Source organism: Gemmobacter sp. LW-1, assembly GCF_001303875.1.
In the GTDB taxonomy this organism is placed as follows: Bacteria; Pseudomonadota; Alphaproteobacteria; order Rhodobacterales; family Rhodobacteraceae; genus Gemmobacter; species Gemmobacter caeni.
In genome coordinates this window covers 1-57,125 of record NZ_LJSC01000034.1, presented here as the reverse complement: position 1 = coordinate 57,125, position 57,125 = coordinate 1, and the positions used below count along the sequence as shown (strand labels likewise).

Annotated in this window: 53 protein-coding genes and 1 pseudogene (1 of these 54 running past the window's edge); 22 read left to right on the top strand and 32 right to left on the bottom strand. The window is 64.7% G+C overall.

Going from position 1 to position 57,125, the window contains the following annotated elements; all coding sequences use genetic code 11:
* Together AO684_RS07255 and AO684_RS07250 are read right to left on the bottom strand one after the other, a co-directional pair.
* Nucleotides 1-770, bottom strand: the 5' portion of a protein-coding gene (locus AO684_RS07255; RefSeq protein ID WP_229825485.1) for an amino acid ABC transporter permease. The gene continues 379 nt to the left of window position 1, outside the view; 770 of the gene's 1,149 nt are visible here — the first part of the coding sequence; the start codon lies at nt 768-770; its stop codon lies off the left edge, out of view.
* Between the two features lie 134 nt (nt 771-904).
* Nucleotides 905-1,930, bottom strand: a complete 1,026-nt coding sequence (locus AO684_RS07250) for an amino acid ABC transporter substrate-binding protein (protein WP_054302202.1) — start codon at nt 1,928-1,930, stop codon at nt 905-907.
* 138 nt (nt 1,931-2,068) lie between these two features.
* On the opposite strand from AO684_RS07250, the gene metC reads away from it, so the two are divergent.
* Entirely contained in the window at nt 2,069-3,235 is a 1,167-nt protein-coding gene (metC, locus tag AO684_RS07245) for a cystathionine beta-lyase (RefSeq protein ID WP_054302076.1), read from the top strand.
* Entirely contained in the window at nt 3,232-3,891 is a 660-nt protein-coding gene (locus tag AO684_RS07240; protein ID WP_054302075.1) for a GntR family transcriptional regulator, read from the top strand. Before metC ends, AO684_RS07240 begins: the two co-directional genes overlap by 4 nt.
* A gap of 19 nt (nt 3,892-3,910) precedes the next feature.
* Here the strand turns inward: AO684_RS07240 and AO684_RS07235 are convergent, their stop codons facing one another.
* The 3 genes from AO684_RS07235 to AO684_RS07225 all read right to left on the bottom strand — a co-directional run bounded on the left by AO684_RS07235 (nt 3,911) and on the right by AO684_RS07225 (nt 8,399).
* Entirely contained in the window at nt 3,911-4,609 is a 699-nt protein-coding gene (locus AO684_RS07235) for a GntR family transcriptional regulator (protein WP_054302074.1), read from the bottom strand.
* A 134-nt stretch (nt 4,610-4,743) separates the two neighbouring features.
* Nucleotides 4,744-6,321, bottom strand: a complete 1,578-nt coding sequence (locus tag AO684_RS07230) for a hydantoinase B/oxoprolinase family protein (protein ID WP_054302073.1) — start codon at nt 6,319-6,321, stop codon at nt 4,744-4,746.
* On the bottom strand, nt 6,318-8,399 hold the full coding sequence (locus AO684_RS07225; protein ID WP_054302072.1) for a hydantoinase/oxoprolinase family protein: 2,082 nt from the start codon (nt 8,397-8,399) through the stop codon (nt 6,318-6,320). Before AO684_RS07225 ends, AO684_RS07230 begins: the two co-directional genes overlap by 4 nt.
* Nucleotides 8,400-8,554: 155 nt before the next feature.
* Between AO684_RS07225 and AO684_RS07220 the strand changes: the two genes are divergently transcribed.
* Nucleotides 8,555-9,217 carry a TetR/AcrR family transcriptional regulator gene (locus AO684_RS07220; protein WP_054302071.1) on the top strand — a complete coding sequence of 221 codons (663 nt, stop codon included), beginning with the start codon at nt 8,555-8,557 and terminating at the stop codon, nt 9,215-9,217.
* Here AO684_RS07220 and AO684_RS07215 read toward each other — a convergent pair.
* From AO684_RS07215 to AO684_RS07175, 9 genes are all read right to left on the bottom strand, one after another.
* Nucleotides 9,199-10,530: an FAD-binding oxidoreductase gene (locus AO684_RS07215; RefSeq protein ID WP_082400833.1), complete on the bottom strand. Its 1,332-nt coding sequence runs from the start codon at nt 10,528-10,530 to the stop codon at nt 9,199-9,201. The two genes, AO684_RS07220 and AO684_RS07215, sit on opposite strands and share 19 nt — an antisense overlap.
* 10 nt (nt 10,531-10,540) lie before the next feature.
* Nucleotides 10,541-12,361 carry an ABC transporter ATP-binding protein gene (locus AO684_RS07210; protein WP_054302070.1) on the bottom strand — a complete coding sequence of 607 codons (1,821 nt, stop codon included), beginning with the start codon at nt 12,359-12,361 and terminating at the stop codon, nt 10,541-10,543.
* A 16-nt stretch (nt 12,362-12,377) separates the two neighbouring features.
* Nucleotides 12,378-13,190, bottom strand: coding sequence for an ABC transporter permease (locus AO684_RS07205; RefSeq protein ID WP_054302069.1), 813 nt, complete (start codon nt 13,188-13,190; stop codon nt 12,378-12,380).
* A complete protein-coding gene (locus tag AO684_RS07200) occupies nt 13,187-14,134 on the bottom strand; it encodes an ABC transporter permease (protein WP_054302068.1) in 948 nt (315 codons plus the stop codon). The genes AO684_RS07205 and AO684_RS07200 overlap by 4 nt, the downstream gene beginning before the upstream one ends.
* Before the next feature lie 101 nt (nt 14,135-14,235).
* The gene (locus tag AO684_RS07195) at nt 14,236-15,765 is read right to left on the bottom strand and encodes an ABC transporter substrate-binding protein (protein ID WP_054302067.1); all 1,530 of its coding nucleotides are present in this window, start codon (nt 15,763-15,765) and stop codon (nt 14,236-14,238) included.
* Between the two features lie 226 nt (nt 15,766-15,991).
* Nucleotides 15,992-16,690, bottom strand: coding sequence for an SDR family NAD(P)-dependent oxidoreductase (locus AO684_RS07190; protein WP_054302066.1), 699 nt, complete (start codon nt 16,688-16,690; stop codon nt 15,992-15,994).
* A gap of 18 nt (nt 16,691-16,708) precedes the next feature.
* The gene (locus AO684_RS07185; RefSeq protein ID WP_161805997.1) at nt 16,709-17,485 is read right to left on the bottom strand and encodes an IclR family transcriptional regulator; all 777 of its coding nucleotides are present in this window, start codon (nt 17,483-17,485) and stop codon (nt 16,709-16,711) included.
* Nucleotides 17,486-17,554: 69 nt separating this feature from the next.
* A complete protein-coding gene (locus AO684_RS07180) occupies nt 17,555-19,168 on the bottom strand; it encodes a hydantoinase B/oxoprolinase family protein (RefSeq protein WP_054302064.1) in 1,614 nt (537 codons plus the stop codon).
* Nucleotides 19,165-21,219, bottom strand: a complete 2,055-nt coding sequence (locus tag AO684_RS07175) for a hydantoinase/oxoprolinase family protein (protein WP_054302063.1) — start codon at nt 21,217-21,219, stop codon at nt 19,165-19,167. Before AO684_RS07175 ends, AO684_RS07180 begins: the two co-directional genes overlap by 4 nt.
* A 392-nt stretch (nt 21,220-21,611) precedes the next feature.
* Here AO684_RS07175 and AO684_RS21555 point away from each other — a divergent pair.
* Nucleotides 21,612-21,761, top strand: a pseudogene (locus AO684_RS21555) (IS5/IS1182 family transposase); the annotation flags it as partial.
* Nucleotides 21,762-22,012: 251 nt separating this feature from the next.
* Here AO684_RS21555 and AO684_RS07165 read toward each other — a convergent pair.
* Together AO684_RS07165 and AO684_RS07160 are read right to left on the bottom strand one after the other, a co-directional pair.
* Nucleotides 22,013-23,128, bottom strand: coding sequence for a Gfo/Idh/MocA family protein (locus AO684_RS07165; RefSeq protein WP_054302061.1), 1,116 nt, complete (start codon nt 23,126-23,128; stop codon nt 22,013-22,015).
* A gap of 8 nt (nt 23,129-23,136) precedes the next feature.
* On the bottom strand, nt 23,137-23,838 hold the full coding sequence (locus tag AO684_RS07160) for a GntR family transcriptional regulator (RefSeq protein WP_054302060.1): 702 nt from the start codon (nt 23,836-23,838) through the stop codon (nt 23,137-23,139).
* A gap of 85 nt (nt 23,839-23,923) precedes the next feature.
* Here AO684_RS07160 and AO684_RS07155 point away from each other — a divergent pair, with 85 nt between their 5' ends.
* The 7 genes from AO684_RS07155 to AO684_RS07125 are packed head-to-tail and all read left to right on the top strand — an operon-like array spanning nt 23,924 to nt 30,540.
* Nucleotides 23,924-25,081, top strand: a complete 1,158-nt coding sequence (locus AO684_RS07155) for an LLM class flavin-dependent oxidoreductase (protein WP_054302059.1) — start codon at nt 23,924-23,926, stop codon at nt 25,079-25,081.
* A gap of 2 nt (nt 25,082-25,083) precedes the next feature.
* Nucleotides 25,084-25,974, top strand: coding sequence for an aldo/keto reductase family oxidoreductase (locus AO684_RS07150; RefSeq protein WP_054302201.1), 891 nt, complete (start codon nt 25,084-25,086; stop codon nt 25,972-25,974).
* A complete protein-coding gene (locus AO684_RS07145) occupies nt 25,971-26,474 on the top strand; it encodes a flavin reductase family protein (RefSeq protein WP_054302058.1) in 504 nt (167 codons plus the stop codon). Before AO684_RS07150 ends, AO684_RS07145 begins: the two co-directional genes overlap by 4 nt.
* A gap of 56 nt (nt 26,475-26,530) precedes the next feature.
* Entirely contained in the window at nt 26,531-27,121 is a 591-nt protein-coding gene (locus tag AO684_RS07140; protein ID WP_054302057.1) for a TRAP transporter small permease, read from the top strand.
* Nucleotides 27,121-28,410 carry a TRAP transporter large permease gene (locus AO684_RS07135; protein ID WP_054302056.1) on the top strand — a complete coding sequence of 430 codons (1,290 nt, stop codon included), beginning with the start codon at nt 27,121-27,123 and terminating at the stop codon, nt 28,408-28,410. The genes AO684_RS07140 and AO684_RS07135 overlap by 1 nt, the downstream gene beginning before the upstream one ends.
* Before the next feature lie 27 nt (nt 28,411-28,437).
* Nucleotides 28,438-29,496, top strand: coding sequence for a TRAP transporter substrate-binding protein DctP (gene dctP / locus AO684_RS07130; RefSeq protein WP_054302055.1), 1,059 nt, complete (start codon nt 28,438-28,440; stop codon nt 29,494-29,496).
* 48 nt (nt 29,497-29,544) lie between these two features.
* Nucleotides 29,545-30,540, top strand: coding sequence for a YeiH family protein (locus tag AO684_RS07125; RefSeq protein WP_054302054.1), 996 nt, complete (start codon nt 29,545-29,547; stop codon nt 30,538-30,540).
* Nucleotides 30,541-30,561: 21 nt separating this feature from the next.
* Here AO684_RS07125 and AO684_RS07120 read toward each other — a convergent pair whose 3' ends face one another.
* Both AO684_RS07120 and AO684_RS07115 read right to left on the bottom strand, forming a co-directional pair.
* A complete protein-coding gene (locus AO684_RS07120) occupies nt 30,562-31,170 on the bottom strand; it encodes an alpha/beta hydrolase (RefSeq protein ID WP_054302053.1) in 609 nt (202 codons plus the stop codon).
* Nucleotides 31,171-31,226: 56 nt separating this feature from the next.
* Nucleotides 31,227-32,159 (bottom strand): VOC family protein, encoded by a 933-nt coding sequence (locus tag AO684_RS07115; protein ID WP_054302052.1) that lies wholly within the window; start codon nt 32,157-32,159, stop codon nt 31,227-31,229.
* A 123-nt stretch (nt 32,160-32,282) separates the two neighbouring features.
* Here AO684_RS07115 and AO684_RS07110 point away from each other — a divergent pair, with 123 nt between their 5' ends.
* Nucleotides 32,283-33,182, top strand: coding sequence for a LysR family transcriptional regulator (locus tag AO684_RS07110; protein ID WP_054302051.1), 900 nt, complete (start codon nt 32,283-32,285; stop codon nt 33,180-33,182).
* Between the two features lie 15 nt (nt 33,183-33,197).
* On the opposite strand, the gene AO684_RS07105 is transcribed toward AO684_RS07110, so the two are convergent.
* On the bottom strand, nt 33,198-33,836 hold the full coding sequence (locus AO684_RS07105) for a response regulator transcription factor (RefSeq protein WP_054302050.1): 639 nt from the start codon (nt 33,834-33,836) through the stop codon (nt 33,198-33,200).
* Complete coding sequence (locus AO684_RS07100) at nt 33,833-35,227, bottom strand: sensor histidine kinase (protein WP_161805996.1); 1,395 nt, start codon at nt 35,225-35,227, stop codon at nt 33,833-33,835. Before AO684_RS07100 ends, AO684_RS07105 begins: the two co-directional genes overlap by 4 nt.
* A 550-nt stretch (nt 35,228-35,777) precedes the next feature.
* Between AO684_RS07100 and AO684_RS07095 the strand changes: the two genes are divergently transcribed.
* The 9 genes from AO684_RS07095 (at nt 35,778) to AO684_RS07055 (ending at nt 43,567) form a co-directional block, all read left to right on the top strand.
* On the top strand, nt 35,778-36,149 hold the full coding sequence (locus tag AO684_RS07095) for a hypothetical protein (RefSeq protein WP_054302048.1): 372 nt from the start codon (nt 35,778-35,780) through the stop codon (nt 36,147-36,149).
* 504 nt (nt 36,150-36,653) lie between these two features.
* On the top strand, nt 36,654-37,079 hold the full coding sequence (locus tag AO684_RS07090) for a cupin domain-containing protein (RefSeq protein ID WP_054302047.1): 426 nt from the start codon (nt 36,654-36,656) through the stop codon (nt 37,077-37,079).
* A 320-nt stretch (nt 37,080-37,399) separates the two neighbouring features.
* The gene (gene dctP / locus AO684_RS07085) at nt 37,400-38,392 is read left to right on the top strand and encodes a TRAP transporter substrate-binding protein DctP (protein ID WP_054302046.1); all 993 of its coding nucleotides are present in this window, start codon (nt 37,400-37,402) and stop codon (nt 38,390-38,392) included.
* A 55-nt stretch (nt 38,393-38,447) separates the two neighbouring features.
* The gene (locus tag AO684_RS07080) at nt 38,448-39,191 is read left to right on the top strand and encodes an SDR family NAD(P)-dependent oxidoreductase (protein WP_054302045.1); all 744 of its coding nucleotides are present in this window, start codon (nt 38,448-38,450) and stop codon (nt 39,189-39,191) included.
* Nucleotides 39,192-39,229: 38 nt separating this feature from the next.
* Nucleotides 39,230-39,754 carry a TRAP transporter small permease gene (locus AO684_RS07075; protein ID WP_054302044.1) on the top strand — a complete coding sequence of 175 codons (525 nt, stop codon included), beginning with the start codon at nt 39,230-39,232 and terminating at the stop codon, nt 39,752-39,754.
* Nucleotide 39,755: 1 nt separating this feature from the next.
* Nucleotides 39,756-41,039 (top strand): TRAP transporter large permease, encoded by a 1,284-nt coding sequence (locus tag AO684_RS07070; protein ID WP_054302043.1) that lies wholly within the window; start codon nt 39,756-39,758, stop codon nt 41,037-41,039.
* A gap of 10 nt (nt 41,040-41,049) precedes the next feature.
* Entirely contained in the window at nt 41,050-41,886 is an 837-nt protein-coding gene (locus tag AO684_RS07065; RefSeq protein ID WP_054302042.1) for an IclR family transcriptional regulator, read from the top strand.
* A gap of 38 nt (nt 41,887-41,924) precedes the next feature.
* A complete protein-coding gene (locus AO684_RS07060) occupies nt 41,925-42,767 on the top strand; it encodes a fumarylacetoacetate hydrolase family protein (RefSeq protein ID WP_054302041.1) in 843 nt (280 codons plus the stop codon).
* Entirely contained in the window at nt 42,764-43,567 is an 804-nt protein-coding gene (locus tag AO684_RS07055) for an SDR family NAD(P)-dependent oxidoreductase (protein ID WP_054302040.1), read from the top strand. Before AO684_RS07060 ends, AO684_RS07055 begins: the two co-directional genes overlap by 4 nt.
* Here AO684_RS07055 and grxB read toward each other — a convergent pair.
* Complete coding sequence (grxB, locus tag AO684_RS07050) at nt 43,542-44,198, bottom strand: glutaredoxin 2 (RefSeq protein ID WP_054302039.1); 657 nt, start codon at nt 44,196-44,198, stop codon at nt 43,542-43,544. The two genes, AO684_RS07055 and grxB, sit on opposite strands and share 26 nt — an antisense overlap.
* Nucleotides 44,199-44,214: 16 nt before the next feature.
* Complete coding sequence (locus AO684_RS07045) at nt 44,215-45,207, bottom strand: MDR family oxidoreductase (protein ID WP_054302038.1); 993 nt, start codon at nt 45,205-45,207, stop codon at nt 44,215-44,217.
* 228 nt (nt 45,208-45,435) lie between these two features.
* Between AO684_RS07045 and AO684_RS07040 the strand changes: the two genes are divergently transcribed.
* Nucleotides 45,436-46,890, top strand: coding sequence for an NAD(P)/FAD-dependent oxidoreductase (locus AO684_RS07040; RefSeq protein WP_054302037.1), 1,455 nt, complete (start codon nt 45,436-45,438; stop codon nt 46,888-46,890).
* Nucleotides 46,891-46,939: 49 nt separating this feature from the next.
* Here the strand turns inward: AO684_RS07040 and AO684_RS07035 are convergent, their stop codons facing one another.
* The 10 genes from AO684_RS07035 to AO684_RS06990 all read right to left on the bottom strand — a co-directional run.
* Nucleotides 46,940-47,887, bottom strand: a complete 948-nt coding sequence (locus AO684_RS07035; protein ID WP_054302036.1) for a carbohydrate kinase family protein — start codon at nt 47,885-47,887, stop codon at nt 46,940-46,942.
* Entirely contained in the window at nt 47,887-48,873 is a 987-nt protein-coding gene (locus AO684_RS07030; RefSeq protein WP_054302035.1) for an ABC transporter permease, read from the bottom strand. The genes AO684_RS07035 and AO684_RS07030 overlap by 1 nt, the downstream gene beginning before the upstream one ends.
* Nucleotide 48,874: 1 nt before the next feature.
* Nucleotides 48,875-49,888: an ABC transporter permease gene (locus tag AO684_RS07025; protein ID WP_229825480.1), complete on the bottom strand. Its 1,014-nt coding sequence runs from the start codon at nt 49,886-49,888 to the stop codon at nt 48,875-48,877.
* Nucleotides 49,885-51,411, bottom strand: coding sequence for a sugar ABC transporter ATP-binding protein (locus AO684_RS07020; RefSeq protein ID WP_054302034.1), 1,527 nt, complete (start codon nt 51,409-51,411; stop codon nt 49,885-49,887). The genes AO684_RS07025 and AO684_RS07020 overlap by 4 nt, the downstream gene beginning before the upstream one ends.
* Before the next feature lie 72 nt (nt 51,412-51,483).
* Entirely contained in the window at nt 51,484-52,452 is a 969-nt protein-coding gene (locus AO684_RS07015) for a sugar ABC transporter substrate-binding protein (protein WP_082400800.1), read from the bottom strand.
* 88 nt (nt 52,453-52,540) lie between these two features.
* Nucleotides 52,541-53,206: a class II aldolase/adducin family protein gene (locus tag AO684_RS07010; RefSeq protein ID WP_054302032.1), complete on the bottom strand. Its 666-nt coding sequence runs from the start codon at nt 53,204-53,206 to the stop codon at nt 52,541-52,543.
* A gap of 193 nt (nt 53,207-53,399) precedes the next feature.
* Complete coding sequence (locus AO684_RS07005) at nt 53,400-54,248, bottom strand: GntR family transcriptional regulator (protein ID WP_054302031.1); 849 nt, start codon at nt 54,246-54,248, stop codon at nt 53,400-53,402.
* A gap of 105 nt (nt 54,249-54,353) precedes the next feature.
* Entirely contained in the window at nt 54,354-54,968 is a 615-nt protein-coding gene (dhaL, locus tag AO684_RS07000) for a dihydroxyacetone kinase subunit DhaL (protein ID WP_054302030.1), read from the bottom strand.
* A 32-nt stretch (nt 54,969-55,000) separates the two neighbouring features.
* Nucleotides 55,001-55,993, bottom strand: a complete 993-nt coding sequence (locus AO684_RS06995) for a dihydroxyacetone kinase subunit DhaK (RefSeq protein WP_054302029.1) — start codon at nt 55,991-55,993, stop codon at nt 55,001-55,003.
* A 6-nt stretch (nt 55,994-55,999) separates the two neighbouring features.
* On the bottom strand, nt 56,000-57,125 hold a 1,126-nt coding region (locus tag AO684_RS06990; RefSeq protein ID WP_161805995.1), incomplete at its 5' end, for a thiamine pyrophosphate-binding protein.

The following is a 57,125-nucleotide window of genomic DNA, read 5'->3' as shown; positions in this document are numbered from 1 at the left end:
CCCAGCATCAGCGCGAAGAATTCCGGGCTGAGGGCCGAGCCGCCCACGAAGCTGAACCCTTTGGGTTCGGGGAAGCTGATGGCATGCGGCGCACCGGCAAACAGCCAGACCGCCAGCGGCAGGCCCAGAACCAGCGCCAGACCCGGCCCCAGCATGTCGACATATTTTCCGGTGTTTTCCCGGTGACGCCGGGCGAGGCGCAGCCCGATCAGCGTGAGGATGACGCCCAGCACCAGCGCCCAGCCCATCCAGCCATGCGCCGGATGTGCGGCCGGAACCGCCACCATCAGGCCGCGATTGCTCAGATACCCGAAGCCGAACAGCTCGATCGCCTGACGGGGGGCGGGCAGGTTGCGGATCACCGCCGACCAGAAGATTACTTGCAGGATCACCGGGATGTTGCGGACCACCTCGACATAAGTGAGCGAGATGCGTTGCAGCAGCCAGTTGCCCGAAACCCGCGCGATGCCGACCGCGAAACCGATGACCGTTGCGACGAGAATGCCCGCCGCCGAGACGGTCAGCGTGTTCATCAGCCCGACTAGCAGGGCGCGGCCATAGCTGTCGCGCGGCGAATATTCGATCAGGCGTTCGCCGATCTGGAATTGCGCCACTTCGCCAAGAAAACCGAAGCCGGTGGCAATATTCTGGCGTTGCAGGTTCTCGACCACGTTCTGATACAGAAACAGGCCCAGAAATACCACCGCAGCGGCCAGGGCGACCTGGTAGATCACCGTTCGGAAGCTTTCGCTGTAAAGGATGTCCTTCATGCTCCGGGCGGGACGTTTTCCGCCTCCGGAGGGTGTGGCATCAGTCATGTGTTATCCCCGAAGGTCGTCATGAGACTTGTGCCGCCCGGTCCCGCAGCGGGCACGGGCGGCATCGATAGAGGCAGCCGCAGGCCTTATTGCATCGGGAAGCCGTAGAGCAACCCGCCCTCGGTCCAGAGCTGGTTGTAATCGCGGTCCAGTGCCACGGGGCTGTCGGGCCCGAAGTGGCGCATGTAGATGTCCTTGTAGTTCCCGACCTGCTTGACCACGTTATAGGCCCAGGCATTGTCCACCCCGAGCTTGGTGCCATTGTCACCGATCACGCCCAGCAGGGTCTGGATGTCGAGGTCTTCCGAGGATTTCATCTCGTCGACATTTGCCTGGCTTACGCCCATCTCTTCGGCGTTGAACGTGGCATAGGTGACCCATTTGACCAGATCATACCACTGATCGTCGCCCTGACGCACCGCCATGGCAAGCGGCTCTTTCGAGAAGATGCCGGGCAGCAGGATGTGATCTGCCGGATTTTCCGTATCGAAGGCCCGCACGCCGGGCAGGGCCGCCTTGTCCTTGGTCAGCGCATCGCAGCGGCCGGTCACATAGGCATCGACAAGCTGCTTGTTGTTCTCGATCACAACGGGGGTGTAGGTCAGCCCGCGCGCGGCGAAGATTTGCGCCACATTGCGTTCGGTGGTGGAGCCGGGCGCCATGCAGATGGTCGCGCCGTCCAGATCCTCGACCTTGGTAATTCCGTCGGCCGCCCGGACAAGAAAGCCGGTGCCCGTGTAGAAGATCGGCGGCGCAAAGTTCAGACCCAGCGCGGTATCGCGCCCCAGCGTCGCCGTGACGTTGCGCGCCAGCACATCAACCTCGCCCGACTGGATCGCCGGGAAACGCTGCTGCGACGACAGCGCGACAAACCGCACCTTTGTTGCATCACCGAAAATCGCCGCCGCAAGCGCGCGGCAGAAATCGACCTCGAAACCGCTCCATTCTCCGCGGCTGTCCGGCGCGGCAAAACCATGGCGAGCCGGATGCACGCCGCACAGCATTTCGCCCCGCGCCTTCACGGCGGCCAGCGTGGCGCCCGTTTCTGCCTGCGCCATGCCGGCAGCGGCCAGTGTCAGGCCGGCAATGGCGGCAAACCCGACTGCTTTCATGTTGATCACCCCGATTCTCCTCTCGCTGCTGAAGGGCGCGGCAGGGTTGTTCCCGTGTGTTTTCGACGCCCATGTGCTATTGTATACAGATGTTTTTAATAGTATGCAAGATGTACCTGACACCGAGGGATTTCTGCCATGACGATCAAGACTCCAGGCCTGGACACGCGCGTAACCCATTGTGGACGCGCCCCTGCGCAGCATTTCGGCGCGGTCAACACCCCGGTTTACCGGGCCTCCACCATCCTCTTTCCGAACCTCGCCGCGCTGGAAGCCAAGGAAAGCGCGAGGCTGCGCTATGGCCGCCGCGGCACGCCGACGACTCATGCGCTGGAAGATGCGGTCTGCGCGCTGGAAGAGTCAGATCGCGCCCTTGTCGCGCCTTCGGGGGTGAATGCGATCAGCACTGTCCTGATGGCTTTCGCCGAACCCGGCGCGCATTTTCTGGTCACCGACAGCTCTTACGGGCCGACCCGCAAGTTCTGTGAGCATACGCTGCGCAAGTTCGGTATCGAGACGACCTATTACGATCCGACCCTCGGCGCCGGAATCGAAAGCCTGATCCGCCCTGAAACCCGGCTGATCTGGATGGAATCGCCCGGATCGCAGACATTCGAGGTGCAGGATGTGGCGGCCATCACCGAAGCTGCCCGCCGCCACGGCATCACCACCGTGATCGACAACACATGGAGCGGCGGTTATTTCTTCCAGCCCATCACGCATGGCGTGGACATCTCGATCCAGGCGGGAACCAAATATATCTCGGGTCATTCGGACCTGATGCTGGGAACCATCGCCTGTCAGGCGCCGGTCTATGAACGCCTGCGCGAAACCTATCTGCGCTTCGGCGTCTGCGTGGGCGCGGATGACGCCTATCTGGCGCTGCGGGGGCTGCGCACCATGGGGGTGCGGATGCGCCACCACCACAGCAGCGGCATCCGCGTCGCCAACTGGCTGGCTGAACAACGCGAAGTGCTTCAGGTGCTGCATCCGGCGCTGCCCTCGCATCCGGGCCATGCCTTGTGGAAGCAGTATTTCACCGGCGCCTCGGGCCTGTTCGGCTTCGTGATGAAACCTGTCGATCACGATGCGCTGGCGCGCATGTTCGACGGGTTCACCCTGTTCGGCATGGGGTCGAGCTGGGGCGGTTTCGAAAGCCTGATCGTGCCCAGCAATCCGGCAGTCTATCGCACCGCCACAACCTGGGCTCCGGGCGGGCAGACCGTGCGCCTCCATATCGGGCTGGAAGATCCCGAAGATCTGATCGACGAACTGCGCAAGGGGCTGGACCGGCTGCGCCCATGACCCGCGCCGCCGAAGCGCCGAAGCCGGGCGATATCCGGCGCAGCCCGTTCGAACATCTGCTCGACCTGATCGAGCGGGGCGAGCTGCGCCCCGGTCACAGGCTGCGCGAGACCGATCTTGCGCAGCATCTGGGCATCAGCCGCACGCCGGTACGCGAGGCCCTGCACCGGCTGCATGCGATGGGGCTGGCCGAACATGCGCCCCGCCGGGGGCTGATCATCACCCGGATGAACTTTGACCAGCTCAGCCAGCTTTTCGCCGTGCGCGAGGGGCTGGAAGGCATGGCAACCCGGCTGGCCGCACTGCACGCCTCGGCGGCGGAAATCGCGGTCCTGCGCGACATGGTGGAAACCGACGCCCGTACCAGCGAACCCGCGCATCTGCGCAGCCGCAACCTGATGCTGCACCGCCAGATCGTTCAGGCTTCACACAACAGCTATATGATCGAGGCCCTGAACAACCTGCGCGTCCATCTGAGCCTTGTGCCGGGATCGACCTATGCCAGCCCGGAACGCAGCCGCTCCGCGCAGGCCGAACACGAGGCCATCGTTGCGGCCATCACCGAACGCGACGCGGATCGCGCCGAACGCGCCGCGCGCAACCATATCGCGACCGGCTTTGCGCTGCGGCTGAAGATGATGGCAGAGGAATACTGACGACGCCCGCGCGCCCGGATCAGACCGCCGGGTCGGTTTCCAGGCTGAACAGCATGCGGTGCTGCTGCGAGGCGCGGACATGCCGGCGCGCGGCCTCTTCCGCCGCTTCGCGGTCGCGAGCCAGCAATGCGTCGACAATGGCGCGGTGTTCAACTGCGGCAGAGCGGGCCCTTTCCCCCTTGTCCAGAAGGCTCGGCAACAGCGACATGGTCAGCGTCAGCTGCGACAGGCTGCGCAGCAGATAGCGGTTATGCGCAGCCAGCATCATCAGACGATGGAAATTGCGGTTGATCTCGATCAGCGCCGAAACGTCATCAAGCGACGACATTTCCTTGTTGCTCAGTTCTTCCAGCATCGACAGTTCGATGTCGCTGGCACTTTGGGCGGCCAGCCGGGCAGCGGCGCCTTCCAGAATCTCGCGCATGAAATACAGCTCGACCGATTGCTGATGGCTGAGCACCGAAACCACCAGCCCCCGGCGCGGTTCGTTGGTCAGCAGGCCATCCGCCTCCAGCCGGGAGATGGCATCCCGAACCGGGGTGCGCGACACGCCGAACCGTTCCGCCAGATCGACCTCGGTCACCCGGTCGCCGACCCGCAGCGTCCCCGTGGTGATTTCCTTTCGCACCATCTCGTAGATATCAGCGACGAGATCGCCAGATGTAGAGGCCGCGCGAAGCCTGGGGCGAGATGCGGTTTCGGCTTTCTCCCTGGTCATGGGGTCTCGTATCTTCTTTCTGGAATCGTGAGGAACAATTTTCTTATAGTCGTAGTCCGCCCGACATGACAACACAGCCCCGCAGGACGTGCGGTGATGTCATGGCGGGAGGGTCTGCCTTGCTCCAGCCCCGGTCAGACGGGGCGGTTCCAGCCGCCGCCGCCGGGGGTGTCGATCTGCACCGCCTCGCCCTCGGCCAGCGAGAAAGAACATTTGGCGGCAACCCCAGCCTGACCACCTGCCGTATCACGATGCCAGTTCGCGCCGGGCTGCCCCGGCTGGCCGCCATGCAGGCCGTAGGGCCCGGTCCTGCGACGGTCCGATTGCAGCGAAACCCGCGCCTCGTGCCCCACGGGACTGATCGCCCGGATGATGCCCAGACCGCCCGGATGATCGCCCGCGCCGCCCGAACCGTCGCGCAGTTCATAGCGTTCGACGCGCAGCGGATAGCTGATTTCCATGGCCTCAATCGGCGTGTTCAGCGTGTTCGACATATTCGCATGCACCGCGCTCATGCCGGGGCCACCGGGGCGCCCGCCCTGACCACCGCCGATCGTTTCGATATAGGTATAGGCTTCGCCGGTGCGGGGATCATGGCCCCCGATCCCGATGAGGTTCATCGTGCCCTGGCTTGCGGCGGCGATGCGGTCCGGCGCGAACTGCGCCAGAACCCGCAGCACGGCATCGGCCACCCGTTGCGTGGTCTCGGTGTTGCCCGCGCAGACTGCCGCAGGCGGCCGAGCATCAAGAAACGATCCTTTCGGAATGCGCACCTGCACCGGGCGCATCACTCCGGCATTGGCCGGGATCGTGGCATCGGTCAGAATTTTCAGCGCATAGAACACAGAGGAATGCGTCATCGGCGCCACCGCATTCACATTGCCCGGACATTGTGGCGCCGAGCCTTCGAAATCGAAGACGAGCCCCGCCGGGCCGTTGTCGATGCGCAGGCGGATCATCACCGGGTCGCTGCCAACCCCGTCATCATCCAGCCAGTCCTCGCCGGACCATGACCCCTGCGGAAGCTCTGCCAGACGCGCGCGCATCCGTCGCTCTGCATAATCCAGCACCTCGGCCAGGCCCTGTTCCAGCCCCTCGGCACCGAAGCGCCCGGCCAGTTCGCCGATGCGGCGCGCACCGACCCGAAGCGCTGCAAGCTGGGCGTTCAGATCGCCGCGCCGTTCGGCCGGGGTGCGCACATTCGCCAGGATCATCGCCATGATATCGGTCTGCTCCACCCCCCGGCGATAAAGCCGGACCGGCGGGATGATCAACCCTTCCTGAAACACCTCGCGCGAGCGGCCGGGCATCGAGCCGGGCTCCATCCCGCCCACATCGGAATGATGGGCGCGGCTGGCGACATGGGCGATGCAGCGCCCCGCGACAAAGACCGGCGCGATGAGCGTGATGTCGGGCAAATGCGCCCCGGCGACGAAGGGATCGTTCACCACGACCACATCGCCATCCTCCAGCGGGTCCAGCCGCGCCAGCGTGGGGCCGACCGCCCGCAACATCGAACCCAGATGCACAGGCACATGTTCGGCCTGCGCCACAAGCTGCGCCTGCGCATCGAAGATGGCGCAGGAGGCATCCATGCGTTCTTTGATGTTTGGGGAAAAGGCGGTCAGCTTCAGCACGACGCCCATTTCCTGCGCCGTGGCCTCCAGCGCGTTGCGCAGCACCTCAAGGCGGATCGGATCGAAGCGGGTCATTGCGCAACCTCGACGATCAGGTTGCCGGACGGGTGAACGGTCATCATGTCTCCGGGGTAAAGGATGGAGGTGGCGGAAATCTCGTCGATCACGGCAGGACCGGCGATCACATCGCCCGCCCGCAGCCTTGCGCGGTCATAGACCGCCGCGTCGTGATAGGCACCCCCCGCATCTGCTTGTTCGAAATAGATGCGGCGTCGGCCCTTCAGCGCGGCCTGCGGCGAACCATCGCCCTGGGGAAGCCGGGGCAGGGCGGGTTTTTCCAGCTCGCCGGTGCCGATGACGGACAGCCCCACGACTTCGACCGCCGCACCGGGATCGGAATAACCGAAACGCGCTTCGTGCAGCGCGTGAAACAGACCGGGCATCCCGGCCCAGAAGCCGGGCCTCGTGGCCTCGGCGGGAACAGGCAGTTCAAAGCTCTGCCCGCGATAGCGCATGTCGATCCGCGCTTCGATGGCCTGTCTGGCGGGGGGCACGCCGTCATGGTCCAGCGCGCGGCGGGCGCGGTCGGCAAGGCTGCCGATCAGGGCCAGAACCTCGGCCTCCGACAGCGCGGCATGGGCCGCGACATGGGTCTGCACATATTCATGGCGCAGTTCCGAGATCAGTTGGCCAAGCGCGCACAGGATACCGGGGTTTGGCGGCAGCATCACCCGTGGCATGCCCAGTTCCCGCGCGACGGGACTGCCATGCATCGGCCCGGCCCCGCCAAAGGGCACCAGTGCGAAATCGCGCGGATCATGACCCCGCTCGACCGAGACGACGCGGATGCCGCGCATGATATTGGCATGGGCAACCCGCAGGATACCGGCGGCAGCTTCCTCAAGGCACAGCCCCAGCGGTGTTGCGACCTGGCTGCGGATCACCTGCTCGGCAGCCGCCAGATCCAGTGCCATGTCGCCTCCCAGACGCGATTCCGCCGAAAAGCGCCCAAGCACGAGGTTGGCATCCGTCACCGTGGGCCGGGTGCCGCCGCGGCCATAGCAGGCAGGGCCGGGCACAGCCTCGGCGCTTTGCGGGCCGACGCGCAGGGCACCCCCCTCGTCGATCCAGGCAATGGAGCCTCCGCCCGCACCGATGGCATTGATGTCGATGACCGGCAGGCGGATCGGCACCGTTTCCAGAACCGCGCTGCGGGTCACGGCGGGGCGCCCGTTGCGGATCAGGCTGACGTCGGTCGAGGTGCCGCCGATATCCATGGTGATGATATCGGGCAGCCCGGCCTCCTGCGCGACATGGGCGGCGGCCACCACCCCGCCCGCCGGACCGGACAGCACGGTATGCACGGGATGGGCGCGGGCATGATCCAGTGTCATCAGCCCGCCCGCCGCATCCATCACCATCACCGGCTTGCCCGGAGCAAGCCCCAGCCCCTCCCCGGAATGCAGCAGGTCGGACAGCGCGCGCAGGTAGTGATCCATCACCGGGCGCAGCCAGGCATTCAGCACCGTGGTCGAGCCGCGTTCATATTCGCGGAACTCTGAATTGATCTCGGTCGAGATACAGACCGGCACGCCGGGCAGCATCTCTTGCAGGATCGCCTGGGCGCGCTGTTCATGCGCCGGATTGGCATAGGAATGCAGAAACAGCACCGCCACGGTTTCCACCCCGGCAGCGGCCATGGCCCGTGCCGCGTCGCGCACATCATCTTCGTTCAGCGGCTGAAGCTCGACGCCGCCCGGCGCCAGCCGTCCCCGCGCGGTGAAACACAGCTCGCGCTCCACCAGCGGTTCGGGGCGCACGATTTTCAGATCGAACAGCGTCGGGCGGTTCTGTCGGCCGATCAGCAGGATGTCGCGAAAACCGTCGTTCACCAGAAAGGCGGTGCGGGCGCCGGTGCGCTGGATGACCGCATTGGTCGTGGTTGTGGTGCCATGACCGACATAATCGACCTCGGCCCCGCTGGCCCCCAGCAGGGCGACAGCCTTCTTCAGACCGGCCACCGTGCCTTCGGCGCGGTTATGCGGGGTGGTCGAGACCTTGGCCACCGCGATACGGCCTGTGCGGCTGTCATAGGCGATGCTGTCAGTGAATGTGCCCCCCACATCGGAGGCGACGCGCAGGCGGGTGGTCATGGTGGCTCCCTGAGTCGCATTTAGTAACTGTAACGTTACAGTTACTATTGACGGAAGCCGCAGGTTTGTAAATCATCCATTTGCGGGCCGCGTGATTTTCTTGACGGCCCCCGAAAGGAATGCTGACTGCGCCAGAGCGCCGGAAAGGACATGCCATGACACCGCCCGAGGAAAGCCAGAAGCTCAGCGCACATGAGGAAAAGACCCAGACCACGCGCACGCGCATTCTGGAGGCGGCCCGGCAGGAGTTTGTGGAACGCGGGCTGGAAGGTGCGCGGATCGAGCTGGTGGCGAAGCGTGCAGGGGTCAACAAGGCTTTGATCTACCGCCACTTCACCGACAAGGGCCGGCTGTTTCAGGCGGTTCTGGAAGGCTGTTACCATCAGATCCGCGCGGCAGAGCGCGCGCTGGACCTGCCTGCCGACCCGCTTGCGGCGCTGGACAAGATCTGCGGTTTCACGCTGGATTACTACCGCAGTCATCCCGACCTTCTCGTGCTGGTCGGGATCGAGAACCTGCATGGCGGTGAGCATATCCGGCACGCCGACCGCGCCGGGATCGGGGCCGAGGATCTGCTGGCGCGCATGGCGGCGATCGTGCAGCGCGGCGAACAGGCAGGCCTGTTCCGGTCGGGGATCGACCCGGCAGAGCTGTGGCAGCTGCTGTCGGCCCTGTGCTGGGTGACGGTGGCGAATGCCCATACATCGGGCTTCACTTTCGGGGTGGACATGCTGCACCCCGAGCGGATCGGGGTGCGGCTGGACAACATCCGCCAGATGGTGCGCCGCTTTGTTGCCGCTCAGGCCGCAGCGGGCTGAGCCTGTCCGGGCCGCAGCCGGGTAAAGGCAAAGACATCGGCCGGGACAAGGGTCTTTTCGCCCAGGATCAGCTGCGCCATCATACGCCCCGCCCCCGGCCCGATGCCGAAACCATGACCGGAAAAACCCGAGGCGATGTTGAGGCCGGGCAATGCGGGCACCGGGCCGATCACCGGAATGGCATCGGGCGTCGCATCCATATAGCCTGCCCATTCATGGGTAATCCGCGCGCCCTGAAAGGCCGGGAAGGCGCGCGCCAGCCGGTGCAGCGCCTTGCGGGTATAACCCGGCACCGGATCCGGGTTCAGGATGCGCACCTGTTCAAAGATGGTGCGCCGGTCCAGTGCCCAGCGGCGCGCGGTGGCCAGATCCTCCAGGAAGGTGCGGCCGATGCGGGGCGACAGCTCGCGCCAGCTGGTGCGCAGCCCGGGCAGGTAATCACCCAGCAGGCGGAAGTGATCGGGGGTCAGCGGCGCGATGGCCCGGTTGCGCACCGCAATGGTGTAGCCGCCATCCTGACGATGGCGGAAGGCGAAATTCTCGGCCCCCACCGGCATATCGGAGATCAGGGGCACACCCTCCACCCGTGCGACCGGACCCAGCACTTTCAGTTGCGGAAAGTCGATCCCCAGATTGCCCGCGAACAGCCGGGACCACATGCCCGCTGCGATCACGACCTGCTGGCAGGCAACCGTGCCGCGTTCGGTAACGACAGCACTGACCCGGCCTGAAGCGGTTTCGAGGCCGCGCACTGCGCAGCCCGTCACGATGCGCGCGCCCTTTGCCCGGGCGGCAGCAGCAATAGCGGGCACCGCGATCCACGGCTCGGCCTTGCCATCGCTGCCGGTGTGCAGGACACCCAGAATACGGCCATCATTGCCCGGCAGGCGCGTATCGATTTCGGTGCGCGACAGCATCCGGCCATCGACGCCATGCTCCGCACCGATCTTTTCCCAGTTGCGCCAGTGATCCAGCTCGCGCCTTGTATAGGACAGATAGGCGATGCCGGTGCGCCGCCAGCCGGTGTCGGCGCCGATCCGTTCGTTCATGCCTGCCCACAGCCGCAGGCTTTCCATGCACAGCGGCAGTTCGCGCGGGTCGCGACCCATCTGGCGTGTCCAGCCCCAGTTGCGGCTGGATTGTTCCGCGCCGATCAGACCCTTTTCACACAAGAGCACGCTGACGCCGCGCTCGGCCAGTTCCAGCGCAGTGCAGACACCGATGATGCCGCCACCGATCACCACCACATCGGCGGCCTCTGGCAGGTCTGCATCCCCCGCGAAGGGCGCAAGCGGGAAGGACAGGAATTGCATCATGGTTTCCTCATGCCCATTCCGCGCCGGGTTCAAGAACGAAATGGCCGGGGGCAGGCTGGTGATAGACACGGGCGGGCGGGGTGAAGCCGACCGGACGCACGGGAGACGACAGTTCACGCCCCGGCAGGCTTCGCCGCTGGTGCCGCCGGGCCGGATCAGGCAGCGGCACCGCCGCAAGCAGGCTTCGGGTATAAGGATGCGCGGGATTGCCGAAGACAGCGTGGCGTGGTCCGATCTCGACAATCTCGCCCATATACATCACCGCGACCCGATGGCTGATGCGTTCGACCACCGCCATATCATGACTGATGAAGATGAAGCCAAGGCCCATTTCCTCCTGAAGCTTCATCATCAGATTCACCACCTGCACCTTCATCGTAACATCCAGAGCCGATACCGCCTCGTCCGCCACAATGACCTTGGGTTTCAGCGCCAGCGCGCGCGCGACGCAGATGCGCTGCCGCTGTCCGCCCGAAAATTCATGCGGGAAGCGCGAGGCCATTTCGGGCAGCAGGCCCACCGTCTGCAACAGCTGACCGGCCAGCGCCGCGTGTTCGTCAGGATTGCCGACCCCCTGGATCAACAGGGGTTCGGTGATCGCCTCGCCCACGCGCAGGCGGGGGTTCAGACTGGCATAGGGATCCTGAAACACCATCTGTACATTGCGGGCCAGCGCCCTCGGGTCATTGGCCGCGACCGGCTTGCCCTCGATCCGCACCGAACCGGCATCGGGGCGGTGAAGCTGCGTGATCAGCCGCCCGAGGGTGGATTTGCCACAGCCGGATTCCCCGACGATCGACAGGGTTTCCCCGTGGCGCAGTTCGAAACTGACATTCTCGACCGCATGCACCCGCTTTTGCAGCCGCCGCAGCGGCGGGGCGGGCACGTCGAAACGCTTGGTCAGACCGCGCACCTCCAGAAGCGGCGCGGCAGCCTCGCGCAGGGTCGAGGGGCGCGGCGGCGGCGGCACGAGGCTGGCCGTGGCCATGTCATAGACGGGATAGGGCAGGGGGTCGTGATCCCCGGCCATCGAGCCAATCTGCGGCACTGCCGACAGCAGCGCGCGGGTATAGGCCTGCTGCGGTGCGCCGAAGATGCGTTCGGTCGTGCCGGTTTCCACCGTATCGCCACGAAACATCACCAGCGTGCGGTCGGCGACTTCGGCCACCACCCCCATGTCATGCGTGATGAACAGCACACCCATGTCGTTTTCGGCCTGAAGCTCCTTGATCAGCTCCAGCACCTGCGCCTGAATCGTCACGTCCAGCGCGGTGGTCGGCTCATCCGCGATCAGAAGATCGGGCTGACAGGCCAGCGCGGCCGCGATCATCACCCGCTGCCGCATCCCGCCGGAAAAGCGGTGCGGATAATCGTCATAGCGCGCCGCTGCCGAAGGGATATGCACCCTGTCCATCATGGCGATGGCCTGACGGCGTGCCTCGGCGCGCGAGACATTGCGATGCGACAGCACCGCCTCGGCGATCTGGTCCCCGATGGTCAGTACCGGGTTGAGCGAGGTCATCGGTTCCTGAAAGATCATCGAGATCCGGTTGCCACGGATCTTTTCCATCTGGGGTTCGGACAGGCCCAGCAGTTCCTGCCCGGCCAGACGGATTGATCCCTGCACCCGCGCGGTGGCCCTGGGCAGAAGCTGCATGATCGCCATGGACGACACGCTTTTTCCCGATCCGCTTTCGCCGACGATGGCCAGCGTCTCGCCCTTGTCTATGGTGAAGGCGATGTCGCGCACGACATTCACCCAGTTCGCGCCATGGCCGAACGAAACGGCCAGATCCCGAACGTCCAGCAGATGAGGTGCGGCGGTCATCGAAATCACTCCGGTTTCAGGCGGCGGAACTGCGGCGCGGATCGAAGAGATCGCGCATGTGGTCGCAGAAGGCGTTGAGAACAAGGATCAGCCCCGTCAGCACGATGCAGGGTGCAAACAGCAGCCACGGCTCGTCGATGACGGTGGCGCGGGCGGCGCCGATCATCATGCCCAGCGAGGGTTCGGGCGGCACCACCCCAAGGCCGAGGAACGACAGGCCCGATTCCAGCACGACCGACATAGCCATGACAAAGCTGAACTGCACGCTCAGCGGTCCGGCGATATTGGGCAGGATGGTGCGCAGCACGATGCGGGCAGGCGAAGCCCCCATCAGCCGCGTGGCCTCGACGTAATCGAGGGTGCGGATGGTCAGCACGCTCGCATGTGCCACGCGGGTGAACGAGGGCACATAGACCAGCGCCAGCACCGGCACCAGTGTCAGCGGGCCGGAGCCGTAAAGCGTCGCCGCCAGCATTGCCAGCAGCAGCGGCGGGAAGCACAGGACGATATCCATGAACCGCATCGACAGCATCTCGGTCAGGCCGCGGTTGTAGGCGGCAACGATCCCCAGAAGCGAGCCGATCACCCCGGCCAGCACCGCAGCACTGCCCGAAATCAGGATGGCACCACGCAGGGCATGGACCAGGCGCGACAACAGATCACGGCCGATTTCGTCCTGGCCCAGCAGATGCGCCGCCGAAGGACCGGCAAAGCGATTGGCGACGTCCAGCTTCAGCGGGTCGTGCAACGGCAGGATCGGGGCGGCCAGCGCCAGCAGGACGATGACCGACAGAAGGATGCCCGAAGGCGACAGCAGGGCTTTCTTCATTTCCGCACCCGGGGATCGACAAGGCCATAGATGATGTCCACCAGCACATTGAGCGCGATGTAGCAGGCCGAAACCACCAGGATCACGCCGGTCACCACCGGGTAATCGCGCGCGCTGACTCCCACGACCAGCATGCCGGACAGGCCCGGCCAGTTGAATACGCTTTCCACCAGCACCGTGCCCGCAAGCAGCCCGCCCAGTTGCAGCGCCACGATGGTGATGACCGGCATCAGGGCGTTGCGCAGCACATGGCGCAGCGTGACCTGCCGCGCGGGCACCCCCTTGGCGCGGGCCGTGCGCACATAGTCCAGTGGCATCACATCCAGCATCGAGGCGCGGGTGATGCGGAAGACCACCGCCGACAATCCGACAGCAATGGTCGCCGCCGGCATGAGCAGCAGGATCAGGTGCCGCCCCGGATCCCGGTCGAAGGCGACATAGCCGCCAGCGGGCAGCCAGCCCAGATATTGCGCGAAGATCAGCACCATCAGCGAGCCGATCACGAAGACCGGAACGCTTTGCGCGGTACCTGCCATGGCATTGGCCAGGCGGCTGAACAGGCCGATCGGGCGCAGCGCGGCCACGATCCCGGCGGGCAGGCCGAGCAGCAGGCTCAGCAGACCCGCCGCCCCGATCAGTTCCAGCGTGCGGGGCAGGCGGCGCAGGATCTCGCGCGCGACCGGAGTTTCATCCACCAGCGAACGGCCAAGATCCATATGGGCCAGCTGTTCCATCTTGAACAGATATTGCTGCCAGACCGGGAGGTTCAGCCCCAGATCCTCGCGCAGCAGCGCCACCATGGTCGGATCGGGCGTGCCACCGCTGTTCGACAGCAGCAGCTCGACCGGATCGCCAGGCACGAAGTTGATGGAAAGAAAGACCAGGGTGATGACGACCCAGAGCATCACGACGCCCTGTAGCACCCGGCGAAGGAACCAACCCATTGTCTCTGCCTTCGGACTGCGGGGGAAGGGGGTTCACGGCGCAGCGGGCGCCGGGAACACGCGGCGGGCGCGGCCGTCAGTGCGGCCGCGCTGCCATGATGTCAGGCAATGTCGATCTTGTCGAACAGCACCGACGAGAAAGGCGACAGCTGGTCGGGCAACATGGCCAGCGGCGTCACGGCGGCAGAGCGGCCGAAGCCGGTGGCACGATAGGCAACGCCACACATGGTCGTATTGTCCAGCGCGATCTGGTCGGCAGCCCGGTAGATCTCGACCCGCTTCGCCTCGTCAAACTCGCCGCGGCCCTGCGCCAGCAGGTCGCTGAGACCCGGCGCCTCGATATCCCGGCTGCGCGAATAGGCATGCGACAGCGCGGGGTCCATGATCGACACGGCGCCATCGGGATCGAGGCTGTCCAGACCGAAACCCTGAACCGCGAAATCACCGGCACCGCGCGTGCCCAGGGCCACGCGGGTTGCCCAGTCGGGCATGTTCAGCTCTACCTCAATCCCCACCTCGGCCAGATGGCTTTGCACCAGAACGGCGGTATCGCGGTGCATGGTATATTGCGAGGTGGCCAGAAGCTGCACCTTCAGCCCGGTTTCATACCCGGCTTCCTTCAGCAGCGCCCTGGCCTTGTCCGGGTCATAGCCCCAGTAATTCGCCTGTTCCTCGTTCCAGAAGGGCGATCCGCTGGCGCGCGGGATGCCCCGCATCTCGGCTCCGTAGCCGAAGAACACCGACTCGACGAATTCATTGCGTTTCAGCGCAAAGGCCACCGCCTGACGCAGACGGGCATCCTTGAACGGACCCGAGCCGTTGAAAGTGAGGAACATGAAGGCGCCGGAATCGACCTTGTCCAGCGCCAGCGCGCTGTTCGCCTCGATCTGCTTCATCGCCGACCACGGGACGTAGTCGATCAGGTCGACATCCCCCGCCGTCAGCGCGGCGACCCGTGCGTTTTCGTCGACATAGGGCGTGATGAGGATGCTTTGCAGATGCGGCAGCCCCTCTTTGAAATAATGCTCGTTGGGCTCCAGCTCAATCCCGACGCCTTTTTCCGCTGACACGATCCGATACGGACCGGCGCCGGTGCCCTGATCCTCGGCATCGGTCGATCCGGCCTTGAGGATCGAGAAGAACGGATAGGTCATCAGCGAGGGGAGGGTCGCCATCGGTGCTTCGGTGGTCAGCCGGAAGGTCAGATCGTCCACCACCTCGAAGCCGGTGATCTTCTTCACCCCGTCATACATATAGGCGCCGGAGTTATCTGCCGCGATCTGCTCGAAGGTCCAGCGCACGTCCTCGGCGGTGACCGGGCTTCCGTCGTGGAACATGGCCGCGCGCAGCTTGAAAAGCCAGGTCGTCGGGGATTCCGAAGTCCAGCTTTCCGCCAGTTCGCCGACAAGCTGCCCGCTGGGGTCATAGTTGATCAGGTTGCGGTTGATCAGCGACGAAACCATGTGGCCGGAATAGCCGACCAAAATCCACGGGCGCAGATGGGCCGGATAGGTCGAAAGACCGATGCGCAGGGTCTTGCTGGCCTGGGCGGTGGCGAAGCGGGTTCCGAACATGAAGCTTGCGGTGCTTGCAGTGGCGATCTGCAAGAGGGTGCGGCGGCTGAAATTCATCGGGCGGTTCCTGTTGGGTTGAAGTTGGCCATCGCAATGGCGGTCACGGTGCTGCGTTCTGACCACCCCGACGGGCGGAATGCGCATGTTCCAGTAGGGTCAGGCTAGGGTCACGGCGCGTGAAGGGTCAAGAAAATTCCAACTAAGGGACCGGATATCAACTTATCAATCCAATAATCAGATTATACCGTGATGAATTTATGCTCATCCTTGCGGCTTCTGACCGTCAGAAGCAGTCCTCGACATCGTAATGTACCGGAATGGTTGAGACAGAGGCGCTTGGTGGAAGTTCCAGCGCCATACCGACAATCCGTGCCACATCCTCGGGCTGGGTAAGGCGTTCCGAATCGACCCGCCCGCCCGCCGCACCAAGGCCCATGTCGGTGGCGATGAAGCTGGGACAGACCTCCGTCACACGCAGCCCACAGTCGCGCCCCTCTTGTCGCAGGGCGGCAGCCAGCCCTGACACCGCATGCTTGCTGATGCCGTAAAGCCCCGATGCGCGCGATTTGATCCGCTTGCCCGACAGCGACGAGATAACGACGATCCGTCCCACCGGGGGGGCGGCCAGCGCGGGCCACACGGTTTGCGCCAGCCGCAGCGGCGCTTTCAGATTGACCTCCAGCAGCCGGTCAAGTTCGTCCATCCCGGCCTCAAGCACCGGCGTGGAGGAATGGATGCCCGCATTCAGCACCAGCCCGTCCACCCGCCCGAAATGCGCCAGTGTGGCCGCAAGCCAGGCCTCGCCGGTCTGCGGTTGCAGCGCGTCATAAGGGCAGACAAGGCAATCCGGATGATCCGGCACGACCGGGTTGCGCATGCCCGCACTGATGCACCAGCCACGCGCCAGCAGATCCTGCACGATGGCATGGCCCAATCCGCGCGAGGCGCCACTGATCATGGCGACGCGACGGGGTTCGTCCATATTCTTCTCCCTGGGGTGTCAGATCGCCTTGGCCTGCCGGTCGGCCTCGTCGATACGGGCCAGTTCTTCCCGCATCACGGCGACGATTTCGAGTTCCTGTTCCTGCGTCAGACTGCCGATCGGGGTCAGCACCGACATGGCGACCTCCAGCCCCAGCCAGGTATCGCTGAGCACCGGCAGCGCCAGTGCCAGCGATTCAATCCCCAGCGTCGAACGAACGCCGCGCACATAGCCGGTCTGGCGATAGGCAGCGATATCGGCCTCGATCTGGTCCAGCGACAGTTTCCATTGCTGCAAGGCACTGGCATTCTGGTCGAACACCACCTGTCGGCTACGGTCGTCCATCTTGGCCAGCATGACGATCCCCGCCGGGCTGACCGAAAGCGGAATCCGCCCGCCGATGCCGCTGACGAAGGGCTGTGCCGCAATCACACCCAGTTCCAGATCCAGACAGGCGATATCCACCCCGGCGCGCATCATCAGATAGGTCGACCGCTGCACCCGCGCCGACGTCGCGATCAGCGCCGGGCGGTAACGGCGGATGATCTCGCCCACCGCAGGCACCCGATGCGCCAGCGCATAAAGCGTCGGACCCAGCCGGTAATTGCCGCGCGTCCCGCTCTGGATCACCAGACCACGGCTGCCAAGCGCCACAAGGCTGCGATGTACGGCGGATTTGGCATCGCCGGTCGCCTCGGCCAGTTGCGCCAGCGACATGCCCAACGAACCGGCCTCGCCCAGAATCAGCAAGAGATCGGCCGCGCGTTCGGCGTTGGAGGAGGATTGTCTGACCAAGGTATTCTCGCTGGTTGGGGCGATGGCAGGCTTTCCCGCCATCGCCCCGCTGTCAAGCAGGTAAGCCGCTCAGACCCGGCGCCGTTCCCTGAGGTCGGTGGCACGGCGGTCGGCAGGGCGGCGGGCCGGATCGCCATAGCCACCCGCGCCGGGCGTGACGATTTCCAGCACATCGCCCGGCTGCATGTCGACAGAGTGCCGCTCGAACCCGCTTTTCACCCCATTCAGCGTGAAATAGCCAGATCCGCCCGGCTGCCCCCCGGCAAGACCCCAGGCTGCCGTCGACAGCCGCGCGCCCATGACCTGCACCCGGCAGGCGCGTTCCGCACGGTAGACGCGGCGCAGGCCCATGCCGCCCACGAACTCTCCGTCACCGCCCGAGCCGTCCACCAGCTCATACCGGCGCAGGGTAATCGGATATTCGTTCTCCAGCGCCTCGACCGGCAGGTTGGAAGTGTTGGTCATATGCACATGCACGCCATCCAGCCCGTCCTTGTTGTGACGCGCCCCGAAGCCGCCACCGATGGTTTCCAGATAGACCCACAGCGCGCCATCCGGCCGGGTGCCGTTGAAGCTTGCGACATGGACCGAGCCGTTACAGGCCGCCACCACCCGGTCGGGGATCACCTGCGCGAAAGCACCATGGATCAGGTCGACGACCCGCTGGCAGGCGGTGATGCGCCCGTCCACGGCCGCCGGATGGGCGCAGCGCAGGATCGTGCCTTCCTCTGCATTGACGGTAATCGCCCGCGCCAGCCCGGCATTCGGCAGGATGGTCGGATCAACCACGGTTTTCATCGCGTAATAGACGGTGGCGAGCAGCGCGGTATAAACCACGTTCAGACCGGCGCGCACCTGTGGCGGGCTGTCGAAATCCAGCGTGGCCTCATCGCCGGCAATGGTGATGCGGACCGAAAAATCCAGCGGTTTATCGAGCGATTCACTGTCGAACACATCGGAGAAGGCATAAACCCCGTCAGGGATAGCACGGATACCCGCACGCATCTTGCGGTCGGCGTAATCCATCAGCTCCTCACCTGCGGCAAGGACATCGGCCAACCCGTACTTGACGCAAAGTTCGGCCATGCGGATCGCGCCCAGACGGTTGGCGGCGATCTGCGCCCGCAAGTCCGAGATCCGTTCGGACGGCACCTGACAGTTCAGCAGGAACAGGCGCTGGATATCCTCTTGCAGCACACCGGCACGATGCAGCCGCACCGGCGGGATGCGCAGACCTTCCTGATAGATATGGTCGTGTCCGCGATCCGCGAAATCGGAATGGTGCGCGGTGTTGATCGCCCAGGCGATCAGCGCGCCATCGTGAAAGATCGGCTCTGCCAGAACGATATCGGGCAGGTGGGTGCCGCCGCCCTCGTAGGCATCATTGCCCATGAAGATATCGCCGGGCTGGATGCTGTCCGCCGGGAATTGCCGCAGGATATAGGGGATGAAGCCAATGAAGCTGCCAAGGTGCATCGGGATATGTTCGGCCTGGCACAACATGCGGCCCGAGGCATCGAACAACGCAGTCGAACAGTCGCGGCGTTCCTTGATATTGGTCGAGTAGGAAGCACGCACCAGTGCCTCGCCCATTTCCTCGACAGTCGAGGCGAAGGCGGAACCGATGACCTCTACGGTGATCGGGTTGAGCTTCGCACGGGAAACCGGGGTCTGCGCATTCATGCCGATTGCTCCAGAATGAGGTTGAGATAGGCATCGACCGTCGCGGTCATGTCCGGGGGCACCACGGTCGTGCTGTCCATCTGGTCAATGATGGCAGGGCCTGCGATGCGGTTGCCCGCCAGCAGCCTGTCGCGGTTGTACAGGGTGGTTTCCACGAAATCCCCGGTCTCGGGCATCCAGACCGGGCGGGTGCCGGTGATCGCAGCGGTCGCGTCCGCCCCGGCATCGGGCTGGGGCTGGAAATCGGCCTTTTCCACCAGCCCGCTTGCCGCGATGCGGAAGGTGACAAGCTGGATCGGCTCGCCTTCGGCGACAAAGCCGTAAAGCTGCCGGTGTGCCGCTTCAAACCCGGCCTCGATCTGGCGCAGGGTTTCCGCCGTCACCGGCCCGCTGGCCACCGGAACCGAGATTTCATAGTTCTGCCCGGCGTAGCGCACATCGACACTGCGCTCGATCAGGCGGGCGCCGGTCAGGATATCCTCTGCGTCGAACCAGGCTTCGGCCTGCGCCTCCAGATCGGCATAGGTCGTCGAAAGCATCCCCGTATCCGCGCCGCTGAGCGGTGTCAGGCTGGTGGCCGAGAAATCGGCGCGCAGATCGGTCATCAGCAGGCCAAGCGCGCACAGCACGCCGGGCGTGCGCGGGATCATCACGCGGGTCATCCCCAGCGCGCGGGCCAGCCGCGCCGCCTGCACCGGGCCAGCGCCGCCAAAGGCCAGAAGGGTGTAATCCCGCGGATCATGCCCCCGCTGGACCGAGATCACCCGGATCGCCTTTGCCATATTGGCGATGACGATATCCAGAATGCCGTTCGCCGTTTCCATCAGGCCAAGGCCCAGCTTGTCGGCCAAAGTCTGCACTGCCGCCTGCGACAGGCTGCGGTCGATCTTCATGCGGCCGTTCAGCAGATATTCCGGGTTCTGGGTCTGCATCAGCACATTGGCGTCGGTCACGGTGGGTTCGGCATTGCCCAGCCCGTAGCAGGCCGGCCCCGGATTGGCTCCGGCCGACCGGGGCCCGACCTTCAGAAGCCCGCCATTGTCGACATAGGCGATCGACCCGCCCCCTGCACCGACCGTATGAATGTCCAGCATCGGCACTTTCAGCGGATAACCATGCACCACAGATTCGTTCACCACGCGGCATTTGCCATTGCTCAGCAAAGCCACATCGGAGGAGGTTCCCCCCATGTCAAAGGTGATCAGGTTGTCAGTGCCGGTCATCCGGCCGATGGCCTGCGCCGCCACCACTCCGGTCGATGGCCCTGAAAGGACGGTGCGCACCGGGTTTTCGGCGGCGGTGTCGAAGGCGATCACCCCGCCGTTCGATTGCGTCAGCTGCGGTGCCACGCGCAGACCCAGATCAGCCAGTTTCTTCTGCAAAGCCTTGACATAGACCTGCATGACCGGGCCGAGATAGGCATTCACCACCGTGGTGGACAACCGCTCATACTCACGGAACTCGGGCGCGATCCGGTGCGAGATTGCAACGAAAGCCTCGGGGAATTCTTCCGTCAAAATGGCTGCGGCGGTCTTCTCATGCTCGGCATTCAGGAAGCTGTAAAGGAAGCTGACGGCGACGGATTGCACGCCTTCGGCTTTCAGGCTGCGCACTGCCGCGCGGAAGGCATCAGCATCAAGCCCTTCCTCTACCGTGCCGTCCGGCCGCACCCGTTCGGCCACGCCAAGCCGCAGGTCGCGCGTCACCAGTGTTTCGGGCTTGTCGGCTTGCAGGTCGTAAAGATGCGGGCGTTTCTGGCGGCCGATCTCCAGCAGATCGCGGAACCCTTCGGTGGTGATCAGCCCGGTCTTCACGCCGCGCCCCTGAATCAGCGCGTTGGTCGCGACCGTCGTGCCATGACCCAGAAACGAAACTTCGGCGGCACTGGCGGAAACCTGTTGCAGACCTTCGGCCACGCCCTGCGTGATGCCCCGCGACGGATCGTCGGGGGTGGAGGAAACCTTCCAGGTGACCACCTCGCCGCTGTCCTCGTCAAAGAGGCACACATCGGTGAAAGTTCCGCCGGAATCGACGCCAATCCGCCAAGTCATGTTCTGATCCTAAGCTGTCCGCAAGCGCGCAAAGGCGCCCTGTCTGCGTTCAGCCAAGCGGCAGGAGGGGTGAAGTGTCAATCTAATTCCAAATTTTAATATTATATGATATTATAAAATCCTATAAAAGGAATAATTTGTGCATTCTCTAGACTTCTACATAGCATCCCGCGCCCGCGCGCCGCCGCCAAGGAAGGTGATTCAACGAGTCAACTTCCGACAGCAGATGCGAAGCGACCGCGATCAGGCGGAGTTGCTGCACGACATACCAGTCTGTTTTATTGTGGCCTATCTCGGGGCAACAGATGCGGGAGAGTAACCAACACCATAGCAATCCCGCGAAGCATGCCACTGATGGCTCAAGGGTGGTTGCGCCAGTTTCGGCTACCACCGCTGAAGCCAAGATGCACTGCATCAAGCTTCTCGGGCAGCGCCTGTCCGCGCGGGACTTCGACCGTCAGGTGGCAGAGTTCCAGGTCCGTGTCGCCGTCCTGAACGGCTTCACCGCACTCGGCACACCCGTTACAGAGGTCGCAGGATAGGTCTGTCCGGGGAAAGGGGAGGCCCGGCCATCACCCGATTTGTGCAACACAGCCCAACAGAGCCCTCCTGCAGCGCTCCCAAACTGAAACAGCTCGGGCGGTTCTATGGTGAACCGGCAGGAGGGGCATCCAATCCATTATTTTAGAATGTGCCCGCGCCATATCAGTTATTCAGATAAGGATAGTTATGTTGCATTAAAAATATGTCGGCCCTGCCGTCCGCCACGAACGGCAGGGCTGAGTTTACCGGATCACATTGTCACGTCGGGCACCGCATGACGCAGGTCGACCGCCTGACCCGTGCGGGCGCTTTCCTGTGCGGCCATGCCGATGGCTACGGCCCACCAGCCGTCGGTCAGGCTGACTTCGGGGGCCTGAGCGCCTGCAACCACGCGGGCAAAACCCTGATGCTGATAGAAGGTCGACCCGTTGTGATCGCCTGCCGCCAGCAGATCCGGATCCACCGGCACTTCCAGCAAGCGCGGCCCCTTCGGCTCGCGCGGGCTGACAATCACCTGCGGCACCGGCGGGGCACCCAGATGCGCAGGCCAGAACCGACCCGGCCCCGGTACCAGACATTCGATCTTGCCCAGGGGCCCGACGGCGCTGATCTCTTCCTGATAGCGACTGCCTTCGGCGAACATGCACAATTCCAGCATCGCACGCATGCCGTTTTCAAAATCGACGATGACATAGGCATGATCCCAGATATCCGGCGTCGCGCCCTCGTAACGTTCGTCGAGATGGTTCACCGCCTGCCCGCCAGAAGCCATGACCCGGACCGGATCGCATTGTGCGATCAGGCGCATCAGGTCAAAGAAATGGCAGCACTTCTCAACCAGGGTGCCGCCGGTCCTGGCGTTGAATCTGTTCCAGTCACCCACCTTTTCCAGAAAAGGAAAGCGGTGTTCGCGGATCGTCAGCATGCGAATGCCGCCGGTCGCCGCTTCGGCCTCGCGGATCAGATGCGCGACGGGGGGCATGTAGCGATATTCCATCGCCACCCAGATCGGTGCGGGATAGGCCGCGCGCAGAGCCGCCAGCCGGGGCGCATCGGCGGGATCGGTGAACAGCGGCTTTTCGCACAGCACCGGCAGGGGGCGAATAGCGGCAATTTCCTCAAGCTGCGCCAGATGCAGGAAGTTCGGGCTGGCAATCAGCAGACAATTCACCGCAGCCACGGCCAGAACTGCCGCCACCGAATCGACCAGCCGCGCGCCGGGGCAATGACGCGCCGCCTCGGCCCGCATGGCGGCATCGGGTTCGAATATCGCCACCACCTCGGCATCGGGCAGCAGCGCGATGTTGCGCAGATGTTCCTGCCCCATCATGCCGCAGCCGATGATGCCGTAACGCAAGGTTTTCATGGGAATCCTCATTTCAGCCGCGCGACATAGCGCACGGTATCGGGGTCATACCAGGTGAAGGATGCTTCGGCAGACTGGCCTTCCTGGGACCAGCTGATCCGGGTGATCAATGGCAGCGGTGCGCCGGGCCGGTGGGTAAAGCGCGCAGGTGCCCAGTCGGGGCAAGGGCCAAGGCCGATGCGGTCCTCGGCACGCGCGATCCACAGGCCAAGCCGATGCCTGTAGAAAAGGTAAAGCGATTCCGACAGGTCATCGGCGCCAATCTGCGGAACGATGTCACCATCGAGCCAGATCTCCTCGACCGCCGCGACCTGCCCTGACAGAAAGCGCAGGCGGCGGATGCGGTGGCCTTCGGCGCTGGTGCCGAAAGCTGGCAGATCGGGTGATTTGGCCAGCCGGTCCACCGAAAGCACCTCGGCCGTCGGCAGGCCGCCCCCTTCCACCCGCTCCAGCCGGAACATGGCATAGACCGAAGCCGGGTCCGATTTCGCGCGGATATAGTTGCCTGACCCCTGCACCCGATCCAGCAACCCCTTTTCTGCCAGCGATTTCAGCGCCTGCCGCAGGGTTCCGACCGCGATGCCAAGGCCGGAGGCCATCTCGCGTTCCGGCGGCAGGCGTTCGCCATCCATCAGCCGACCGGCCGCGATGTCACGGATCAGCAGTTCCGCAACCTGTTGATAGACGGGCAGAGAGCCGGACTTCGCCATGACCACCTCAAATTGATACAGTATTGATCTACATATTGGCGAATGCTACGCAAGAGAAAAGATGCATGTGGAATAGAGAGAATCGATGACTGTCGTTCCCGTAACCTCCGCCGATCTGGATGCCGCCGAAGTCAGCTGGTTCGCGGCGCTTTGCTCCGATGATTATGAATATCTCGGCGTGCCGGACGGCCGCCTGCGCTCCAGCTGGGCGCATTGCTCCTCTATCGTGCAGCGCGCCGAGGGGCACGGGTTTCGCAATATCCTTTGCCCGTCCTCGTATCAGGTCGGGCAGGATACCCTGTCATTCGTGGCAGGCTGCGCGCCAATCACTGACCGCATCAATTTTCTCGCCGCGATCCGCTGCGGGGAAATGCAGCCCGTGATGCTGGCCCGCACCGTGGCGACGCTGGACCACATGTTGCAGGGGCGGCTGACGCTGAACGTCATTTCCTCTGATTTTCCGGGCGAGGTGGCCGACAGTGCCTATCGCTATCGCCGCAGTCACGAGGTGGTCGAGATCCTGCGCCAGGCCTGGACCCGCGATCACATCGAATATGACGGCGAGGTCTACAAGATTGCAAAAGTCAGCAGCGACCCGGCCCGGCCCTATCAGCAGAACGGCGGCCCGCTGCTGTATTTCGGCGGCTACAGCCCCGATGCGCTGGAACTCTGCGGGGCGCAATGCGACGTCTATCTGATGTGGCCCGAACCGCAGGAGATGCTGGCCAACCGGATGCGCGCAGTTCACGAGCGCGCGGCGGAGCATGGCCGCACACTGGATTACGGGCTGCGGGTACATATGATCGTCCGCGACACCGAGGCAGAGGCCCGCGAATATGCCGATCATCTGGTCAGCAAGCTGGACGATGAATACGGCAAGCTCATCCGCGACCGGGCGCATGACAGTATCTCGCTGGGTGTCGCGCATCAGGCGCGCGCGCGCGAACTGGCCGATCAGTTCGGTTATATCGAGCCGCAATTGTGGACGGGCATCGGACGCGCCCGCTCCGGCTGCGGCGCGGCGCTGGTCGGATCGGTCGATCAGGTCCTGACCCGGATCGAGGAATATCGCAGGATGGGCATCCGGGCCTTCATCTTCTCGGGCTATCCGCATCTGGATGAATGCGACCACTTCGGGACCAAGGTTCTGCCGCAGATCAAGACCTGCTCGCTACCCCATGCCTATGGCCGGGTGCCCGCAAGCCCGCCCGCCACGCCCCTTGCAAACGGAGAACGCCGCTGATGATGGAACGCATCACGCTTGGAAACATCACCTTGTCGCGGCTGGTCTATGGCATGTGGCGGCTGGGGGACGATGCCGATACCTCGCCCGCCCATGTGCAGGCCAAGGTCGAGGCCTGTCTGGCACAGGGCATCACCACGATGGATCAGGCCGACATTTATGGCGGCTATACTGCGGAGGGGCTCCTCGGCGCGGCCTTGCGCGCGGCGCCCGGTCTGCGTGACCGGATCGAGATCGTCACCAAATGCGACATCGTGGCGCCGGTGGGCCGTCATGCCGCCGCGAGGGTAAAGTATTACGACACCAGCGCCGCCCATATCACCGCCAGCGTTGAAACCAGCCTGCGGGAGATGGCAACCGACCGCATCGACCTTCTGCTGATTCACCGCCCCGATCCGCTGATGGATGCGGATGAAACCGGGGCCGCGCTGGATGCGCTGGTGGCCAGCGGCAAGGTGCACGCGGTGGGTGTGTCGAACTTCCGCCCGTGGGATTTCCGCCTGCTGCAATCGCGCATGGCCGCGCCTCTGGTCACCAACCAGATCGAGCTGAATCTGCTGGCGCGCGAGGCTTTTGTAAACGGCGATCTGGCGTTCCTTCAGGAAAACCGTATCGCGCCGATGGCATGGAGCCCGCTCGCCGGCGGGCACCTGCTGGCGGAATCGCGCGAAGGCCTGCGCCTGCGTCTGGCCGAGCTTGGCGCGGCAGCAGGGGCGGACTGGTCGGCGGCGGCAATCGCCTGGCTGCTGCATCACCCTGCGCGCATCCTTCCGGTGCTGGGCACCAATACCCTGTCGCGCATCGCGGGCATATCCGATGCGCTGCGGGTGCCGATGGACCGGCAGACCTGGTTCGAGCTTTACACCCTTGCGCAGGGGCAGGAAGTGCCATGAGTGTTGACGTCGCCTTCACCCCTGACGCGCTGAGCGCCCGCGCCTTCCGGGATGCCCTTGGCTGCTTTGCAACCGGCATCACCGTCGTCACCATCGACAGCGCCGAAGGCCCGATGGGCTTTGTCGCCAACAGCTTTTCCAGCCTGTCGATGGACCCGCCGCTGGTGTTGTGGTCACCTGCCCGCGCCTCGCGCCGCTTCCGCTTTTTCGCGGATGCGCCGCATTATGTGATCCATGTGCTTGCAGAGGATCAGGCCGACTGGATCGCCCGCTTCGGGCGGGACGGGGGCGGATTTTCCGGCCTCGACGTGCCGCGCAACCCCGAGGGTGTCCCGCTGATCGCCGGCGCGCTGGCGCGGTTCGACTGTGCGCAACATGGCACGCATGACGGCGGCGACCATCTGATCATCGTGGGTCGCGTGCTGCGGGCCGCGATGCAGGAAGGCGCACCGCTGGTGTTTTCCCGAGGCAGATACGGGCAGTTCCTGCCCGCCGCCTGAAAGTAATGGTTCTGCGCTCCCGGGGAGGGGAGACGTGACAAGGGAGGGGGAATTTCATGGGGGCCTTCACAAGGCTTTTGAACGGTCTGGGCGCCTTCAATGCGGCCCTGCTCTGGCTGGGTCGCGTGCTTGGCGCAACCGCCATGGGCCTTATGGTGCTCATCATTCTGGCGCAGGTTTTCTTCCGCTATGTGCTGGGTAATGCGCTGGCCTGGCCCGAGGAGGCAGCACGGTTCCTCATGCTCTGGGCGACCGGGCTGATGATCCCGACCGCCTATCGCCGGGGCGGGTTCGTCTCAGTCGAAATGCTGGTGTCCTTCCTGCCCCGCATCGTCGGGCGGTTGTTGGGCCTTGTGCTTCTGGCGCTGGTGCTGGTTGTCCTGGTCGCGGGCTTTCGCATCGGCCTGTCCGAGGTCACGGGCTTTGGCGGCAGGTTTGCAACTGACAGCCTGAAAGTGCCTGCCTCGCTGGCCCTTGATACCTGGGTGAAGGTGCCGAAATCTTGGATGATGGCCTCGCTCGTCACCGGGCTGGCCATGCTGATCCTCGTCAATGTCGAACTCATGCTGCGCGGGCTGGCCGAACTGACCGGGCAGCATCACGGGCTGGTCGCGATTGCCGATGCCGCCGATCTGAGGGCCGAGTGATGCTGAACCTGTTCCTTCCGCTGTTCCTTGTGCTGCTGCTGATGGGCCTGCCGGTGTTCTTCGGCCTGATCGCGGCACCCGGCCTGCTGCTTTGGGCCAACGGGCAAGAGCGTGATCTCGTCCTGCTTTACCGCAATGTCTACAACGGCATGGACAGCTTTCCGCTGATGGCCATTCCGTTCTTCATGATGGCGGGCGAGGTGATGAACCGCTCGAACATCACCTTGCGGCTGGTCGAGTTCAGCCAGGCCATGATGGGCCATCTGCGCGGCGGGCTGGCGCATGTGAATGTGCTTTCGTCCATGCTGTTCGCAGGTCTTTCCGGCTCCGCCGTGGCGGATGTCTCCGCCCTCGGGTCCATGCTCATTCCCGCGATGGAGAAACAGGGCTATACCCGCCGCTTCGCCGCCGCGATCACCGCCGCATCGTCGATCATCGGGCCGATCATCCCGCCGTCGGGCATCATGATCATCTATGCCTATGTGATGGGCGAAAGCGTGGCCGCGCTGTTCCTTGCCGGGATCGTGCCGGGCATCCTCATCGGCGGTGGCCTGATGCTGGCCATTCATCTGCTGGCCGACCGCTATGACCTTCCGGCGGCCACGCGTCGCGCCACATGGGCCGAACGCGGACAGGCGAGCCTCAAGGCGATCTGGCCGCTGATGACGCCGGTCATCATTCTCGGCGGCATTCTGGGCGGCGTATTCACCCCGACCGAGGCCGCTGCCGTGGCCGTCGGCTATTCAGTGCTGATCGGGATGTTCGTTCTGCGCAGCCTGCGGCTTGCCGATCTGCCCGGCATCCTGACGCGGGCAGGGATCACCTCGGCTGTCGTGCTGCTGCTGGTCGGCGCCGCCATGGCGTTCAAGACCGTCGCCTCGCTGTCGCACACGCCCGAGCTGCTGGCCTCGATCATCCTTGGCCTGTCCGACAATCCGCTGGTCCTGCTGCTGCTGATCAACCTGCTGCTGTTCGTGGTGGGCATGTTTCTGGATGCCGGTCCCGCCATCATCATCCTTGGCCCCATTCTCGGGCCGATCTTCACCTCGCTGGGCGTCGATTCCGTGCATTTCGCCATCGTCATGGCGGTGAACCTGACGGTCGGCCTGCTGACCCCGCCGATGGGGCTGGTGCTGTTCGTGACATCCTCGGTGTCAGGCCTCCGGGTCGAGACCGTCGCGCGCGCCACCCTGCCCTTCCTCGCGGTCGAAATCGTCGTGATCTTCCTGATCACCTATTTCCCCGCGCTGAGCCTGACCATCCCGCGCCTTGCGGGCTTCGTGAACTGACCAAGAGATAATGACAGGGAGGAAAGCATGATCTCGAAGACGCTGAAGGCGCTGCTGCTGGCATCGGCGCTTGCCGGGGCTGCCGGTGGCGCGTTCGCACAGGACATCGTTCTGCGCGCCACCGCCAATTCCAACGAGAGTGACGAGGATTACGACGGGCTCGTCGTATTCAAGAACTACGTCGAGAATGCCTCGAACGGGCAGATCGGGGTCGAGCTGTTCATCGGCACCCAGCTTTGCGCCAAGGGCGATGAATGCCTCGCGGGCCTCGCCGACGGGTCGATCGACATCTACATTTCCACCAGCGGCGGCGCGGCGGGGCTGTTCCCCTATATTCAGGTGCTGGACCTGCCCTATCTGATGTCTGATGACCGCGTGGCAGAAACCGTGCTGGAGGGCGATTTCACCCGCAAGCTGCGCGACATGGTGCTTGAGGATTCAGACAGCAAGATCCGGCTGATGACCATTGGCAATACCGGCGGCTGGCGCAACTATGCCAATACCCGCAAGCGCATCGCCGCCCCTGCCGATCTGGCCGGGATGAAGATGCGCACCGTTCCGGCCGATCTGCCGCAGACGCTGGCCACCACGCTGGGCGCCGCGCCAACGCCGATCCCGTGGCCCGAGCTGTTCACTTCGCTTCAGACCGGCGTGGTCGAGGGCACCGCGAATGGCATCACCGACATCATGTCGATGAAGTTCACCGATGCAGGCGTGAAATACCTCACGCTGGACGGGCACAGCTACATGGGCGCCTTCTGGTGGATGGGCAATGACCGTTTCAACAGCCTGACCGATACCCAGAAACAGGTGGTTCTGGACGGGTTCGCGGCGCTGCAACAGGCCACGTTCGCCTCGCCCAAGCGCAAGGAAATTCAGGCTTACGCCGATTTCCGCGCCGCGGGTGGCGAAATCTATGTGCCTTCGGCGGAAGAGAAGGCCGCGTTCAAGGCTGCCGTCGATCCGGTGTTCGACTGGTTCCGCAACAATGTGGCGCGGGGCCCCGAGGTGCTGGACCTGTTCAACGCCGCCGTTGCCGAGGCGCAGGCCAAGGTCGATGCCGACCGCGCGGCCGATCTTAAGTAAGGCCAGACAGGGGCGGGGCGCTGCCCCCGCCCCGTTTCGAGACACGCCATGCACAGCCTTTCCCTTTCCGCGCGCCGTTACTTTCCGGGCCTTGCCATCGCGGCGGTCGTGGCGCTTTCGGCGCAGTTTCTGGCCGATCACTACGGCCCGCCCGCCATGCTCATGGCCATCCTGATCGGGCTCGCCCTCAACTTTCTGGGGGCAGAGGCGCGCACCGCGCCGGGGATCGCGCTTGCGGCGCGTCATGTGCTGCGGCTGGGTGTGGCACTTCTGGGTATCCGCATCAGCGCCGACATGCTGCTGGGGCTGGGGGCGCTGCCGCTGGTGATGGTGGCGCTTTCGGTGCCGCTGATCATCGGCTTTGGCCTGTTGCTGTCGCGTCTGCTGGGCCAGCCGGGGCGGTTCGGCTTTCTGACCGGCGGATCGGTGGCGATCTGCGGCGCCTCTGCCGCCATGGCCATCGGTGCCTTGCTGCCACAGGATGACCGACGCGAAAGGGATATTGCCTTCACCGTCATCGCGGTGACCGTGCTTTCCACCCTCGCCATGATCCTTTATCCGATCATCGCCGCAAACCTTGGCCTGTCGACCACCGCCACCGGGCTGCTGCTGGGGGGCACGATCCATGATGTCGCGCAAGTGGTCGGCGCGGGCTTTTCGGTTTCGACCGAGGTGGGCGAGGTCGCGACTCTGTTCAAGCTGTTCCGCGTGATCATGCTGGCCCCGACCGTGGTGATCGGCGCGCTGATCCTGCGCGGCGCGGCTTCGGGCGGCGGCACGCGGCCGCCGCTGGTGCCGGGCTTCGTTCTGGGCTTTCTGCTGCTCGCCGGGGCCAATTCCTTCGGGCTGGTTCCCATGGCCTTGCGCGACCTGCTGGAGCCGGTGGTACGCGCCTGCCTGCTGATGGCAATTGGCGCCGTCGGCCTGCGCACCGATCTGCGCGGTCTGATGTCGGTCGGTATCACCGCCGCGCTGATGCTTCTGGCCGAGACGGTGCTGCTGTTCCTCGCGATCCTCGCAGCGGCCATCTGCCTGCCGCAATGACCCGACAGACAGACCGGCGGCTCAGGCCGCCGGTGCCGCGGTCAGAAACTGGCGCAGCGCGGCAAGCTCCGGCGGTCGGATCTCATGCCCGCCGGGTTCGATCAGGCTTTCAACCGCTGCATCCTGCGCCTTGAACCAGTCAATCAGCGCAAGCGATTGCGGCAGCGGACAGATCGGATCGCTGCGACCGGCGGTGACAAGGATCGGCAGCCCCTGCAAACCGGGCTGCGGCGCCGGGGTCCAGGGGATCAGCGGATGCAGCAACGCCGCCCGGTCGAACAGGCCCGGCTGGCGGAACAGCATGGCGGCAAGGATATTCGCCCCGTTCGAATAGCCGAAGGCCAGAAGTGGACGCGACGGCGCCTCGGCCCGCACATCGGCAACGAAGGCCAGCAGGGCATCGGTGCGACGGGCGAGATCCGCCATGTCATAGACCCCTTCGCCCGTGCGCCGGAAAAAGCGGTTGGCGCCATATTCCGACACGTCGCCGCGCGGTGCGACGATCCCCGCCCCCGGCATCATTCGCCGGATCAGCTCGACAAACTGGAACTCGTCTCCCCCGGTGCCGTGCAGCGCAAGGATGACCGGCTGGTTCGCCCCGGCGGGGGCACGAAAACTGTGATAGCTCATATCAGCACTCCTCGGCAGAAAGACGCCCCGGCCTGCATGGCCGGGGCAGCGGGGCATCATGCCTCCAGCGGGTCAAGATGCGCCTCGATCCGGTCGCGATACTGTTCGTAGCGGCTCGGCAGTTTCAGCGCCTCGCCCAGATGCGCGGCATCTTCATCGCGGTCGAAACCGGGCTCATTGGTCGAGATTTCAAACAACACCCCGCCGGGGGTGCGGAAGTAGATCGCCCAGAAATAATCGCGGTCGATCACCGGCGTAACCTGATAGCCGGTATCCATCAGCGCCTTGCGCACCTCAAGCTGTGCGGCCCGATCCGGCACCGCGAAGGCGATGTGGTGCACCGATCCGGCACCTTGCCTGGCAAACGGCGTGCCCGACAGGGCCTCAAGGTCGATGGTATCGGCGCCATTGCCTCCGGGCAGGATGAAGCGGGTCACATTGCCCTCCACCCCCGCCTTCTCATAGCCCATGAAGCCCAGAAGCTCGGCCGTGGCGGCAGTATCGTTCAGCCGCAGGCTGGCCCCCGAGAAGCCACGGATCGCCGCTGCCTCAGAAATACCGCCACCCGTCCAGGCGGCGCGGCTGTCGCCCTCCGTCTCGACCAGCGAGAAGCCGTCACCATCCGGCCCCCGGAACCGGAGCCAGCCCGCACCGAAGGCCGAACCCTCTTCCAGACCGGCAACACCGGCGGCCGCGAAATGGTCTTTCCAGAACCCGAGCGCCCCCTTCGGCACCGAGAACCGGGTTTCCCCCACCTCGCCCACGCCGGAGCGGCCCCGCATGATCTGCGGGAAGGGGAAATAGGTCATCACCGTGCCGGGAGTGCCCGCCTCGTCGCCATAATACAGGTGATAGACACTGGGTTCGTCGAAGTTCACGGTCTTCTTCACCCGGCGCAGCCCCAGCGTTCCGGTGAAGAAGCGGTTGTTCTGCCGGGCATCCGCCGCCATCGAGGTGACGTGATGCAGGCCCTTGATCTGATTCAGCATGGTCTCTGCCTTTCTGCGGCCTTGCCGCGACACGACTGGGTTGCCCTGTAGATAGCCCGCCTGATAGTTTCGCGGAATTACCGCAAAAATTGCGACAGCATTGCACAGGACGTAATAATCGGCATGAACGACCTCAAGGCGCTTCGCACCTTCCTGCTGGCCACCGAAAAGCGCAGCTTCGCCCAGGTTGCGCGCGAGATGGATACCACACCGGCTTCGGTCACCCGCACCATCGCGGCGCTGGAGGATCAGGTGGGCGCCCAGCTTTTCGTGCGGACCACCCGACAGGTCTCGCTCACCACGGATGGTGCGGTCTTTGCCGCGCGCATCGCCCCGGCAATCCGGGCGCTGGACGAGGCGCGCGCCGATCTGCGCAACGCCCGCAAGGCTGACGAGGGCCGGTTACGGATCAATGCGCCGATGTCACTCGGCCAACGGGTGCTGCCGCAGATCCTGTGTGGCTTCCGCGACCTCTATCCCCGGATTGATGTCGAGATCGCGCTGAACGATCAGCTTCTGGACATGGTGGAGGAAAGCTATGATCTGGCGATCCGCATTTCCGGGCCGCCCTCAGACAAGTTCACCATCTGGCGCAAGATCTGCGAAATCCGCCGCCTGCTGGTGGCAGCGCCGGGCAGTCCCTGGGTCGCCGCCCGGCATCCGAATGATCTGCCCGCCAATGCCTGCCTGGGCTACAGCGGCGAAAGCCGCCGGGAAAGCTGGGTGCTGGCCAATGGCGGCGTCAGCGTCACCTTGTCCGCCGGGCGGGCGGTCAGCGCCAATAACGGCGAGGTTCTGGCGCATCTGGCCGCTGATGGTGCCGGGGTCGCGCTGTTGCCGGTCTTCATCGTGGCCGAGCAGTTGCGGACCGGCAGACTGGTGCCCATCCTGCCGGACTGGCAGCCGCCGCAGCTGTGGCTCACCCTGTTCTATCCGCCCTACCAGAAGCTGCCGCCCCGGATAGCCACCTTCTCGGATTTCTTCGAACGGCAGATCCCCGCGCTGGTCTCTGCCATCGAATAGCGGATCGCGCGTGCCTCAATAGCCCATGTCACGGGCCTTCAGCGCTGCCTCGACCCGGTTCCGCACCTGTAGTTTTTGCAGGATATTGGTCATGTAGTGCTTGATCGTCTTTTCCTGCAAATCCAGCATGCGGGCAATTTCCTTGTTGGACCGTCCGGTCGCCACCAGCCGCAGGATTTCCTCCTCGCGCGGGCCAAGCGCCTCGGCCTCCGGCACGTCGCGCGGCCCATGCCCCTGCATCGCGGCAAGCACCCGTGCCGCCAGCGCGGGCGAGACATAAGAGCCGCCACTGGCCACGCCCTGCAAGACCTCGATCAGCTCGCGGGCAGAAACACCCTTCAGCACATAACCACGCGCACCCGCCCGCAACGCCGCCAGCAGGTCGTCATCGGCCTCAGATACGGTAAGCATCACGATACGCACTGCCGGAAACCGCTGCGAGATTACCGCCGCCGCCGTCAGCCCCGAACCCGGCATCGACACGTCGAGAAGCGCAATATCGGGCATATGCGCCTCGACTGCCTGCACCGCATCGTCCGCCGTACCTGCCTGCGCGACCACGGCAAAGCCTCCATGTTCGATCAGCGACAAGACCACACCGCCGCGCAACAGCGGATGATCGTCGGCCACGATGATATGGATGGGATCGGTCATCGCATCTCCTCCAGGGGCAGGCTGATCGACAGGCGCACCCCTGCCCCTAGCACAGCACGGATGCGAAACTCGCCGCCGATGCTTTCGACCCGTTCCCGCATTCCGGCCAGCCCCATCCCCGACCCCGATACGCTGTCGCTGCGGAGATCGGGGTCAAAGCCCGGCCCGTCATCGGCGATATCGGCGCGCAGCCGCCCGACCTCGACATGGCAACCCACCGTCACCCCCGCGCCCGGCGCATGGCGGAAAGCGTTCATCAACCCCTCCTGCACAAAACGATAAAGGCAGATGAGAATAGGGTGTGGCGGCGCGACCTCCGGCCACGGCCCGGCGGTGTCGTCGCGCTGCACCGTGGTGCCGGTGCGGCGCTCATGTGCCCCTATGGCGCGATCAAGGGTCTGCGCGACGCCCAGCCCTTCCAGTTCGGGCAGTGTCAGCCCCCGGCACAGGTCGCGCACATCGCTGAGTGCGGCATTCAATGTTTCGCGCAGCGCCCGCGCCTCCGGGTCATCCCCCGCCACCGAGGCCCGCCGCAACAGGCTGTCCAGCCGCAGCGAGGCCAGCGCCAGGGCCTGCGCCGGACCATCGTGCAATTCGGCACTGATCCGCCGCATCTGCCGCTCGTTCATCTCGCTCACACGTTGCGCCGCCCCCTGCACCCGTGCCCGCAGCGCCACGTTCTGCGCCGAGACCCGTGCCAGATCCTCCAGCCGCCCGGCCAGCGCGCGGTTTTGCGCCGCAATCGTCCGGCTGCCCGCCCGCACGATGCCGAACAGCGCGGCAAAGGTGACCGCCGTCACAGCCGCCACCATGGCCCAGGCATTGGCCTTTGCCGTCCACAGATCGGCCTCCAGCTCTGGCGCGACCAGATAGAACTCCGCCACCGCGATCACCTTGCCGGTCAGGATCGAATGGATCGGGTTATAGACCTCCAGCAATGGCACGCCACTTTGCCGCTCTGCCGCGCTTTCCGCGCCCTCCAGCTCGTCGAAGGTTGCCGAAAGCTGGCCTTTCCAGGCCGCCCGCAATTCATCGCCCGGCGGGAAGGTTTGCCCGATCAGAGCGGAATCGCTGGCAAACGCCACGAAACCGCCCTCGCGCCAGATCTTGACCGAACGCACCCGCTCGGACAGCGGCGGCTGCTCCAGCAGGGCACGCATCCGGGCCAGTGTGACCGGCGAGAACTGCCGCGCCTCGGCAAGCTCTTGCGACAGCGGCGCGATGAAGCTTTCCATGTAGACCGCGCTGGAAATTGCCGAATTGCGCACCACCCCGCTTTCGATGGAGCGGCTGACCAGATCGCCCACCACCAGCATACCGATCAGACTGACGAAACTGCCGACCAGTGCAAAACGGTAATGCAGCGGAAGAGTGGTAAAACGGTCGCGCATCGCCCGCCACAGGGGCGCGCGTGCAGGGGCGGAAACGGGGCGGTCGGCAGGGCGCATGCTGGCAGACTGACGGATTTTGCGCCCGCACGCCATGGGGCGACCGGGCCACCCGACCTTGGTCCGATGCCGCACGGCCGCTGGTCGGACCGGCGGGCGCAGAGGTCGGGATGATCTGGTGCGACTCTGCGAAGACAGGCCTGATACAGTCATCGGCCACCCTGACCCAATCGGAGGATTGTTCATGACGATGATTTCCCTGCGCCGCCTCGCCACTGTCAGCCTGTCACTGGGCCTCCTGGGCCTCGCCGCCCCTGAACNCCGCCGCTGCCGCATGGGATTCCACGCTGCCGCAGGCAGGCGTGACCACCGAAGCGCAGCCCACGCCCAAACGGATCGAGACGGCCCGCCGCGGACGCGGTGCCGATGACGGCCCCGGGCATCAGCGCGGCGGCAAGCGCCGCGGCCGGGGCGCCGACGACGGCCCGAACCACGGCTGAGACCCGGCACTGGTGGCCCTTGTCCGGGGCCACCCTGAACACGGAGAACCGCAATGAAGCTTCTGATGATCACCGGCCTGCTGACGCTTGTCGCCACTATGGCAGAGGCAGATCCCGCCACGATCGCGCAAACCGCCAAGGGCGCCACCTATGTCGATGCCGCGGGCATGACGCTTTATACCTTCGCGAAAGATGGCCCCGGCACATCCGCCTGCGAAGGCACCTGCGCAAAGAACTGGCCCCCCTTTGCCGCTTCGGCTTCGGATCATGCCAGCGGGGAATGGACCGTGATCCAGCGCAGTGACGGCCTGCGGCAGTGGGCCTACGAGGGCCACCCGCTCTATACCTGGATCAAGGACGCGGCCCCCGGCGACATCACCGGCGACGGCTTTCTGGACGGGGCATGGCAGGTCGCACAACCCTGACCCGGAAAACAACCTTTCCTGCGCCCGGCCGCCCTGCGGACCGGGCGCTTTTTCTTGACGATCGGGCCCGGAACGGGCTGCCGGCTCACCCCTGCCACCCAAGATCCATTCTCAATCTGCGCGAATGGATTGAAGCCAGCGGTCCAGACTGAGGCACGAAAACCGACGGCGGGGCTGTTTCAGCAGTGGCCACCCCTGCCCGACCTTCTCATAAAATCACATAAAATCATATATATATAATTTTTCCTGCCTATTCTCCCACATACCACGCAGCGAGCCGAATCCGCTCTCGATATCACATTATGCATCCCTAACCTTGATCTTCATATTTTTCTCTCATTAATTATTGACATTTAATAACATTGAAATCTATCTTCCGCCAGAACCTGCGAAGGCACTCCGACAGTCGCGCAGCGACCGCACCGCCGGGTGCGCTCAGGTAACGCGACGAAACCATCGCCCCGCGCAGACACCGGCCCATCAAGTGAGGAAAGGACGCCCGACATGGCAGCCAGAGTTATCCCCGTCGTCACCCGCGCCCTCGCGCTGGACGACAGCACGCAGCAATCGGGCGAATGCGTCCGCCGGTCAGGCGTCAGCCCGCAGAACACCCCGGCGACGAAGATCTGGTTCGGCCGTGTCTCGAACGAACCCGGCCACCGCTCGCCTCCGCATCACCACGAGGAATGCGAGACCGGGGGCTATGTGCTGAAAGGGCACGGCCGGATCTACTATGGCGAAGACTACAGTGAATATGTCGACCTTCACGAAGGCGACTTTGTCTTTGTGCCGCCCTTCATGCCGCATGTCGAGGTGAACATGTCCACGACCGAGGAACTGGTCTGGCTGACCTGCCGCACGCCGGACAATCTGGTGACAAACCTGCCCGACGTGCCGGATTCGGCGCTGGAAGGCTATCGCCGGGCCTGACTGCGGCGCAACACCAGCGGGCGCGCAGCAATGCGCGTCCAATATTCACCCCCATCAAAGTATCGCATTGCGATAGTAGTTTTCATACATGGCCACGCCGCACAACTGGCAGGCAACTTCCTTTCCCTAACGTGTCGGCGCGGGATTCTGCATAATTTACTGAATTTATGAGAACTTTTGCTCAATCTCACAGCCACACCGACGAACGACCCGCAAGAAACATATATTGCCTATTAATAATTTATTGACATCAAATCTCACTATCTGCGAAACAGGTATCGCGCCGCAAGGAAAGCGGCCATAACGCTCTGGGAGGAGTCATGACCAACTTTAAGGCCGCCACCGCGGCATCCCTGATCGTGCTTGGCGCCACCGCGGCGCAGGCGGATGTGATCAAATTCAGCTATCCGGTGGCCAAGGACAGCACCATGGGCCAGACGGTGAACAAATTCGCCGAACTGGTCGAGGCCAAGACCGGCGGCGCGGTCACGGTCAAGGCATTCCCGAGCGCGCAGCTCGGCAATGAAATCCAGTCGATCTCGGCCGCGCAGGGCGGCATCGTCGAGGCGGCGGTGACGACCACGGCGGGTCTTGCCGCCATGGTGCCCGAATTCGACATGTTCAACGCGCCCTTTACCTTTGACAGCTATGCCCAGCTTGACGCTGTGACCCGCAGCGCGGTCGGCAATGACATTCTGGCCAAGCTGGAGCCGAACAACATCGTCGGCCTGTGCTACTGGGACTACGGCTTCCGCAACATCACCAACAACAAGCGCCCGGTGAAGACGCTGGAAGATGTCAGCGGCCTGCGGGTGCGCACCATCCAGAACGCCGTCTATATCGACTCGCTTCAGGCCATGGGCATGAACCCGACGCCCCTGCCCTTCCCTGAAACCTTCACCGCGCTTGAGACCGGCGCCATCGACGGCAACGAGATCGCCAATGACGTGACCCGCGCCGGATCGTTCTTCGAGGTGCAGAAATATCTGACCGAGACCCGGCATTTCACCACGCTGTCGGTGATGTATGTGTCGAAGAAGCTCTGGGACGGGCTGGAGCCGGCGGAGCAGACTGCCGTGCGCGAAGCCTGCCTCGAAACCTCGGAGTTCAACCGCCAGATCATCAATGACGGCGCGCAGGGCACGCTTGATTTCCTCGCGGAAAAAGGCATGCAGATCGACGAGATCGCCCCCGAGGAGCTGGCACGGTTCCGCACCGCCGTGGCGCCGGTGGTGGAAAAGATCAATGCCCGGTTCGACCCTGCCTTCGTGCAGGCCTTCCAGGCCGAAGTCGAAGCCAACAAGGGCAACTGAGCCCGCAGCGGCAGGGGCATAGCCCCTGCTGCCCCCAAGGAACAGGAGAGAGCGCGTGCTGTTGCAAGGTCGGACCGCCATCGTCACCGGCGCCGGTAATCTGGACGGGATCGGCTTTGCCGTCGCCCGCCTTTTCGTGGCCGAAGGCGCGCGGGTCATACTGGCGGACCGCGATACGGAAGGTGTCGCCGAAGCGGCCCGTGCACTGGGTCCGGCAGCGCTTGGCTCGGCAACCGATGTGACGGATGCCGAAGCCTGCGCCGATCTTTGCGCCCTTGCCCGCGACCGTTTTGGCGGGCTGGACATTCTGGTCAATTCCGCAGGCCGCGTTCAGGCGCGCCGCACCGTCGACATCACACGCGAGGATTATGACGCGGTGATGGATGTGAATCTGCGCGGCACCTTGCAGATGTGCCAGTCCGCGCTGGGGCTCATGGGGGCCGGCGCCTCCATCATCTGCATCGCCTCCATCGCTGCACAGCGCGGCGGCGGGCTGATGGGCGGGCCACATTACGCCGCCTCCAAGGCCGGGGTTCTGGGGCTGGTCCGGGCCATGGCGCGCGATGTCTCGCCGTCCGGCATCCGGGTCAATGCCATCAATCCCGGCGTGATCCTGTCTTCGATGACACGCGGCTTCTATGACGACGACCTGACCGAGAAGGTCATGTCGCAAATCCTGCTGCGCCGCTTTGGCGAAACCGACGATGTGGCACGGGCCTGCCTGTTCCTCGCGTCGGATCTGTCATCCTACATCACCGGATCGTCGCTCGACGTGAACGGCGGCATGCACATGAACTGAGGCCGCGCGCCTGTCGCGCGCCCGCCGGGGAGGAGCCGATGACGACCCTGTTCCAACTTTATCTGCGCCTGCTGAAGGGCTTCATCGTGTTTTGCCTTGCCGGCATGGTGGTGCTGGTCTTCGGCAATGTGGTGTTGCGCTATGCTTTCAACTCGGGCCTGACCATGTCCGAGGAATTCTCACGCTGGCTGTTCGTCTGGATGACCTTCGTCGGCGCCATCGTGGTGCTGCATGAAAATGGTCATCTGGGGCTGGATTTCATCGTGAACGCCCTGCCCCGCCCGCTGCGCCGCCTGTGCCTCGTGCTGGCGCACGGGCTGATGGTCTATGCGACATGGCTGGTGCTGGCCGGAAGCTGGGTGCTGGTTTCGGTCAACCGCAATTCCTATGCCCCCGCCACCGGCCTGCCGATGTCGCTTCTGTTCGGGGTCGGGCTGGTGTTCGGCCTGTCAACCGCCGCGATCCTGCTGTGGCGGATCTGGCTGATCCTGACCGGACGGCTGGACCGCATCACCATCGTGGACGAAGAGGCCGCTGCGCTGCATCAGGCCGGGGTGAAGTGACATGACGCTGCTGATCTTTCTGGGCTGCCTGCTGGGCGGCATGGCAATCGGGATGCCCATTGCCTATGCGCTGATCATGTCCGGCATCGGACTGATGGTCTATCTGGATTTTTTCGATGCGCAGATCGTCGCGCAGAACCTGCTGAACGGGGCAGACAGCTTCCCGCTGATGGCCGTGCCGTTCTTCATGCTGGCGGGTGAGGTGATGAACACCGGCGGCCTGTCGCGCCGCATCGTCAACCTGTCGGTGGCGGCGGTGGGCCATGTGCGGGGCGGGCTGGGCTATGTTGCCATTCTGGCGGCGGCGGTGCTGGCCAGCCTGTCGGGTTCGGCCGCGGCGGATGCGGCGGCGCTGTCGGCCATTCTGGTGCCGATGATGGTGCGCGCCGGCCATGGGCCGGGCCGGTCAGCCGGGCTGATTGCCTCGGCCGGGATTTCGGCACTGATCATCCCGCCTTCCATCGGGTTCATCCTGCTGGGCGTTGTGGGCAATATCTCGATCACCCGGCTTTTCATCGCCGGGATCGTGCCCGGCATCCTGATGTGCGGGGTTCTGGCGCTGACCTGGATGCTGGTGGCCCGTCACGACCGGGTAGAGCCGCTGCCGCGCGCACCCCGGGGTGCGGTGCTGGCGGAAGCGCGCGCGGGGATCTGGGCGCTGATGCTACCCGTGATCATTCTGGTCGGCCTGCGCATGGGCGTGTTCACCCCGACCGAAGCCGGGGTTGTCGCCGCCGTCTATGCGCTGTTCGTGTCGATGGTGATTTACCGCGAGCTGAAACCGGCCGACCTCTATCCGGTGTTTCTGGGCGCCGCCAAGACGACGGCCATGGTGATGTTTCTTGTCGCCGCCGCCATGGTTTCCAGCTGGATGGTCACGATCGCGGGCCTGACAGACCAGATCGCCGCACTGACCGCCCCCTTCGCGCATGATCCGCGGCTTCTGATGCTCGTCGTGGTGGCGCTGGTGCTGGTGGTCGGCTGCGCGATGGATATGGTGCCGATCATCCTGATCCTGTTCCCCGTGCTGCTTCCCGGCGTCAAGGCGGCGGGGATCGACCCGGTCTATTTCTCGGTCGTGTTCATGATCGCCACGGCGGTCGGCCTGCTGACCCCGCCGGTCGGATCGGTGCTGAACGTGGTGGCGGGCGTGTCGCGGGTGCCGCTGACGCGGGTGATCGGGGGGATCTGGCCCTTCATCCTCGCACAGCTTCTGGTGCTTGCGCTGCTGATCCTGTTTCCTGCAATCGTGATCGTACCCGCCGGGTTTATCTCGGGGCAGTGAGGAGAGGGTGATGCAGGACGAAGACGGCGGCGGCAAATCGAACAGCCTTGAAAAGATGCTGGCCATCCTGGACGGGTTCGACGAGGACCATGTGGTGCTGGATGTCGGTCGCGCGGCAGAGCTTTCGGGCTCGTCGCGACCCAGCGCCTACCGCTATCTTCAGGCGCTGACACGCTCGGGCCTGCTCACCCCGGCCAGCGGCGGCACCTATGCGCTGGGGTCGCGGGTGATCGAGCTGGAGATGGTGCGCCGCGTCAATGATCCGCTGTATCGCGCCTCGCATCACCTGATCCGTCATTACAGCCAGACCACCGGGCTGAATATCATGGTGTGCAGCTATTACGGCGACAAGGTTCTGTGCACCGATTTCGCATGGGCAGACCGCAGCACACCGGATATCTACCGCCCCGGGCGGTCGATGCCGCTGTTTCGCGGCGCGATGGCCAAGGTCATTCTGGCCAATCATTCGCTCGCACTGCTGAAATCCATCTGGACCCATAACGAAGCGCATATCCGCGAGGCCGGGCTGGGTGACAGCCTTGCCGTCTTCCTTGACCAGATGGCGGCGATCCGCGCCGCCGGGGCGCTGGTCACGCGGGCCGAGGTCTTTGCCGATCTGGTCGGCGTCGCGGCGCCGGTGCTGGATCTCAACGGGCAGATTCTGGGCAGTGTGGTCTTCGTGCTGACGGTGCAGCGCTACCAGACCTCGGACCCTGAGCAACTGGCCGAGGAAATCCGCGAGCTGTCACGAGGCATCCAGCGCGGGATCAGCCGCGCCAACCGTTTCGATGCGATCACCCCCGGCGCCGCCGCCAAGCCGCGCCGCGCCCCGGTCTATCGAAGCTGAAGCACCGGGCGGGCGGCCCGACACGAAAGGACGAAGGCATGAAACTGATGCGAGTAGGCCCGCTGGGCCAGGAAAAACCGGCGCTGCTGGATGCGGCCGGACAGATGCGTGATCTGTCGGCTCATGTTGATGATATCGCTGGCGCCGCGCTTTCTCCCGAGGGGCTGGCGCGTCTTGCGGCGCTGGACCCTGACAGCCTGCCGCTGATCGAGGGCAAGCCGCGCATCGGCGCCTGTGTGGGTGCGGTGGGCAAGTTCCTGTGCATCGGGCTGAACTACGCCGATCACGCCCGCGAAACCGGCAAGGAACCCCCGGAGGAACCCGTGGTCTTCGCCAAGGCCACCAGCGCCATCTGTGGCCCGGACGACGATGTGGAAATCCCGCGCGGATCGGAAAAGACCGATTGGGAGGTTGAACTGGGCGTGGTCATCGGCAGCCGGGCGAAATATGTCTCCGAGGCCGAGGCGATGGACCATGTGGCGGGCTATTGCCTGATCAACGATCTGTCGGAACGGGCCTTCCAGTCCGAACGTGGCGGGCAGTGGACCAAGGGCAAGAGCCACGACACTTTCGGCCCCATCGGCCCCTGGCTGGTGACGCGCGATGAGATCGCCGATGTGCAGTCGCTGTCGATGTGGCTCGATGTCGATGGGGTGCGGCGTCAGACCGGCACGACCGCCACCATGATCTTCGGCGTGGCGCATCTTGTCAGCTATCTGTCGCAGTTCATGACGCTGCTGCCCGGCGACGTGATCTCGACCGGCACGCCGCCCGGCGTCGGGCTGGGGATGAAGCCGCCGGTCTATCTGCGCGCGGGTCAGGTGGTCACGCTGGGGATCGAGGGGCTGGGCACCCAGCGCCAGCGGATGATCCCGGCATGACCGGCCCCGCAGAATGGCGGCAGGCTCTGACCGATCTGTCGGGCAAGACCGCGATTGTGACAGGCGGCGCGCGCGGGCAGGGCGCGGCTGAAGTGCGGCTTCTGGCAGAATGCGGAGCGCGGGTGCTGATCTGCGACGTGCTGGATCAGGACGGCGGCGCTCTGGCAGCGAATCTGGGCGAAGCCACGCGCTTCCTGCGCCTTGACGTGACCAGCGCCGAAGGCTGGGCGGATGCGATCCGGACCTGCCGCGACTGGACGGGGCGGCTGGACGTATTGGTGAACAACGCCGGCATCATCAACCGCACGCTGATTGCCGAGACCACGCCCGAAGCCTGGCGGCGCCTGCTGGATGTAAACCTGACCGGCGCTTTCCTTGGCATTCAGGCGGCGGCGCCACTGATGGCGGAAGGTGGTGGCGGGGCGATCATCAACATTTCGTCCAACTCGGCCTTCAGCGGCCATGCGGACCCGGCCTATACCGCAAGCAAATGGGGCCTGCGCGGGCTGACACGCTCGGCCGCAATGGAATATGCCGCGCAGAACATCCGGGTGAATGCGGTCTGTCCCGGCCTGATCGTGACCGACCTCAACCGCGCCTCGCCGCATCTGCAACCGATGATCGACCTGACCCCGGCCCGCCGCTCGGGCGAGGCGGAGGAGGTGGCGCAACTGGTGTTATACCTCGCGTCCCCCGCCGCACGCTTCGTCACCGGCGAGGATTTCCTGATTGACGGCGGTTTCATTGCCGGGGCCGCCTATCGGCATGTTGCGGTCAGGACCGGGCTTCTGCCGGAGTGAGGGGCGGCAGCGCGCCCGGCCAGATGATGCCGCTGCGGTGCAGGATTTCGGCACAATAGGCACTGACGCGTGGCGGAAGGGAAAGCCCCTCCACCACCGCCAGGCTGCGCAGCACCGGAAACAGCAGGATGTCATCCAGCCCGGCCCGCGCGGGATCGGGCAACAGCGGCTCTAGCGCGACCAGACCTTCGGCCAGTTCGGCAAGCAGACGGTCGGTGCCTGCCCGCAGTGCCGGAAAGGAACCATGGCGCTGCTCTTTCACCGCCGTAAAAGCCGCCCGCGCCTGCGCACTGCGGAATTCGGAGAACCGCGGGTCCGCCACGCGCGGCAGCACCAGGTCCCAGATCACCGGCTTCCAGACTGTGATCCAGCCGGTGATCGCAGGACTTTCCGGGCCGTCGAACAGCCGCGCGCCCTGCATCCGGTCGATCTTGTGCAGGATATCCAGGCTTTCGCCCATATACCCTTCGTCGTCCTGCCATATCGGCAACATCTTCCGCCCGATCAGACGCAGCGGCGTCGCCGCATCATCATAAGTCAGATAGATCAGCTCCACCGGCAGCGCCTTCAGCCGCGCCCCAAGCAGGACGCGAATGCAGTAAGGGCAGTGATCATAAAGGTAGAGCCGCATGGACCGCCCCCCCGGTTCAGGCCGTCACATCCACCACGACCCGACCCTGCACACCGCCTTTCAGAATCTCGGCCCCCAAGGCTGGCAGGTCGGCCAAAGTCGCCTCGTGGATCATGCTTTCCAGCAGGTCGAGTGGCAGATCCTGACCAATCCGCTGCCAGGCCGTGACGCGCCGTTCCTGCGGGCACATCACGCTGTCGATCCCCAGAAGGTTCACGCCACGCAGAAGGAACGGGATCACTGTCGCGGGCAGCGCCGCGCCGCCCGCCAGACCGACCGCCGCAACCGAAGCGCCATAGCGCATCTGCCCCAGCACCCGCGCCAGCATCGGCCCGCCCACCGCATCGACGCAGCCCGCCCAGGTTTCGGCCTCCAGCGGACGCTTGACGGTTTCCGCCAGATCGGACCGGGGTACAATCCGGCTGGCGCCAAGCCCGGTCAGATAGCTGGCGGTTTCCGGGCGCCCGGTCACGGCGGCAACCTCGTACCCCAGCCGCGACAGGATCGCGGTCGCCACCGAACCCACGCCCCCCGCCGCGCCTGTCACCAGAACCGGGCCCTTGCCGGGGGTCAGGCCGTGTTCCTCCAGCGCCATGACTGCCAGCATGGCGGTAAAGCCCGCCGTCCCCACCGCCATGGCTTGCCGCGTGCTCAGCCCATCGGGCAACGGCACAAGCCAGTCGCCCCGCACGCGGGCGCGGGTGGCATAGCCGCCCCATTGCACCTCGCCCACGCGCCAGCCGGTCAGCACCACTGCATCACCCGGCGCGAAGCGCGGGTCCGACGACTGCGCGACCCGCCCCGCGAAATCAATGCCGGGCACATGCGGATAGCTGCGCACCAGCCCGCCGCCCGGCCCGAGACACAGGCCGTCCTTGTAGTTCAGCGTCGAATATTCCACCGCGACGGTCACATCTCCGTCGGGCAGCGCCATGTCCTCCAGCATGCGGATTGCAGCCGATGTCGCCCCCGTTTCATCCTTCGATACCACCAAAGCACGAAATCCCATGTCACCCTCCCAGGCATGGCCGGGGCAGTGCCCCAATTTCTGATTATTACCAGAATTAAGTTGACGCCCGACAGGCTGTCAAGGACAATAGATCCGGACCGGGCCGGTTGTGCTCCGGCCCTCCCCAAAGGCCGGATGCGGCACCCGCCGGCCGCCGCATCCGGCGGGAATACAGGCAGGTTCGCGGGACGGAAGAGGAGCCAGCCCGCTTTGACAGAGGAGGTATACATGACACAACAGGTCGCCATCATCGGTGCCGGACCCGCCGGTCTGGCCGCCGCACGCTGGCTGAAACACTGCGGTCTCGCGCCAGTGCTGATCGAGGCGCATTCAGGGATAGGCGGCCAGTGGGACGGGACAAACCCGATGTCCGGTGTCTGGCCCGAGATGCGCACCAATACCGCCCGGATCACCACCCAGTTTTCCGATCTGGATTTCCCGGAGGAGGTGGCCGTTTTTCCGCGCAATCAGGAGATGCTGGCCTATCTGCGCCGCTATGCCGCGATGTTCGGCCTGCTGGACGGGGCGCGGCTGGGTCACCGCGTGACCCGTCTGACCCGGCAAGGCAGTGGTTATCGGCTGGAGCTTGAGGGGCCGGACGGCGGCGAAACGCTGGACGTGCCTTATGTGATCGTCGCGCCGGGACGCTACAACAAACCGGCAATCCCGCCAATTCCGGGGCTGGACAGCTTTACCGGTGCGCTTGGTGCACATCACGCCTTTTATTACAAATCGCCCGACGCCTATCGCGGCAAGCGCGTCGTGGTCGCAGGCGGCTCGATCTCGGCGCTGGAAATCGCCTCGGACCTCGCAATGCTGGGCAGTCGCGCAGTCTGGCTGGCACAGCGCCGGCAACGTTATGTCATGCCCAAGATGGTGCGCGGTATCCCACTGGAATATTACGCCTTTACCCGCGGCGGCGCGCTGATGCGCGACACCGCCACGCCGGAAGAGCTGGATCGCGCGCAGCAGGAATTCGTGCTGGCCCATGGCGGCGACCCGGCGCGCTACGGCGCCCCGAAACCGCATCCCGATATCCGCAAGGCGGGCTTTACCGGCAGCCAGCATTATCTGAACCTTGTCGCGGAAAACCGGCTTTCGGTCCGGTCGTGGATCGCGCGGGTGTCCGGGCAGGCGGTCGAATTTACCGACGGCAGTTCGGTGGAGGCCGATGCCATTCTGATCGGCACCGGCTTCGATCTGGATCTGCCCTGGCTTTCGGACGAGATCGCGAAGACCCTGCACATGGACATCAAGGGGATGGAGCTGAGCGACTTCACCTTCCATCCTGATCTGCCCGGACTGGCCGTGATGGGGATGTGGCCCCAGCAGGGCCCCTATCCGGTGCCACTGGAACAGCAGGCGCGCTACATCGCCTATGTCTGGGGCGGCGTGATCCCGGCGCCGGACCGGCAGCGGCTGGAGGCAGGGATCTCTGCCTGCCGGTCAGAGGCGCATTTCGGGGATTACCGCGATCAGAATGAGATGGCGCTGCGGTTCGCCCGGCTGTGCGGCACCGATCCCGGCCAGATCGACGATCCCGCGCTGCAACGGTTGCTGGAGGCCTCTGCCACCACTGCAATCATGTTCCGCCTCGCCGGTCCCGACGCCCTGCCCGATGGGGTGCAGCGGTTCCAGGACCAGTTCCGCCGCTATGGCCCCTCATTGGCCGAAGCCTGCTGAAAAAGGAATGGCGGGCCAGGGGCCCGCCATCCGCCGCCGTCCCTTTCAGTCAGGATCTGAGGGGCAGATCCTGCATGGCCCGGCGGGTCTCTGCGAAGGAATGGAGCTTGCCCTGCGACCCCAGACCCATTGCCACCAGCGCTGCGGCGGCATTGGCAAAGCGCAGGGTTTCCTCCAGCGGCCAGCCATGATGCAGGCCCGTGATGACCCCGGCGGTGAAGCAATCGCCACAGCCCGTGGTATCCACCACCGCGATATCATGCGCGGGCAGGCGCAGCACCTGCCCGCCTGCCGTCAGGGCCAGCACCCCCTCGCCGCCCAGGGTCAGCACGACATTGGCCGCACCTTTTGCCTGCAAGGCCCGCGCCGCCGCCTCAGGCGTTGGGGCGCCGGTCAGCTCCCGCGCTTCCTCGATCGAGGGGATGAACCAGTCGACGAAGGGCAGCATCGCAGCCACCGTCGGCGCGATTTCGGGCGTTGCCTGAATTAGGTCCAGCGTCGTGACCAGCCCCCTTTCGCGGGCGGCCCGCAACAGCGCAAGGCTGGGCGCGCCATCAAAGCTGCGCAGCAGCCCGGTGCCCCCCAGATGCAGGATGCGCGCATCCAGCACCGCATCAAAGGCCGCGGGCTCCAGAGTGAACTCTGCCGCCGTGCCCGGCACATGCAGCGCCGGGCGTTCGCCGTTCGGCCGCACGGGCAGGATGGTGGCCGAGGTCTGAGCCCGCCCGCTGCGCCCGATACAGGCGCAATCCACTCCCGCCGTCTCCAGCGTGGTGACCATATAGTCCCCCAGCGCATCCTGCCCGACCAGCGAAACCGCGCGGGTGTGCAGACCCAGCAATGCACAATCCAGCGCCGTGGCCCCGGCCGTGCCCGCCACCGTCATGCAGATTTCCTCGATATATTCTGCCCGGCCGCCTTCGGGGATGCGCGTCACCGGACGGCCGAGGATATCGACGATGTAAAGCCCGACGGCACTGACGTCGAAACGTGCCATCAATGCCCCCTGCCGCGCAGACCGAAGCTCAGCGCCAGTACCGAAAAGACCAGAACGCCGATGCCAACCTGTTGCCAGTAGAAGTTCCAGCCGACCAGCAGCAGGCCATTGCGCGTAACCGCCAGCAGCAGCACCCCGATCAGCGTGCCCAGCACACTTGGCCGCCGCTCCGACGATATGGTCGTGCCAATGAAACAGGCGCCGATGGCATCCAGCAGAAAACCATCCCCCGACAGCGGCACATAGCTTTTCACGGTCGAGGACAGCAGGATACCCGCCACCCCGCACAGGCCTGCGGCGAGGATATAGACGATGGAGGTGTGGAACGGCACCCGGATGCCCGAAAACCACGCCACCCCCGGCTGTGCGCCGAGCGCCTGCACATAGCGCCCGAACACCGAACGGTGCAGCAGCACATAAACCGCCACCGCCAGCACGAGCAGAACGAACATTGGCGTCGGTATACCCAGCACACTGGATTTCACGATGGAATCGAAAGTCGGGGCATATTGCGCATTGGCCAGATAAATCGGCTTGCCGCCACCCGAGGCGATCTTCTGCACCGACTGGCCGATGAACAGGATGCCGAGCGTTGCCAGAAACGGGCTGATCTTCAGCCGGGTGATCAGGATGGCGTTGACCAGCCCGACGATCAGCGCCACCCCGATGCTGGCGCCAAGAGCCACCCCCAGCAGCGCGCCGCCCTTCAGCAACATGATGAAGGCCATCGAAGCCATGTCGACCGAGATGCCGACCGACAGGTCGATCCCGCCGGAACTGACGACCAGCGTCATGCCGATGGCGACAATGGCCAGCAGGACGACATTGTTCAGGACCAGGTTATAAAGGTTCGCGGGCGTCAGGAAACTTGGCGCTGCAAGGGCGAATGCGGCCACGATCATCAGCAGGGCCACGATCACCGCATAGTTTGCGGCATTGCGCAGACGCTCGCCCGGCGGCACCCGGAAGTTGGTTACATCGACCATCTCATTTCCCCTGCGGTTTGGCGAAGGTTGTCACGGCCACCACCATGAGGATCAGCACGCCCTGCACGCCATTGACCCAGTAGTAAGACACATTCGACAGTTGAAAGCCGTTGGCCAGAAAGCCGATGAACAGCGTGGCGAGGATGGTGCCCCCTGCCGTCGGCACGAAGCGGCGTGAAAACACGGTACCCAGCAGCGCGGCGGCAAGGATGGCCAGCAGAAGTTGCCCCGTCGCCGTGGTCGAGGCCGAAAGCCGTGCCACCAGCAGGATGGCCGCCAGACCGGCGCAGAAGCCGGAAAAGGCATAGGTTCCTGCCACATAAAGCCCGGTATTGATGCCCGCCGCCCGTGCGGCCTCGGGGTGTCCCCCCACCGCGTAAAGCCGCAGGCCGAGCCGCGAGTAATGGATCACCCAGGTCATCACCGCCGAAAACAGGATGAAGATCCAGGCCAGGGTGGACAGGCCGAGGAAGCGGCCCATGGCGATGAACTGGATCAGCGGCGAACTGGCCCCGATCACCGCGTTTTCGGTCACTGTCAGCTCCAGCCCGGCAACGATATTCATCACCGCCAGCGTCGAAAGCAACGGCAGGATGCCCAGCCGCACCACGGCAAAGGCATTCAGCAACCCCACGGCAATCCCGGTTGCCAGCGCGGCCCCGGCCGCCACCAGATCGCCCTGCCCGCCAGCCAGAAGCGTTGCATAGACCGCGGCGCAAAGCCCGGCATTGGCGGCGATCGACAGGTCGATCCCGCCCGTCTGCACGTCGGTGCCACCGCCGATCAGCACCACCGCCATGCCGAAGGACAGAACACCCATCACGGCGGTCTGCTCGATCACGTTGAAGAGGTTGAAGGGCGAGGCGAAGCCACGGGCGGTCAGGGCGAAATAGGCCATGATCAGCCCGAACATCGCCAGCGCGCCCAGACGCAGGAACAGGGTGCCCTTGCGGCGCCCCGTGCCGGTGGCGGGGCGTCCGCCTTCGGCTGTATCAACGGCATAGGTCATCGTCATGCTGTCTCCTTCGCGGAAGCACGGGCCGCGCCCGAGGCGGCGGCAAGCAGGCTGTCCGTATCGGCCTCGCTCCGGGTAAATTCGTCGATCAGCTCGCCGCGATAGACGACAAGTGTGCGGTCGCACATGCCGACCAGCTCTTCCAGTTCCGAGGACATGAGCAGGATGGCCGCACCTTCGGCCGCCAGCCGGTTCAGCAGCGTGTAGATTTCCACCTTCGCGCCCACATCCACCGCCACCGTCGGCTCATCCAGCACATAGATGCGCGACTGGCAGGACAGCCATTTGGCAATCGCCACTTTCTGCTGATTGCCGCCGGAAAGGTTGCGCACCAGATTGTGCCGGTTCGGGGTCTTGATCGACAGGTCGCGGATCAGCGCGTTCACGATCTCCGCCTCCTTGCTGCGCGAAACCAGGCCGCCGCGCGCATAGCGCCCGAGCGAGGCCAGCGCGATATTGTCGGCGATGGACAGATCCAGCGCGACACCATGCGCGCGGCGATCCTCGGGCAGCATGGCGATGGAGCGACCCACCGCCTGCACCGGACTGCCAAGCGCCACCTCCTGCCCCTCGATCACGATGCCGCCGCTGTCGGGGCGTTCCAGCCCGAACAAACATTGCACCAGTTCTTTGACGCCCGATCCCAGAAGCCCGGTGATGCCCACAACCTCGCCCGCGCGGACGGTCAGGCTGACATTGCGGAAATGGCCCTCCAGCGAGAGGTTGCGCACCTCCAGCAGCGGATCGCCCGGACGGACCTGCCGGGCGGGATACATCTCGCCCATGTCACGGTTGATCATCATGGCGACGATGCGGTCGATCCCGGTGCTGCGCGGCTCCACCACGCCGACATCGGTGCCGTTGCGCATCACCGTCACCTCGTCACAGATCTCCTCGATTTCCTGCATGTAATGCGAGATGAAGATGACGGCGATGCCGTCATCGCGCAGCCGCCGCAGCACGCGGAACAGACTGTCCACCTCGCGCTTGACCAGGGCGGCCGTGGGTTCATCCAGCACCAGAACCTTTGCCTCCTGCGCCAGTGCGCGGGTGATCTGAACGATCTTCTGCTGCGCCGTGGTCAGATCCTGCACCAGCGTGTCGGCGGGCAGTTCCAGATCGAAATACTGCTTCAGCAGCTCGGCCGCGCGCCGCCGCATCAGCCGCAGATTCAGGAAAGGACCGATGCGCGGTTCGTGGCGCAGAAAGATGGCCTCACTGATGGTGGCGGTCGGCACCAGAAGCCGGTCCTGATGGATGAAATGAATCCCCAGCCGTTCCACCATGGCGGGGTTCAGGCGGCTGACCTCTTGCCCGTCAATACGGATCGTGCCGCTGTCATTGCGCAGGATTCCGGCCAGAACCTTGATGATTGTCGATTTCCCGGCCCCGTTCGCCCCGACCAGACCATGTATCGTGCCCCGGCGGATGGTCAGGCTGGCGTCTTCGAGAGCCCGGATCGGGCCGAACCGCTTCGAGATGCCTTGCATCTCGATAATCGGCGGCGTGCTGTCCAGCGGCATCTTCCCCTCCTTCATGCTGGTTGCCGGGACGCACGGGTGACCCGCACGTCCCGGCCGGATCACCTGTCGGCGTCAGTCGGTTTCGGGCAGCGTCGGGATGACCTCGGCGGCATTGGCCTTGGTCACCATGATATGCGGCACGAAGGTGAAGGGTGGTACCGGCTCGCCCGCAAGATGACGCGCGACATTCTGCACCGAGGCCTTGCCCATTCCCACCAGATCCTGAATGACCACCGCCCCCGCAGCGCTTTCCGGGTCCTCGATCATCGACATGAAATCGGCGGTGCCATCCACGCCATAGGTGCGGATGCCCTTACGGCTGGCACCGTCGATGGCCTGTGTCACGCCGATCAGCGGCACATCCCAGCACGCCCAGACCGAACCGATGTCCCCGTCATTCGGCATTTTGGTCAGCATGTCCGTCGTGTCGGAATAGGCGCGCTGCGCGGTATTCGGGATCACGTCGCGCAGTTCCGGTTCGATGATCTTCACGTCGGGAAAATTGGACACGACATATTTCATCTGGTCGTAACGAATCTTGCAGGGCGGAACGCTGTAGAAGCCATTGAAAACAAGGATATTCCCCTTGCCGTTCATGTCGGCCACCATTTGCAGCGCCAGTGCCGAGCCGATGGCATAATTGTCGGAGGCGACCACGTTGGTGGCATGCGGGGTGGTGGTGTCGATGGTGAAAAGCGGGATGCCCGCGCTTTTCACCCGTTCCAGCCATGGGTTCAGCACGTCGATGTTGCCCAGAATCTCGATCACTGCATCCGGCTGCTGCGCGATCAGCGTCTGAATCTGGCTCACCTGGGTCTGGTCGTTGGATTGGGCATCCAGCGCGATGACCTCGGCGCCCAGCCGTTCGGCCTCGGCGATGGCGCTTTGATAGAACAGCCGGTCCGCCTGATTGTCAGAGCGGATCGTCGTGATCCCGACCACCTTGCCCGCCAGCGACAGTTCTTCCGCGCTGGCGGCCTGCATCGAGAGCATCAGCGCCAGCGCCGTGCCGCAGAATGTCATTGCCTTCGTTCTGTTCATGACTTTCTCCCTGTTGCGGCGGCTTTTGCCGCCTGTTGCCCCGGTTTTCCGGGGGTGTCCGGCCCCTCCTCCGGGCCGGACGGATTCTTCAGACCTGGGCGTAGCCGCGCATCGCGGCCCGCACGCCCTCGATCTCGTCATCGGAAAGCCGGGGCGGCTCGCCCAGTTGCAGGCTGGTCAGATACATGCGCGCCAGCACCTCGATCTCTTCCGCCAGCCACAGCGCCTGTTCCAGCGTGCGGCCAAGCGCGATGATCCCGTGATGCGCCAGCAGGCAGGCGGTGCGCCCCTCAAGCGCCGCAAGCGCCACATCCGACAGCCCCTGCGTGCCGAACCGCGCATAGGGGGCACAGCGGATATCCGCGCCGCCCGCGATGGCCACCATGTAATGCACCGCCGGAATACCCCGGCCATGCAGCGCCAGCGCGGTGGCATGCACCGGATGGGCATGAACCACGGCATTCACATCCGGCCGGTGGCGCAGGATATCGTGATGGAAGCGCCATTCGCTTGACGGGCGCCTTTCGCCCGAGGCACGGCCATCCGGCCCCACGGCCACCAGATCCGCCGGTTCCATCCGGTCGTAGGCCAGCGAGGTCGGCGTGATCAGCATTCCATCGCCCTGACGCAGGCTGATATTGCCTGACGTACCCTGATTGAGCCCGCTGGCATTCATCGCGCGACAGGCGGCAATGATGCTGTCTTCCGGCGTCACGAAGTCGCGCCGCGGCGGCGGCGTTTTGCGGATGTGCATCGCAGTATTCCTCCATTACTGCGCGCGAGGTCTTGTCTGGATGTGCCGGATCGTTTCGGTGCCCGGTGCCCTTTTCGCGTTGGGATCAGGCTAAGTGACAGGGGAGAAACCTGTCAATCTGGTTATTACCAGAAAAAGATGAAATTGATCGCCGAACCTGTCCCACAGCCGCCCCGGCAGGCCAAAAGTTCCGTCAGACGGAAATATGGATGCGGGCGTGGTTCGAATCGTAATAGGCAGAGTAAAATTCCACCGGCTCTCCGGCCTGGTCGTAAGAGATTGATTCGATCACGATGACCGGCAGCATCGGGTCAATCTTCATCAGCTTCACCGCCTCGGGCGACGGCATCTCGGCTGTGAACCAGCGTTCGGCGCGCTGCACCTCGATCCCGTAGGTGGCGCGCAGCGTCTCGTAAAGCGAGCGGTTGGTGATATCGAGCTTTTCCATGTCGGGCACGCGGTGGCCGGGCAGGGAAATCCAGCTCAGCGTGATCGGGTGTCCATCCATGCGGTACATCCGCCGAATGCGGATCACGGTGCCCGCTTCCGGCAGGTTGAACACCTGCCGTTCCCTTGCGTTGCAGGGGGCGCGATAGAATTCCAGCGTATCGGTCGAAACCTTGATGCCCTTGGCGGCCATATCGCCAAAAACGCTGATATTTGCGTTGAGAAAGTCGGTCTGACGCCGTTCGGGCGCCACGAACATGCCCTTGCGCGGCAGCTTGACCACGCTGCCCTCGTCCGACAGCGCCCGCACGGCAGCGCGGACCACGGGGCGCGAAACTTCCAGCAGCAGGCACAATGCCTGCTCGGAGGGCAGACGAGATCCCGGCGGCAGGCGACCCTCGCGGATCGCGGCGCCGATCTGGTTCTTCAGCTGCACCCAGAGCGGCGCCGGGGAGTTGCGTTCCAGCAGGAAACCCGCGCTGAGATCGCGGAAGTTTTCGGCCGCCGCCTGATCCTCAAGGTCATAGCTGGGCCGCCCCCGGCCACGCGCAGACCGGGTTGCAACGGTTTCCGAACCTTTTACATCCGCATTCACACCCGTGCTCCTTCATTCGCATGGATGTTACTTATCATTCTTTGACAGATCAGCCCAACCGCGAAGCGAGTGCCCCGTCCGGCGTTCCGCCAGACGGGACAGTCTTCAGCGCAGGCCGCGTGCAAGAGCCTCGCAGAAGATGGTGAAGGTCATCGCCCCCGGATCGGGATGCCCCAGCGAGCGTTCTCCCAGCGCACGCGCCTTGCCGGTGGTCGCCACCATGTCACGCGTCGCCTCCATCCCCGACCGCGCGGCGGCGGCCATTGCCTCCAGCGCGGCGGGCAGCGCGCCCTGCTGCTGCGCCAGCGCGGCAATGGCGGGTTCGGCGGCATCGATCATCGTCTTGTCGCCGGCCTTGGCGCGGCCCCGATCCTTCACGGCCTGCAAGCCCGCCGCGAAAGCCGCAGCCAGAGCGGTTGGATCGGGTTCGGCTTCGGCCTCCAGCGCCTTGCCGGAGGCGGTGTAGAATGTGCCGAAGATCGCGCCCGAAGCCCCGCCCCCGGTCATCATCAGCGCCTTGCCCCCGGCCTGAAGGCAGGCCGAAGCCCCCGCATCATCCAGTTTCGCCAGGGCATCGGCAAAGGCGCGGAAGCCCCGCGCCATACCGATCCCATGATCCCCGTCACCGATCGCCTGATCGGCGCGGGTCAGCACATCCTTCGATGCCACCACGGCCTCGGCCGCCGCGACCAGCGCCGCCTTGAAGCCTGTCCTGTCCATCGTGATCTCCCTTTCCTCCCCTTCATGCGCGGTCAGGGCCGCAGGAAACTTTCATTGGCTGCCGGACGCGCCAGCAGACGCTCGATCTCGGCATCGGTGCGCAGCAGGGTCAGCGAGAAACCCGCCATTTCCTGCGTGGTGCAATAGGGGCCGATCCATGTGTCGACGACCTGCACCCCCAGATCGGCCAGCCGCTGATGCGCGCGCCGGGTCACGACATACAGCTCCATCAGCGTGGTCGCCCCCATGTCATTGACCAGAAGCGCCACCCGGTCGCCCGCAGCCAGCGGATAATCCCCGGCCAGCTTGTCAATCATCAGATCGGTCAGCGGATCGGCCTTCGCCATCTTCAGCGTGGCAACCCCCTTTTCACCATGCACCCCCATGCCGACCTCGATCTCGTCTTCCGCGATCTCGAAGGTTTTTTCGCCGGTATCAGGCAGCGAGCCGGGCGAGAAGGCCACTGAAAGCGAACGCAGGTTATCCGCCACCCGCTGCGCGATTTCCGCCGCGCGGTCCAGATCGGCCCCCTCGCCGCAGGCCGCGCCCGCCACCTTCAGCGTGAAGAAAGACCCTGCCAGTCCCCGCCGCCCCAGTTCGGGCGCCATCGAGACGTCCTCGCCCGTGCGCACGGTGCGGGTGGTAAACCCCTCGTCCGCCGCCATTTCCGCCGCGATTTCATAGTTCATGTTGTCGCCGGCGTAATTCGCCTGAAGGTACAGCACGCCTTTGCCCTGATCCGCCTCGCGCGTGGCGGCAAGGATCACGTCGGGCGTGGGCGCGGCAAACATGTTGCCGCAGGCCACCGCATCCGCAAAACCCGGCCCGATCAGCCCCTGATACATCGGCTCATGCCCCGAGCCGCCCCCGACCACGATGCCCACCTTGCCCGGCTCGATTGCGGTGCGCACCAGGACCGGCAGCCCCTCGGTCAGCCGCACCCGGCCATGCGAGGCGAAAACCACGCCCTCGGCAATCTCGCGCACCAGGGTTTCGGGGTCGTTGATCGCTTTCTTGATCACCATTTCAGTTCATTCCTGCCTGTTGCGCAGCGAGGGCGAGACCTTCCACTGCCGAAGCTGATAGACCGTGCCGGGCCGCTTGATTTCCTTCGCCGGGTTCTCCAGACGGCGGCGCAGGCTGTGGATCGGCGTCGCCTTCGGATCGCTGCGCACCTCGACCACGGACGGGCCATCATAGGCAAAGGCCGCCTCCAGCACCTCGTCGATCTGGTCAGGACGCTCCACCAGAAATCCCTTCAGGCCCAAACCGGCTGCCGCTGCCGCATAAGAGGGCCGCGCGTGATTGGATTCAAGATCCACCGACAGGCGGGTGCCGTTGTAGTAGATATGTTCCCACATCTGGAGCCAGGCAATGATCCCGTTGTTGAAGATCAGGTTGACCACTTTCATGTTGTGCTGCGCCTGGGTGGCCAGCTCACCGATATAGAAGGACGAACCGCCGTCGCCCGCAACCGTCAGCACCCGCACATCGGGACGGGTCATCGCCGCGCCCAGCGAGGCGGGCACCGAATAGCCAAGGCTGCCCTGCCCGCGCGCATAAAGGAAATGCCGCCCGGCCCCCTGCGCCAGCAGATATTGCCCGATCCAGCCCGACGAGAAGCTGGCATCCGAAATGACGATATCCTCGGGCCGCAGCTTCTGCGCGACGGTGCGCAACACCCGGCCCGGATGGATCGGTGTCGCCTCGTTTTCCCAGTCCCCCCGGATGAGCGCATGCTGCGTATCGCGCACCGCATCGCATTGTGCCGCCCAGTCCGGCAGGTCGCGCGGGGACAGCAGCGGGATCAGATCGCGCAGGGTTTCGCGGATGTCCCCGAACAGCGTGACCGTCGGGCGGAAGGTGCGGCCATGTTCCTGCGGGTCGTCGTCCAGCGTGATGGTGGCCTGCGTCGCGGTGGGCAGGGTCCAGTTGTTTGCCGTGTTCTGGCTGGCCTTCGAGCCGCACCAGAAGATCAGATCGGCCTGCGGCGCGATATCCAGCGCCGCTTTCGAGCCCATCGGGTTCAACACCCCCATCGACAGCGGATCAAACTCGCTGATGACGCCCTTGCCCGACAGCGAGGTCACGATCCGTGCGCCGGTAACGCGCGCGAGTTCGGCCAGCTCGTCATAGGCCTGCGAGGCATGGACCCCG

Excerpts from the sequence above, each read along its gene's own strand:
- AO684_RS07250 (WP_054302202.1), bottom strand. The coding sequence starts at position 1,930 with ATGAAAGCAGTCGGGTTTGCCGCCATTGCCGGCCTGACACTGGCCGCT.
- metC (WP_054302076.1), top strand. The coding sequence starts at position 2,069 with ATGACGATCAAGACTCCAGGCCTGGACACGCGCGTAACCCATTGTGGA.
- AO684_RS07240 (WP_054302075.1), top strand. The coding sequence starts at position 3,232 with ATGACCCGCGCCGCCGAAGCGCCGAAGCCGGGCGATATCCGGCGCAGC.
- AO684_RS07235 (WP_054302074.1), bottom strand. The coding sequence starts at position 4,609 with ATGACCAGGGAGAAAGCCGAAACCGCATCTCGCCCCAGGCTTCGCGCG.
- AO684_RS07230 (WP_054302073.1), bottom strand. The coding sequence starts at position 6,321 with ATGACCCGCTTCGATCCGATCCGCCTTGAGGTGCTGCGCAACGCGCTG.
- AO684_RS07225 (WP_054302072.1), bottom strand. The coding sequence starts at position 8,399 with ATGACCACCCGCCTGCGCGTCGCCTCCGATGTGGGGGGCACATTCACT.
- AO684_RS07220 (WP_054302071.1), top strand. The coding sequence starts at position 8,555 with ATGACACCGCCCGAGGAAAGCCAGAAGCTCAGCGCACATGAGGAAAAG.
- AO684_RS07215 (WP_082400833.1), bottom strand. The coding sequence starts at position 10,530 with ATGCAATTCCTGTCCTTCCCGCTTGCGCCCTTCGCGGGGGATGCAGAC.
- AO684_RS07210 (WP_054302070.1), bottom strand. The coding sequence starts at position 12,361 with ATGACCGCCGCACCTCATCTGCTGGACGTTCGGGATCTGGCCGTTTCG.
- AO684_RS07205 (WP_054302069.1), bottom strand. The coding sequence starts at position 13,190 with ATGAAGAAAGCCCTGCTGTCGCCTTCGGGCATCCTTCTGTCGGTCATC.
- AO684_RS07200 (WP_054302068.1), bottom strand. The coding sequence starts at position 14,134 with ATGGGTTGGTTCCTTCGCCGGGTGCTACAGGGCGTCGTGATGCTCTGG.
- AO684_RS07195 (WP_054302067.1), bottom strand. The coding sequence starts at position 15,765 with ATGAATTTCAGCCGCCGCACCCTCTTGCAGATCGCCACTGCAAGCACC.
- AO684_RS07190 (WP_054302066.1), bottom strand. The coding sequence starts at position 16,690 with ATGGACGAACCCCGTCGCGTCGCCATGATCAGTGGCGCCTCGCGCGGA.
- AO684_RS07180 (WP_054302064.1), bottom strand. The coding sequence starts at position 19,168 with ATGAATGCGCAGACCCCGGTTTCCCGTGCGAAGCTCAACCCGATCACC.
- AO684_RS07175 (WP_054302063.1), bottom strand. The coding sequence starts at position 21,219 with ATGACTTGGCGGATTGGCGTCGATTCCGGCGGAACTTTCACCGATGTG.
- AO684_RS07165 (WP_054302061.1), bottom strand. The coding sequence starts at position 23,128 with ATGAAAACCTTGCGTTACGGCATCATCGGCTGCGGCATGATGGGGCAG.
- AO684_RS07160 (WP_054302060.1), bottom strand. The coding sequence starts at position 23,838 with ATGGCGAAGTCCGGCTCTCTGCCCGTCTATCAACAGGTTGCGGAACTG.
- AO684_RS07155 (WP_054302059.1), top strand. The coding sequence starts at position 23,924 with ATGACTGTCGTTCCCGTAACCTCCGCCGATCTGGATGCCGCCGAAGTC.
- AO684_RS07150 (WP_054302201.1), top strand. The coding sequence starts at position 25,084 with ATGGAACGCATCACGCTTGGAAACATCACCTTGTCGCGGCTGGTCTAT.
- AO684_RS07145 (WP_054302058.1), top strand. The coding sequence starts at position 25,971 with ATGAGTGTTGACGTCGCCTTCACCCCTGACGCGCTGAGCGCCCGCGCC.
- AO684_RS07140 (WP_054302057.1), top strand. The coding sequence starts at position 26,531 with ATGGGGGCCTTCACAAGGCTTTTGAACGGTCTGGGCGCCTTCAATGCG.
- AO684_RS07135 (WP_054302056.1), top strand. The coding sequence starts at position 27,121 with ATGCTGAACCTGTTCCTTCCGCTGTTCCTTGTGCTGCTGCTGATGGGC.
- dctP (WP_054302055.1), top strand. The coding sequence starts at position 28,438 with ATGATCTCGAAGACGCTGAAGGCGCTGCTGCTGGCATCGGCGCTTGCC.
- AO684_RS07125 (WP_054302054.1), top strand. The coding sequence starts at position 29,545 with ATGCACAGCCTTTCCCTTTCCGCGCGCCGTTACTTTCCGGGCCTTGCC.
- AO684_RS07120 (WP_054302053.1), bottom strand. The coding sequence starts at position 31,170 with ATGAGCTATCACAGTTTTCGTGCCCCCGCCGGGGCGAACCAGCCGGTC.
- AO684_RS07115 (WP_054302052.1), bottom strand. The coding sequence starts at position 32,159 with ATGCTGAATCAGATCAAGGGCCTGCATCACGTCACCTCGATGGCGGCG.
- AO684_RS07110 (WP_054302051.1), top strand. The coding sequence starts at position 32,283 with ATGAACGACCTCAAGGCGCTTCGCACCTTCCTGCTGGCCACCGAAAAG.
- AO684_RS07105 (WP_054302050.1), bottom strand. The coding sequence starts at position 33,836 with ATGACCGATCCCATCCATATCATCGTGGCCGACGATCATCCGCTGTTG.
- AO684_RS07100 (WP_161805996.1), bottom strand. The coding sequence starts at position 35,227 with ATGCGCGACCGTTTTACCACTCTTCCGCTGCATTACCGTTTTGCACTG.
- AO684_RS07095 (WP_054302048.1), top strand. The coding sequence starts at position 35,778 with ATGAAGCTTCTGATGATCACCGGCCTGCTGACGCTTGTCGCCACTATG.
- AO684_RS07090 (WP_054302047.1), top strand. The coding sequence starts at position 36,654 with ATGGCAGCCAGAGTTATCCCCGTCGTCACCCGCGCCCTCGCGCTGGAC.
- dctP (WP_054302046.1), top strand. The coding sequence starts at position 37,400 with ATGACCAACTTTAAGGCCGCCACCGCGGCATCCCTGATCGTGCTTGGC.
- AO684_RS07075 (WP_054302044.1), top strand. The coding sequence starts at position 39,230 with ATGACGACCCTGTTCCAACTTTATCTGCGCCTGCTGAAGGGCTTCATC.
- AO684_RS07070 (WP_054302043.1), top strand. The coding sequence starts at position 39,756 with ATGACGCTGCTGATCTTTCTGGGCTGCCTGCTGGGCGGCATGGCAATC.
- AO684_RS07065 (WP_054302042.1), top strand. The coding sequence starts at position 41,050 with ATGCAGGACGAAGACGGCGGCGGCAAATCGAACAGCCTTGAAAAGATG.
- AO684_RS07060 (WP_054302041.1), top strand. The coding sequence starts at position 41,925 with ATGAAACTGATGCGAGTAGGCCCGCTGGGCCAGGAAAAACCGGCGCTG.
- AO684_RS07055 (WP_054302040.1), top strand. The coding sequence starts at position 42,764 with ATGACCGGCCCCGCAGAATGGCGGCAGGCTCTGACCGATCTGTCGGGC.
- grxB (WP_054302039.1), bottom strand. The coding sequence starts at position 44,198 with ATGCGGCTCTACCTTTATGATCACTGCCCTTACTGCATTCGCGTCCTG.
- AO684_RS07045 (WP_054302038.1), bottom strand. The coding sequence starts at position 45,207 with ATGGGATTTCGTGCTTTGGTGGTATCGAAGGATGAAACGGGGGCGACA.
- AO684_RS07040 (WP_054302037.1), top strand. The coding sequence starts at position 45,436 with ATGACACAACAGGTCGCCATCATCGGTGCCGGACCCGCCGGTCTGGCC.
- AO684_RS07035 (WP_054302036.1), bottom strand. The coding sequence starts at position 47,887 with ATGGCACGTTTCGACGTCAGTGCCGTCGGGCTTTACATCGTCGATATC.
- AO684_RS07030 (WP_054302035.1), bottom strand. The coding sequence starts at position 48,873 with ATGGTCGATGTAACCAACTTCCGGGTGCCGCCGGGCGAGCGTCTGCGC.
- AO684_RS07025 (WP_229825480.1), bottom strand. The coding sequence starts at position 49,888 with ATGACGATGACCTATGCCGTTGATACAGCCGAAGGCGGACGCCCCGCC.
- AO684_RS07020 (WP_054302034.1), bottom strand. The coding sequence starts at position 51,411 with ATGCCGCTGGACAGCACGCCGCCGATTATCGAGATGCAAGGCATCTCG.
- AO684_RS07015 (WP_082400800.1), bottom strand. The coding sequence starts at position 52,452 with ATGAACAGAACGAAGGCAATGACATTCTGCGGCACGGCGCTGGCGCTG.
- AO684_RS07010 (WP_054302032.1), bottom strand. The coding sequence starts at position 53,206 with ATGCACATCCGCAAAACGCCGCCGCCGCGGCGCGACTTCGTGACGCCG.
- dhaL (WP_054302030.1), bottom strand. The coding sequence starts at position 54,968 with ATGGACAGGACAGGCTTCAAGGCGGCGCTGGTCGCGGCGGCCGAGGCC.
- AO684_RS06995 (WP_054302029.1), bottom strand. The coding sequence starts at position 55,993 with ATGGTGATCAAGAAAGCGATCAACGACCCCGAAACCCTGGTGCGCGAG.